The sequence below is a fragment of the Xanthomonas sp. WHRI 10204 genome (assembly GCF_040202875.1).
Lineage (GTDB): Bacteria > Pseudomonadota > Gammaproteobacteria > Xanthomonadales > Xanthomonadaceae > Xanthomonas.
In genome coordinates, this window is record NZ_JBEGDW010000001.1 from 2,052,700 (window position 1) to 2,110,370 (window position 57,671).

General features: G+C 62.2%; 43 protein-coding genes and 1 tRNA gene (2 of these 44 only partly in view). 25 read left to right on the forward strand and 19 right to left on the reverse strand.

Annotated features, from left to right (window positions below; all coding sequences use genetic code 11):
* Both ABQZ00_RS09060 and ABQZ00_RS09065 read right to left on the reverse strand, forming a co-directional pair.
* Nucleotides 1–213: the 5' portion of a hypothetical protein gene (locus ABQZ00_RS09060; protein ID WP_323537021.1), read on the reverse strand. 123 nt of this gene lie to the left of the window's left edge; only the first 213 of its 336 coding nucleotides appear in the window; the start codon lies at nucleotides 211–213; its stop codon lies off the left edge, out of view.
* Nucleotides 210–842 (reverse strand): hypothetical protein, encoded by a 633-nt coding sequence (locus ABQZ00_RS09065; protein ID WP_323537020.1) that lies wholly within the window; start codon nucleotides 840–842, stop codon nucleotides 210–212. Before ABQZ00_RS09065 ends, ABQZ00_RS09060 begins: the two co-directional genes overlap by 4 nt.
* 287 nt (nucleotides 843–1,129) lie before the next feature.
* Between ABQZ00_RS09065 and imm45 the strand changes: the two genes are divergently transcribed.
* From imm45 to ABQZ00_RS09080, 3 genes are all read left to right on the forward strand, one after another.
* Nucleotides 1,130–1,459 (forward strand): Imm45 family immunity protein, encoded by a 330-nt coding sequence (gene imm45 / locus ABQZ00_RS09070; protein ID WP_323537019.1) that lies wholly within the window; start codon nucleotides 1,130–1,132, stop codon nucleotides 1,457–1,459.
* Between the two features lie 99 nt (nucleotides 1,460–1,558).
* Nucleotides 1,559–2,527: a hypothetical protein gene (locus tag ABQZ00_RS09075; protein WP_323537018.1), complete on the forward strand. Its 969-nt coding sequence runs from the start codon at nucleotides 1,559–1,561 to the stop codon at nucleotides 2,525–2,527.
* Between the two features lie 24 nt (nucleotides 2,528–2,551).
* Nucleotides 2,552–3,016, forward strand: a complete 465-nt coding sequence (locus ABQZ00_RS09080; RefSeq protein ID WP_323537017.1) for an STY0301 family protein — start codon at nucleotides 2,552–2,554, stop codon at nucleotides 3,014–3,016.
* Between the two features lie 101 nt (nucleotides 3,017–3,117).
* On the opposite strand, the gene ABQZ00_RS09085 is transcribed toward ABQZ00_RS09080, so the two are convergent.
* From ABQZ00_RS09085 to ABQZ00_RS09105, 5 genes are all read right to left on the reverse strand, one after another.
* Nucleotides 3,118–5,163: an NHL repeat-containing protein gene (locus tag ABQZ00_RS09085; RefSeq protein ID WP_323537016.1), complete on the reverse strand. Its 2,046-nt coding sequence runs from the start codon at nucleotides 5,161–5,163 to the stop codon at nucleotides 3,118–3,120.
* A gap of 549 nt (nucleotides 5,164–5,712) precedes the next feature.
* The gene (gene mobH, locus ABQZ00_RS09090; protein WP_323537015.1) at nucleotides 5,713–7,608 is read right to left on the reverse strand and encodes a MobH family relaxase; all 1,896 of its coding nucleotides are present in this window, start codon (nucleotides 7,606–7,608) and stop codon (nucleotides 5,713–5,715) included.
* Between the two features lie 130 nt (nucleotides 7,609–7,738).
* A complete protein-coding gene (locus ABQZ00_RS09095) occupies nucleotides 7,739–8,914 on the reverse strand; it encodes an MFS transporter (protein ID WP_323537014.1) in 1,176 nt (391 codons plus the stop codon).
* Between the two features lie 71 nt (nucleotides 8,915–8,985).
* Nucleotides 8,986–9,819 carry a hypothetical protein gene (locus ABQZ00_RS09100; RefSeq protein WP_323537013.1) on the reverse strand — a complete coding sequence of 278 codons (834 nt, stop codon included), beginning with the start codon at nucleotides 9,817–9,819 and terminating at the stop codon, nucleotides 8,986–8,988.
* A 175-nt stretch (nucleotides 9,820–9,994) separates the two neighbouring features.
* Nucleotides 9,995–10,717 carry a helix-turn-helix domain-containing protein gene (locus ABQZ00_RS09105; RefSeq protein WP_323537012.1) on the reverse strand — a complete coding sequence of 241 codons (723 nt, stop codon included), beginning with the start codon at nucleotides 10,715–10,717 and terminating at the stop codon, nucleotides 9,995–9,997.
* 247 nt (nucleotides 10,718–10,964) lie between these two features.
* On the opposite strand from ABQZ00_RS09105, the gene ABQZ00_RS09110 reads away from it, so the two are divergent.
* The 9 genes from ABQZ00_RS09110 (at nucleotide 10,965) to ABQZ00_RS09150 (ending at nucleotide 17,647) form a co-directional block, all read left to right on the forward strand.
* The gene (locus ABQZ00_RS09110; protein WP_323537011.1) at nucleotides 10,965–11,954 is read left to right on the forward strand and encodes a Bug family tripartite tricarboxylate transporter substrate binding protein; all 990 of its coding nucleotides are present in this window, start codon (nucleotides 10,965–10,967) and stop codon (nucleotides 11,952–11,954) included.
* Between the two features lie 65 nt (nucleotides 11,955–12,019).
* Complete coding sequence (locus ABQZ00_RS09115) at nucleotides 12,020–12,880, forward strand: PhzF family phenazine biosynthesis protein (RefSeq protein ID WP_323537010.1); 861 nt, start codon at nucleotides 12,020–12,022, stop codon at nucleotides 12,878–12,880.
* Complete coding sequence (locus ABQZ00_RS09120) at nucleotides 12,877–13,356, forward strand: RidA family protein (RefSeq protein WP_323537009.1); 480 nt, start codon at nucleotides 12,877–12,879, stop codon at nucleotides 13,354–13,356. The genes ABQZ00_RS09115 and ABQZ00_RS09120 overlap by 4 nt, the downstream gene beginning before the upstream one ends.
* A gap of 11 nt (nucleotides 13,357–13,367) precedes the next feature.
* Nucleotides 13,368–14,621 carry a lyase family protein gene (locus ABQZ00_RS09125; RefSeq protein WP_323537008.1) on the forward strand — a complete coding sequence of 418 codons (1,254 nt, stop codon included), beginning with the start codon at nucleotides 13,368–13,370 and terminating at the stop codon, nucleotides 14,619–14,621.
* 33 nt (nucleotides 14,622–14,654) lie between these two features.
* Nucleotides 14,655–15,404, forward strand: coding sequence for a sulfite exporter TauE/SafE family protein (locus ABQZ00_RS09130; protein WP_323537007.1), 750 nt, complete (start codon nucleotides 14,655–14,657; stop codon nucleotides 15,402–15,404).
* 309 nt (nucleotides 15,405–15,713) lie between these two features.
* A complete protein-coding gene (locus ABQZ00_RS09135; RefSeq protein WP_323537006.1) occupies nucleotides 15,714–16,325 on the forward strand; it encodes a hypothetical protein in 612 nt (203 codons plus the stop codon).
* A gap of 299 nt (nucleotides 16,326–16,624) precedes the next feature.
* A complete protein-coding gene (locus ABQZ00_RS09140; protein WP_323537005.1) occupies nucleotides 16,625–16,858 on the forward strand; it encodes an AbrB/MazE/SpoVT family DNA-binding domain-containing protein in 234 nt (77 codons plus the stop codon).
* The gene (locus ABQZ00_RS09145) at nucleotides 16,845–17,258 is read left to right on the forward strand and encodes a PIN domain-containing protein (RefSeq protein WP_323537004.1); all 414 of its coding nucleotides are present in this window, start codon (nucleotides 16,845–16,847) and stop codon (nucleotides 17,256–17,258) included. Before ABQZ00_RS09140 ends, ABQZ00_RS09145 begins: the two co-directional genes overlap by 14 nt.
* Nucleotides 17,259–17,281: 23 nt before the next feature.
* Entirely contained in the window at nucleotides 17,282–17,647 is a 366-nt protein-coding gene (locus ABQZ00_RS09150; RefSeq protein WP_323537003.1) for a DUF3742 family protein, read from the forward strand.
* 10 nt (nucleotides 17,648–17,657) lie between these two features.
* Here ABQZ00_RS09150 and ABQZ00_RS09155 read toward each other — a convergent pair whose 3' ends face one another.
* Complete coding sequence (locus ABQZ00_RS09155) at nucleotides 17,658–19,178, reverse strand: conjugal transfer protein TraG N-terminal domain-containing protein (RefSeq protein ID WP_323537002.1); 1,521 nt, start codon at nucleotides 19,176–19,178, stop codon at nucleotides 17,658–17,660.
* A 947-nt stretch (nucleotides 19,179–20,125) separates the two neighbouring features.
* On the opposite strand from ABQZ00_RS09155, the gene ABQZ00_RS09160 reads away from it, so the two are divergent.
* The 3 genes from ABQZ00_RS09160 (at nucleotide 20,126) to ABQZ00_RS09170 (ending at nucleotide 27,239) form a co-directional block, all read left to right on the forward strand.
* Nucleotides 20,126–23,440 (forward strand): NERD domain-containing protein, encoded by a 3,315-nt coding sequence (locus tag ABQZ00_RS09160; protein ID WP_323537001.1) that lies wholly within the window; start codon nucleotides 20,126–20,128, stop codon nucleotides 23,438–23,440.
* A gap of 219 nt (nucleotides 23,441–23,659) precedes the next feature.
* A complete protein-coding gene (locus ABQZ00_RS09165; protein ID WP_323537000.1) occupies nucleotides 23,660–25,459 on the forward strand; it encodes an ATP-dependent nuclease in 1,800 nt (599 codons plus the stop codon).
* Nucleotides 25,452–27,239 (forward strand): ATP-dependent helicase, encoded by a 1,788-nt coding sequence (locus tag ABQZ00_RS09170; protein WP_323536999.1) that lies wholly within the window; start codon nucleotides 25,452–25,454, stop codon nucleotides 27,237–27,239. Before ABQZ00_RS09165 ends, ABQZ00_RS09170 begins: the two co-directional genes overlap by 8 nt.
* Before the next feature lie 1,161 nt (nucleotides 27,240–28,400).
* Here the strand turns inward: ABQZ00_RS09170 and ABQZ00_RS09175 are convergent.
* Nucleotides 28,401–28,484, reverse strand: a tRNA-Leu gene (locus tag ABQZ00_RS09175).
* Nucleotides 28,485–28,625: 141 nt separating this feature from the next.
* Between ABQZ00_RS09175 and ABQZ00_RS09180 the strand changes: the two genes are divergently transcribed.
* Nucleotides 28,626–29,918, forward strand: a complete 1,293-nt coding sequence (locus ABQZ00_RS09180) for a nucleotide sugar dehydrogenase (protein ID WP_323536998.1) — start codon at nucleotides 28,626–28,628, stop codon at nucleotides 29,916–29,918.
* On the opposite strand, the gene ABQZ00_RS09185 is transcribed toward ABQZ00_RS09180, so the two are convergent.
* Together ABQZ00_RS09185 and ABQZ00_RS09190 are read right to left on the reverse strand one after the other, a co-directional pair.
* Nucleotides 29,902–31,164, reverse strand: coding sequence for a TIGR03862 family flavoprotein (locus ABQZ00_RS09185; RefSeq protein WP_323536997.1), 1,263 nt, complete (start codon nucleotides 31,162–31,164; stop codon nucleotides 29,902–29,904). The genes ABQZ00_RS09180 and ABQZ00_RS09185 overlap by 17 nt on opposite strands.
* An 11-nt stretch (nucleotides 31,165–31,175) precedes the next feature.
* The gene (locus tag ABQZ00_RS09190) at nucleotides 31,176–31,607 is read right to left on the reverse strand and encodes an FKBP-type peptidyl-prolyl cis-trans isomerase (protein ID WP_161963885.1); all 432 of its coding nucleotides are present in this window, start codon (nucleotides 31,605–31,607) and stop codon (nucleotides 31,176–31,178) included.
* Nucleotides 31,608–31,666: 59 nt separating this feature from the next.
* On the opposite strand from ABQZ00_RS09190, the gene ABQZ00_RS09195 reads away from it, so the two are divergent.
* The 3 genes from ABQZ00_RS09195 (at nucleotide 31,667) to ABQZ00_RS09205 (ending at nucleotide 33,817) form a co-directional block, all read left to right on the forward strand.
* Nucleotides 31,667–32,032 carry a DUF6164 family protein gene (locus tag ABQZ00_RS09195; RefSeq protein WP_323536996.1) on the forward strand — a complete coding sequence of 122 codons (366 nt, stop codon included), beginning with the start codon at nucleotides 31,667–31,669 and terminating at the stop codon, nucleotides 32,030–32,032.
* Nucleotides 32,033–32,198: 166 nt separating this feature from the next.
* Nucleotides 32,199–32,960: a sulfurtransferase gene (locus tag ABQZ00_RS09200; protein WP_323536995.1), complete on the forward strand. Its 762-nt coding sequence runs from the start codon at nucleotides 32,199–32,201 to the stop codon at nucleotides 32,958–32,960.
* A 209-nt stretch (nucleotides 32,961–33,169) separates the two neighbouring features.
* Nucleotides 33,170–33,817 carry a response regulator gene (locus ABQZ00_RS09205; protein WP_055854221.1) on the forward strand — a complete coding sequence of 216 codons (648 nt, stop codon included), beginning with the start codon at nucleotides 33,170–33,172 and terminating at the stop codon, nucleotides 33,815–33,817.
* Between the two features lie 781 nt (nucleotides 33,818–34,598).
* On the opposite strand, the gene ABQZ00_RS09210 is transcribed toward ABQZ00_RS09205, so the two are convergent.
* The gene (locus ABQZ00_RS09210) at nucleotides 34,599–38,363 is read right to left on the reverse strand and encodes an Rne/Rng family ribonuclease (protein WP_323537425.1); all 3,765 of its coding nucleotides are present in this window, start codon (nucleotides 38,361–38,363) and stop codon (nucleotides 34,599–34,601) included.
* Nucleotides 38,364–38,774: 411 nt separating this feature from the next.
* Between ABQZ00_RS09210 and ABQZ00_RS09215 the strand changes: the two genes are divergently transcribed.
* Nucleotides 38,775–39,761, forward strand: coding sequence for an RluA family pseudouridine synthase (locus ABQZ00_RS09215; protein ID WP_115553841.1), 987 nt, complete (start codon nucleotides 38,775–38,777; stop codon nucleotides 39,759–39,761).
* Nucleotides 39,762–39,923: 162 nt separating this feature from the next.
* On the opposite strand, the gene ABQZ00_RS09220 is transcribed toward ABQZ00_RS09215, so the two are convergent.
* The 4 genes from ABQZ00_RS09220 to ABQZ00_RS09235 form a co-directional block, all read right to left on the reverse strand.
* Complete coding sequence (locus ABQZ00_RS09220) at nucleotides 39,924–41,732, reverse strand: DUF3300 domain-containing protein (protein ID WP_323536994.1); 1,809 nt, start codon at nucleotides 41,730–41,732, stop codon at nucleotides 39,924–39,926.
* Between the two features lie 308 nt (nucleotides 41,733–42,040).
* Nucleotides 42,041–42,859: a zinc transporter ZupT gene (gene zupT / locus ABQZ00_RS09225; protein ID WP_055854232.1), complete on the reverse strand. Its 819-nt coding sequence runs from the start codon at nucleotides 42,857–42,859 to the stop codon at nucleotides 42,041–42,043.
* A gap of 240 nt (nucleotides 42,860–43,099) precedes the next feature.
* Nucleotides 43,100–43,522 carry an energy transducer TonB gene (locus ABQZ00_RS09230; RefSeq protein ID WP_311238242.1) on the reverse strand — a complete coding sequence of 141 codons (423 nt, stop codon included), beginning with the start codon at nucleotides 43,520–43,522 and terminating at the stop codon, nucleotides 43,100–43,102.
* On the reverse strand, nucleotides 43,519–43,875 hold the full coding sequence (locus tag ABQZ00_RS09235; RefSeq protein ID WP_055854238.1) for a 4a-hydroxytetrahydrobiopterin dehydratase: 357 nt from the start codon (nucleotides 43,873–43,875) through the stop codon (nucleotides 43,519–43,521). Before ABQZ00_RS09235 ends, ABQZ00_RS09230 begins: the two co-directional genes overlap by 4 nt.
* A gap of 88 nt (nucleotides 43,876–43,963) precedes the next feature.
* Between ABQZ00_RS09235 and ABQZ00_RS09240 the strand changes: the two genes are divergently transcribed.
* The 4 genes from ABQZ00_RS09240 (at nucleotide 43,964) to ABQZ00_RS09255 (ending at nucleotide 48,677) form a co-directional block, all read left to right on the forward strand.
* Nucleotides 43,964–44,563, forward strand: coding sequence for an NfuA family Fe-S biogenesis protein (locus tag ABQZ00_RS09240; protein WP_055854241.1), 600 nt, complete (start codon nucleotides 43,964–43,966; stop codon nucleotides 44,561–44,563).
* A gap of 13 nt (nucleotides 44,564–44,576) precedes the next feature.
* A complete protein-coding gene (locus ABQZ00_RS09245; RefSeq protein WP_323536993.1) occupies nucleotides 44,577–46,403 on the forward strand; it encodes a transmembrane repetitive protein in 1,827 nt (608 codons plus the stop codon).
* Nucleotides 46,404–46,542: 139 nt separating this feature from the next.
* Nucleotides 46,543–47,223 (forward strand): TraX family protein, encoded by a 681-nt coding sequence (locus ABQZ00_RS09250; protein WP_323536992.1) that lies wholly within the window; start codon nucleotides 46,543–46,545, stop codon nucleotides 47,221–47,223.
* A gap of 683 nt (nucleotides 47,224–47,906) precedes the next feature.
* Nucleotides 47,907–48,677, forward strand: a complete 771-nt coding sequence (locus ABQZ00_RS09255; RefSeq protein WP_323536991.1) for a hypothetical protein — start codon at nucleotides 47,907–47,909, stop codon at nucleotides 48,675–48,677.
* Between the two features lie 124 nt (nucleotides 48,678–48,801).
* Here the strand turns inward: ABQZ00_RS09255 and ABQZ00_RS09260 are convergent, their stop codons facing one another.
* Entirely contained in the window at nucleotides 48,802–49,458 is a 657-nt protein-coding gene (locus ABQZ00_RS09260; RefSeq protein ID WP_323536990.1) for a DNA-binding protein, read from the reverse strand.
* A 105-nt stretch (nucleotides 49,459–49,563) separates the two neighbouring features.
* Here ABQZ00_RS09260 and ABQZ00_RS09265 point away from each other — a divergent pair, with 105 nt between their 5' ends.
* Nucleotides 49,564–50,652: a site-specific integrase gene (locus tag ABQZ00_RS09265; RefSeq protein WP_323536989.1), complete on the forward strand. Its 1,089-nt coding sequence runs from the start codon at nucleotides 49,564–49,566 to the stop codon at nucleotides 50,650–50,652.
* A gap of 56 nt (nucleotides 50,653–50,708) precedes the next feature.
* Here the strand turns inward: ABQZ00_RS09265 and hyoA are convergent, their stop codons facing one another.
* Nucleotides 50,709–55,058, reverse strand: a complete 4,350-nt coding sequence (gene hyoA / locus ABQZ00_RS09270; protein ID WP_323536988.1) for an NACHT domain-containing antiphage protein HyoA — start codon at nucleotides 55,056–55,058, stop codon at nucleotides 50,709–50,711.
* 191 nt (nucleotides 55,059–55,249) lie between these two features.
* Nucleotides 55,250–57,671: the 3' portion of a HEAT repeat domain-containing protein gene (locus ABQZ00_RS09275; RefSeq protein ID WP_323536987.1), read on the reverse strand. 1,565 nt of this gene lie beyond the right edge of the window; 2,422 of the gene's 3,987 nt are visible here — the last part of the coding sequence; the start codon falls outside the window, past its right edge; it ends in the stop codon at nucleotides 55,250–55,252.

Sequence of the window (57,671 nt, forward strand, 5' to 3'; positions counted from 1 at the left end):
AAACACCAATCCGGCGAAGACGACGTGGTTGCCTGAGCCATGCTCGATGGCATGCGGGGGGATGGACGGGTCCATCTCGTAGATCAGGTCATCTTTCCGCCCGGTGAGTGCGATGACCGTCAGGCCGAGAAGGGACGCAGCATGGAGAACGATGCGAATCAGCCTTTTCATGGCGAACAGGTTGCGTTGGATCAGGGGCGGATCGAAGATCATGGAGATGCCAGGAAATCGAGTCCTGTCAGATCGTCGTTGATCTGAGCCACGGCCTGTCCGCGGCCCGGATACGCGCTGAACGCAATGGTCAACTTCCCATCCCTGACCGTGTAGGGGCTCAGGTCGCTGCCGCTACTGGCTGCCAGCTCGATGTTGTCCAGGCAGCTGGACACCGGCACATGTCCTTCGACCTTCGGCACGGGGCGCAGGTTCACCGCGGTCACGCTGATCTCGGCACCCGCGCCACAGTAGCCATGCCCATCGCCTGGTGATGAACGGCGTGCGGAGAAATAGAGCAGCTTGCCGTGTGCGAGATAAGGCTGCAGCTCCATTGGTAGCCAGCGGATGAGGTCCTCCGCGCCAACCCGTGCGGGATCGTAAGCGTGGGGGATGGTCTCCAGCACGGTCTTTCGTGCAGTGGGCGCCTGCAGCACGATGCGGCCGGATGCGCGCTCATACGTGAGCTTCAGCAAGCCATGCTGCGCAGTGCACAACGCCGAGTCCCCTGTTAGGGCCGGTGCCTTGTCGCACTCAGGTGACCGGTCATGGTTGACGGCGTGTGCAGCGCCTACGCTGCACATCGCGGTACCGGACAGCACAATAAGCAGCACTTTCAGGGCGGGCAGCATGGGGTAGTCTGCATCGATTCAAAGGTGCCAGTGTGCCAGCGCCACGAGGGATGGTCGAATATGCGGCGCTACACAAGACGGGGTAGGGAATGGTCCTTCCCGCTCGTCTGTTTGAAAGTATGCATGCGCTTGCACGACAGTCCCACGTCAGATCGCTGCATTCCTGCTTGCTCAGCAGTCACCAAGCCATCAATGATGGTGGACTATCTCGGCAGCACGGAATGCCTGCCTGCTTGAGCAAATGAATTGTTACTGTGACCGTGATACGGGACGTAGATGGAATAGCCATGACTTTGTTAGACACGATTAAAGACTTGGCGCGCGGCAGTGTATTGCGATGCCCGGGCTCGTTCCCCTACGAGGCGATTGTTGACTTCATGGTCGTCGAGTTTCCGATGGGGGGTGAAAGAACGTACGCACTGATGGTGGTCTCCGGTTACAAGGCCGGATTGCTCTATGTCGTACTGCCCAGCGAATCCCGTCCGGCTAACGGCGAGGGATACGCAATCGATGCCAATTGGCTGAGGAACAATTGGGCCAAGTGGGGCTACCCCGACTGCCAGCTCAGTGAAGTCCAACTGATTGAGCCATACATCTCATCGTACGTCAGTGAGTAGCAGGTACAGCATGTGATGGCTCTACGGGTTCTGCATCGCCTATCTCCGTGTTCGCACGGTCTCTGGACAGATGCCTGCGCGGTGGTCAATGGTTTCTTGTTGTTGCTCTCCATTGCACCGCTCTCCAATGCGGACCCTGCGAGTGGAACGAGCCGTCAGGTGCTGGAGTCTCTTCCCGCGGATATCGACGCGGATGGCGGACGCCGATCGATCTACGAGGTCGCTCTTGTCCCATGCGATGACGCGGCATGTCCCTTTGAGGTGCGCTTGGTCGCGAGGACATCGGAAGCAGAGCCTTTAGAAGGCCGAGCAAAATGGGGCGTTGAGAGGCATGGGCCGGTCAGGTTGACGTGGTACGCGTCGGGCGCGCCGGCATCGGGAGCCGATGCGCAGACGCATACCGCTGAACCCATCGCATTCTTCGGAGCGGCTCTGCCACGCGTCTGGACGACGGGCTTGGAGGAGGATCAGGTCGCCGTCTCCGCCGGCGCGGTGCCGCTTGAGCCGGGCAAGCAAACGGGTGCGTATGCACTGCTCGTGACGCAGACTGCGGGGTTCGAGCATCCGAAACGTCAGCACGCCCTGTTGACCGCGGTATCGGGTGATCTGAAAGTGGCGTGGTCCAAGGTCGAGCCGCAGGGCCCTCACGTGTCCTGGGTCGCGATCCCCAAGCGCCATGCCCCGGTCTACGTCTCGCTGTTCTTCTCGCCTGACGATGATGCTGCAGATGACGTGCTTGCTCGTCAGCTGAAGTGGGATACCGAACAGCAGGTGTTTTCCGAGGAACCTCCGCCGCCGCAGGTGCAGGCCGTCGTCGCAGGTTCTTACCGCACTCTGAGCGCGGCAAGGGTAGCCAGGTCCGCCTCGGACTGCCTGACTGGATACAGCGCGATCGATACCGGTCCGAATCAATGGGCGGTGCCGCATCGGTACGCGTTGATCCGGGTGACCTGGGAGCCAGCCCAGGTCGCCACGGAGACCGAGCGACTTCGCCAGTGCCGTCCAGGCGGCCCGGCGCACTCGCTTCCGCTCACGAATCTGTTGTCGTCCTCGCCCTCCAACCCATAAGCCCAACGCATCAGGAGTCATCGCGTGTCATCCAAACGTTTTTCAACCGCTGCGATCGCGGCAATGTCGTTGGCTGGGGTGCTGCTATGCGGTGCAGCGTTTGCCAAGGACACGTTGAAGTGTCCAACGACACTGGCTGTTTCAGAGACGGTCCTGCAAACCCAGGATGTACCGGAAGGAACCCAGGCCATCCTCAAGGGCGACGGGTCTTTACCATTCTTTTCCATGGGTGTCTTTTCAGGGCACCCTCGCGATTTGGCCTCGCTGATCCCTGACCGTGGCGATGAGCAGGAATCATCGGGGGTCTCAGAGGGCGTTTGGAAATTTGAGAGCAGAAATCCCTATGGAATCTACCTAGTGTGCGAATACGGCGCCCTTGGCGCGGTGCAGATCTACAAGCGCGTCGGCGACGACGTCAGGTCTTGCACGGCGACGACGCGCAAGGACCGCGACCAGCATCTGATCGACATTGATTTCGAGTGCGAATGAGCGCTAGCAAGCTCCTCGCGCTGGGGGAACGCGAGACTGCCGAATAGACGGCTGATCAGACGCGCTGGAACTCAGCGCGTCCGTGGGCTCATCGCAGCGACTCAGTCATTCGGATCGTAGGCATCCCACTGCACAGAATCGTCCGGATCGGCCCAGCCCGGCGACTGCACGACCGGCAGGCTCCACCCGCTCTGGCCGCCGAAGAAGTCGGAGGGGGTCACGCCCAGGCTGGTGAACAGGTCCTGCGTCAGCACCGTGCTCGGATAGGCGCCCACGTTCTTGGTGATGTCCCCCGGAGATCCCAGCGCGCAGCAGATGTAGTACCAGTAGACGGAGTCATAGCTGGAATCGCTCTCGTGCTTGGTCATCATCGCGTGGTTGGGCGAAGACGGTGGCTTGGGGGCCGGAAAGACATGTGGCCCGCACACCTCTTCCCCCTGCAGGATCTGCCACCCCGCCGGCATCAACGACTGGTAGAAGCTGAGCTGCCAAACCGGCGCCAAGCCCGCCAGCAGCGATGGCGTCAGCGTGTCCGGCCAGACCCAGAGGCCCTGGCTGATGGCCTGTCCCGCCAGGCTGAGCTTGCCCCAATCGGTCACGATGGCGGTCTGCTGGGTCGCGCGCTCCGCAATCGACTGGATGAAGTTGTTTGCCATGGCCTCGGCCAACTTCGCGTACGTCACCTGCAAGGTGCCGGGCGGCGCGCTCGGGCTGTTCTGCTGGATGTTGTAGTTCATCGCCGCAGCAAGTCCCGACCCGATCAGGGAGACGGCCAGCCCGTACGGCGGCGCGAACAGCGTGCCGACACGGGACAGGAAGGTCGTCATCAGCGTGGTCAGCACCACGCTCACTTCCGATCCGCCTTGCGCCTGGACGGTCAGGCCCACATTGGTGGAGACCGCCTGCAACTGGTCGGATTGAATGGTCGCCAGATCCGACGACAGTGTTCCCAACTCGACGAACAGTGCATTGACGCCGATGACCGCGGTGAGTTCCGTCATCAACTGCGCCTTGAGCGCGGTCCAATCGTCCGCTGAGACGCCGGCCGGCTGCGCCATCTGTGAGAGCTCGACCTGGTAGCTCGACAGCGGCGCGATCGTGTTGGCGTACTGGGCGCGAATGCCGCCGGAGACGGTGATGCCGAGCGTGGCATCGACGGCGGTGTACGCCGTCTTCTGTCCGGCATTCATCGCCGGCCATGGTGTGGCGGGTACGTCCAGCAGACCCAGCGTGAAGGGGGCAATGACGACGGCGAGTGGCTTGGCGATCGTTACTGCGCAGCAAAGGAACTGGGAGCCCGCAGTCCATGATTGTGGGAATTCCAAGCCGGAGACGTCCATCGTCTTCACTACGCCACCCGGCGCCGACAGCGTCAGTTCCGTCTGCGTTAGCGACCAGACCGATCCATCGGCGCAGGCGGCTATCCAACTGCCGCCAAAGTGACCCCCGTTGCTCAATGGCTTCCAGCCGCTGGCGGCCGTCCATTGCCAGAAGATCGGACCATAGCCGTCTGCCGTCGCTGCGCCAACGATCAGGTCGGCGCTGCCAGCTGAAATCGTCGTGAAAACGAGCGTGGTCTGGTCGGATTGGTTCTGGATCGTCCAACTGCTGTTGGCGTATTGATAGGGATTGCCCTGGGCGTCGAGTGCCCACAGCGTGCCATCCGTGGCCGCGGTGATGTCGGAGATCGTCACGCCATTGGGCGGAGAGCCCAGTTTCGTGACCGCGCCACTACCGTCGACCTGACCGATCCACGTGGTGCTGTCCGTCGCCACGACGTAGACGAGGTCGGCGGACACGGCGCAGATGGCACCGAAGCTCGCATCAGGGCTGGCGTAGACGGTGCTCAGGGCGGCTTTGGCGTAGTCGTAGACCTGCAACGTTCCGGTGCTGTCGCTATCTTGGTCGAGGGCCCATATCGTGCCGTCGGCCGCGGCCGAGATGGTCCCGACCGAGAAATTCAAACCCGGGAGCACGGCCGCCGGGCCGCTGGCGAAGGTGATGGTGGGAGGGAGCGTGCTGCCCGCCGCTGCCAAGGAAGCGCCAGTTCCCAGAGGCTTCGGCTGGAGATGCTTGAGCGCGACGGGGAGGAGGGGCGATTGGGAGGCGTCAGCGCCATTGGGGCGCAATGGAATGAATCGAGTCATGGGGTCGTCGGCCCTCCTTGGGCGCGGTTGCGGCTGGTCGCCATTGTGATCGGTGAATTCCCGTTCGTTACCCGCCACGACATGATCGCCAAGCGACGGATTCTTGAATAGATTGTTGAGAGCCCATGATGAGGCAGTCGTCTAGTTCCGAGGGCGCGACCTGATTCGAATCATCGGCTTTTGATGCCTCACGATCCCCATGCCTACTGAGAGAAATGGCCATGCGGCCGAAATCAGGCATGCGTGCGATCGACCCTACAAAGCAGTCAGTGACTTCTTACAAGCCGGTCAGGGGTGACCCGATGGAAGCGCTCGATGGTCCGCGGCAATCTATGGATGTCGGATGGGCCGCTACAGTCCGCAGCTCGGTGACGAGGTCCGAGCAGGCCGACAAAAAAACCAGCAACGTCCGGGCCGATGGCTATCCACCGGGCGGGCCAGGTAGGGATACCTTGGCTGCTGGTCCCTTTTATAGCCGGACCGGCGCAAGGCCGCTATCGCGCATCCTGACTGAGCGTGCTGCCATCGAATGGCTGCGTGTTGAAAGCGTCAGTCGTCGACGGCCACTTCGCCCCGATCTGCCTTCGGTATCGGCGTCGCGTCCTTCAAGACGAGATATGGATTGGCAGGCAGGGGCTGCGGCAGGACCAGCAAAGGGTTGATAAGCAGATAGCCATGCAGTCTGCGCGTTTTGCGAGGCCCGGCAACCTCGCATGTCCAGATATTCAGTCCATCGTGCTGCTTGCGATGCACGCGCAGTTTTTCGAACTGCTTTTGTACCCATTGCCACTCGGGAAGTTTTTCTTGCTTGGCTAACGCGACGACCTCGGGATGCTCCTGTGCATAGCGCTGAAAAACACCTGGACTGACCAAGTAAGCAGTGTCTGCAACCGTATGCACCAGCGCCTTGGCATCGTTGATGATGAGACGGCGACTCACGATGCTGTTCCGTAGCCAGTCCAGGAAATGCCTGCCCGATGGCGCGGCTTGCGCATCAGCGGGAAGACGCACGCGGTCGGTGGTGGATGCCCTGACTCCACCGTGCGGAGTGATAGCCGGCGCGTTAGTTTCGATCGGCGTCGGCGACATGTCGTCTTGCGTTTCTGCTTCTGGCTGCAGCAGTGCCAGCATTGCCTCGATCCCATCGTGCGGCGGTGGAGCGTCTGGAAAGGGGAAGGATGCGGCGGTGTGCGGAAGGGCAACGGCTTCGCCTTCGGGTGCATGCGGCGATATCGAATGTCTCGGAGGATCGCCCGCTGCCACCGGTGCCTGATCGTCCTTCATATCGGCCGCCACCACCGTCACTTGGCCATGGAAGGGTTCCGGCCGCTCGGAGGCATCCCAGATCAGGGCAGGGGAGAGGCGCAGAAACGTGAACGTATTGGACCAGCCGCCGTCGCTTCGTACCGTGGCCCGCCAGATCGCTTTGCCATCGGGTGTCGGCAACGCAATGCCATGCTCCTGCAAGACATTGAATACCGCCAGATTGCTGGTGGGGATGCCCTCCATGCCTTGCGACAGCAAGTGCGCGCGCAACTTGTCCGAGACGGTCTTGCTGACCAGCCAGAGGGCGTCCTGCGTCAGCCAACCATCGGAGGCTTCGGGCTGGTTGAGCTTCAGTTGGTCACGCAGCAGGTAGCGCAGGCCGTCGAGGAGCTTGCGCTGCAGGGCGTGGCGAGGGGCGGCCAGGGCTTTGGCGGGATCTCCGCCCAGCGATTGCGCGACCGAGGCCTGATCGGCTTGCACGATCAGTTCGCCCAGCACGCCGGCATGTTCGTGCTGACCTGCCAGGACGTAGAGCAGCGGACCCCACAGGTCCGGAAAACCGCTGAGCCAGTCCAGGATGTCCCGGTCCAGCACGCGCACGTAGAGCAACCCGGTAGCCGCGCCATGCAGGCGATATTCGCGCCCGGCGAGATAGCGGAATCGATACGGGCGCAGCAGTGGGCCGTGCCATGGATGCCATGCGCTCCCATCGCCATACTCGACCTCCAGGTCGACCGCGATCTTACCCAGATCGTGCATCAGCGCGGCGTAGGCCACGCCTGCGGTCCAGGCCTCCGCCTGGGCGGCCTGGGCCTCGGGCGTGGCGCCAGCGGGCAGCAGATGCGACTGCCGCAGCTTCAGCGCATAGGCCACAATTTCCAGGCCATGGTCCAGCATGCCGCCCGGGTACGCGTGGTGGTGGCTCTCGGAAGCCGGGAACTGTTGCACCAACTCGGCGTAGCGCTGCAGCGGCGCCCGGTAGAGATGGTCGAATTGCGCACGCGAGAGCGAGGTGCGCTGCCAGATGTGCTCGATGAGGCGCTGGCGACGGGCCGTGGCGAGCAGGGCCTGCGCCGATTGCGGCGACACGAGGCTGGAGGGGGACGCGGAGGGCGGCGTGGCCACGAGAGCCGATGCGTTTGGGCGTTTCGCCCGCGAGCGTTGGAAAAGGTTGAACATGCAGGCCCGTCGGCAGGATGGGGCTGCACCGAGATGGCGAACCCAGCCGCAGGGTGGCGCAGGTCCTTCCCTGCTGTCCGGAACCAATCGGGCACCGCGCGATGCCGATAGAGTGCGATGCACGAACGTCTCATTGCTTGGCAATGGACTGGGTTGTTCTCCCTGTCCATCCGCACAGCAGGCCAGCGATGACAGTGCTGGCTGACAATGCCCACCATGCCGGGCGATACCCGCCGATCTGATCGACGCTCCATCCGAACGCTAGCGGAGCCAGGGCGATCGACAGCTGGTTCATGGCCATGGCTGCGCCGAGTGCTCGGCCGGTCTGGTCTGCCCGCGCGGATTCCGTCAGCCAGACCACCCAGGGCCCATACCAGCCAAAGCCGAAGAAGCCCGCCGCGCAGCTCAGGCTGACCAGCCATGTCAGCGGCACCGAGGCGGGGAGCAGTGCGGCGCAGGCCATGACGGCCGCACATCCCCATGCGCATCCAGCAACGCTCATCCATCGCTGGCCGGGATGCCGATCGCTGGCGCGTGCCAGGACGATGCGGCCCACGGCTCCGGCCAGTTGCACCTGGAATAGCAGCGCGGTCGCGGTTGTCAGCGGCAGCGCGAAGACCTGGGCCATGAACAGTCCCCAGTACACGCTGATGGCCGTCTGTCCCAGGACCAGCAGGGCGCCGACTACCATGGGCAACGACGTGGCGTGCCCCGCCGGGCCGGCACGCGGGGCAGCATGCGGTGCGGCGATCGGTGCCGGGCGATGAACCCAGGCGAATGCCCCACCCGCCAGGCCCATCAGGAGCGCTGCGCTGCCCATCGCATCCATCCAGCCCCGTGCGCCGATGAGCGCAGGAAAGAGCAGCGCTGCCAGTGCTCCTCCGAGGGGCAACGCTGCTTGGCGGATGCCCATCGCCAGTCCGCGTTGCGCCGGCGGGAACCAGCCGTGGACGACCCGGCTGCCGCCCGGCTGGATGGGGCTGTAGCCCAGGCCCAGCAGCACCATCGCGGCCAGGCAGGCGGGGTAGCTGTCGGCCAGTCCCAGCAAGGCCAGGGCAACGGCCACGATGCACACGCCAGCGGCGACCGGCCAGCGCTCTCCGTGACGGTCCAGGGCGCAGCCGGCCAGCCACAGCCCGGGGATGGTGATGGCGCCGCAGAGCGTGGCCAGCAGGCCGAGCTGGGCATGGGTGAGTCCGAAACGCTGCTGCGCGAACACACCCCATGCACCGATGCTCTGTGTCCCGAGCGCCGCGCACAGCTGCACGCCCGTGGACACGGCGAGAATCTTCCAGCGGGTGTGCATGCGGGCGTTCCTCGGATGCAAGGATTTTGCGAGAACATGCCGTACATCGGGCGCTGGCGGCTGCGCCTGGATCAGGCCACCGCTTCCAGTTCGGATCGGGTGTGCGCCGCTTGCATGTGTTGCATCAGCAGGCCGTAGTGGGTCGCCATGTTCTCGATCAACTGCCGGCTCGCTTGGTATAGCAACTGCCAGTCAGGCTCCCGTTGTGCTGCGGCGAAGTAGTCCTCCATGCCGCGCACCAGAGCGGCGAAGTGTCCGCTTTCCGTGGTGCCCAGGTGATCGTGGAGGAACTGCAAATCCTCCTTGACTCCTTCCTGGCCTCGGCCCAGCCGATCACGGCGCCAAGCCACGAAACAGGGCGTGGCATAGGCAAATTCACCGTGGTTGTAGAGCTCTTCCGGCAGCGAACGGATGATGGCCACCCCGAGATCTTCTCCGTTTTCCCGGTAGCGCCGCGAGGCATTGAGATATGCCTTGGCGCCGGACATGCGGTACCGATCCAGCTTCCATTGGTCATCGCCGGTCAGGCCGGTGGCGAAGCGGTCGTACAGCAGTTGGTGGTTGGTCGTGCCGATGCCCACGTCTTCGCGCGACACCTCGGACACACGGGCCGCCGTTCGCAACAAGAGCACTTGGCGATCCTGGGATGCGTGCTCGGCTTGTTCGAGCACGCGGAAGGCCAGGGCGCAGAAACTGGCCGATCCGATCCCCGGGCTGCGCCAGTTGTGAAAGAAGATGCGCCGGGCGTCAGGATGCCAGGCCATCGTGCTGAAGGCGTCGAAAAATTCTTCGATACGTCGCAGGCTTTCGGTGCAATCGCGATAGGCGTTGCGCAGCGCCTGCTGCGCTTGCGGTGCATGGACCAAGGCGATTTCCGGTTCCACGATATCGTTGATGCGTTTCATGGGCGCTGTCCTCTGCGGTCGCGCGGAAAGTGACCACGTGGCAGCGCTCTCGGCGCCGCAGTGGCTTCCGAGCAGGGGCGCGATGGCAAACAACGGTGCGTCGGACTGCTCGCAGCCCCGACGTTATGCGTCGGCGGCTGCCGCTTGAATCAGGCTTCCCTGAAACGCTTGTGCGTTATTTCGTACGTGGTGCGCAGGCGCTGCGCTCTGTGTGCGCCCGCAACTCCGAGGCGGACATCCCGAAGGATTTCCTCATGATCCGTGCCAGGTAGGAGCCGGACTCCCAGCCCACCTGCTGCGCAATGCACAGCACCGATTCCTCGGTATTTTCCAGCAGGTACTTGGCGCGCAGCAGACGCTTGCTTTGTTGGAACTCCAGGGGCGAGTGGCCGTACTGCAGGCGGAAGTAGCGCTCGACCTGGCGGCGCGACAGCCGCTGAGTGCGCGCGAACGCATCCAGCGCGAGTGGTTGATCCAGGTCGGTTTCGATGTGGTCGGCAAGCAGGCTGGCGATATGCCGCGAAGGGTGCGGTTCGGTGTTCCAAACCGGGTGCGAACACAGTCGCGCGGCTTCCATCACCACCGCACCGCACCAAGCGGTGGTATCGATCTCGCGACCGTGTACTGCAATGTCGAGCAGGCGACGTGAGAGCGCGCCCAGTGCTGCACTTCCCGTTCGCAAGCCCTGCGAGGGTCGGACGATGGCCTGTGCTTCCAAGACAGCAGACCAAAGTTCCGGATCGACATAGATCGCGAGGTGCGTCTGCCGAAACGTCTGGGCAGATGTGGCATGGGCCGCATCTGCAGCAAGCCACAAAAAGTCGCCAGGCGACGACTGCAGGCTGCGCTCCCATGCATCCACGATCTCGAACCGTCCCTGCATCGGCACGAACAGCATGTCGCAATCGTGCGTGTGAGGTGACGCTGCATAGCCCTGCCGGTGATTCGCCACCAGCGTAGAGCCATGGCGCAACTGCTCCCGAAAGGGAGACACCCGCAATCCCTGCGGTCCCAATTCTTTTTGCATATCCATCCCTTGTCGCGATTGTGCTGAGTGATGTCGCAATCGGAGGTGCGCTCCACTCAGTGTTCGCGAAGAATTAATTGCAGCGTTTCATCCACTGCGTTTTTTTGAAAGAACTGCTATGACTCTTCGATCTCAGCGCTTTTGGCGCCTCGGCATATTGTTGGCATGCCTCGCATTGGCATCTGCTACTTCCCGCATCGCGAACGCGCAGGATTTCCCTAGCAAACCCATCACCATTGTCGTCCCGTTTCCTGCCGGCGGGGGTACGGATGTGGTTTTTCGGTCGATCTCCCCGAAACTCCAGGCCGCCCTGGGACCTGCTGCACGCATCGTCATCGACAACCGCGCCGGTGCTGGCGGAACCGTTGGCACGGCCTCCGCCGCCAAGGCCACGCCAGACGGTTACACGTTGATTGCTGCCACGACAACGACCATTGCTTCTGCCCAGGCGGTGTATCCGAAACTCGGTTACGACCCCAACGCCCTTGTGCCCATCGGCCTGCTGGGTACTACTCCTTTCGTGTTGGTCACTGCGCCAGGGTTCCCTGGGCGAACCCCGGCAGAATTCATCGCCCATGCGAAGGCCCACCCGGGCACGATCAATTACGCCAGCATCGGAAACGGCAGTGCGAGTCACTTGGTCGCGGAACTGTTCAAGCAGCGAGCAGGGGTGGAGATGACGCATGTGCCTTACCGGGGCGCCGGACCGGCGCAGACCGATCTCATGGCCGGGCAGGTGCAGGTGCTGTTCGACAACCCGACGGCGCTCGTGCAGCAGGTGCGCGCCGGGCGCATGCAGGCCCTGGCGATCACCGAGCCTTCGGCCGTGTTCCAGGACCTTCCCACCTTCGCTGCGGCGGGCATGCAGGGTTTCCGTCCCGAGCTTTGGTATGGCCTCATGGCACCGGCGGCGACACCGGAGCCGGTGATCCAGCGGCTGCACGCGGCGCTGAGCCGGGTGCTGGAGGACCGGGAAGTCCGGGCCGATCTGCTCGCCCGCGGCGTGGCTCCGGTGGCCGGAACGCCCCAGGCGTTCGCGCAGCGGATCCTTGCCGACATCGCCCTGTGGGGCGGCATCGCCCGCGCGGTCGGTGCCAAGGTGGAGTGAGCACGATGCACTCCCAGCATAGGGTTTCCCCAAGTCCAAGCCATGCATCGACCCGGGCGCCGTTGGTGCGGGTCTTCACCATCGATGGCGATCCACGCGGCGGCAATCCCGCGCCGGTCTGGCTGGACGCCGAGGCCATGACCGGTGCCGAGATGCAATCGCATGCGCGTGCCAGCGGTCACGAGTCCGTCTTCGTGACCGTGTGCAGCGACGGCACGCATCGCTGGCACATGCGCTACTTCGTACCGATGCACGAGATGGAAATGTGTGGCCACGCCACCATCGCCGCGCTGTGGCTGCTGCATGCGCAGGACCGTTGGGACGGAGGCCCGGTCGCGATCCGCACGGCCAGCGGGACGGTGCATGGGCGCAGGATGGACGGTCGCATCGAAATCAGCCAGCCACCGGCTTGCATGCGGTTGCTGGGCGAGGGGCACATCCGTTCGATTGTGCAGTGCCTGGGGCTCAGAACGTCGCAGGTCGTCGATGGCGTATTGAATGCCTCCACCAGTCGGACCAAGACGCTCATCCGGCTGGACAGCATGCAAACCCTGCACGCCCTGCGCGTCAATGCGGAGCAGGTACCCATCGTCTGTGAGCGCATTGGTTCAACCGGGTTGTATCCCTATGCCGTCTCCCGCGTCGAACCGCGGGAGGTGCATTGCAGTGCGCGACAGTTTCCCAGGGCGTCCGGCTATCTGGAGGACCCGGCGACAGGCATCGCTGCCGCTGCCCTGGCCTGGGGATTGCGCCGCATGGCGCTGGTGGGGCCGAGGTCCGCGGTGGTCACCGTCCGGCAGGGCGAGGCGATGGGATCTCCCTCTCAGATCACGGTGCGCATGCCCGCGGTGACCCAGGAGGCCGAGGGCTGCTGGGTGGGTGGCCAAGCGCTGTTGGAAACAGATTGGGGAGGGCAGTGGATATGAACCACGTTGTTTGCGCAGCCGACCGAAGGCTCGATGCACTGGTGGCGGGCGAGCCTGAGCTGAAGCCATCGGGCCGCTACAGCAGCTTCTTCCAGATTGGCGATTGCTGGGTGTCCAGCGGCGTGGTGGGGCGGCAGGGTGGTGCCATCATCGCCGGTCCACTGCGGAGCGAAGAGGACGTATCTATCGGCGAACGGGCGGCTGCCGCCGCGGTGCTGCTGCTCCTGCGCGCGGCGCAAAAGGCGCTGGGCACCCTGGGCCGGGTCGATCGTGTCGTCACGCTGCAGGGCTTCATCAGCAGTACCGCGGACTTCCGAGACCACGTGCGGGTGATGGATGCGGCGTCGGCCTGCCTGCAGGACGTGCTGCCGCAATCACCGTTGCCCGCTCGCACGGCGGTGGGCGTGGCGTCGTTGCCCGGTGGCGGCGCGGTCGAGGTGATCATGGTGCTCGCGACCCGCGACATCCCGGATTGAAGGAGGCAAGAATGGTCGATCCGAAATGGGGCGCCTACACGGCCGATGCCCTCATGCACTATCCGAGCGGCCTGGGCCGGATTCCATGCAGCCTGATCCACGCTTTCGGGCTGCAAAAGCAGGCGAGCGCGCGGGCCAATGCGCACCTGCAGGAACTGCCGGTGCCCATTGCCGACGCCATTGCACTTGCTGCGCAGGAAGTGGCGGCGGGGGCGTGGGACGCGCATTTCCCACTCGGAATGTGGCAGGCAGGCGATGGCAACCAGACCCACATCAACGTCAACGAAGTGATCGCGTGCCGGGCGGCCGAGCTCATGGCCGAGACCAAGGCGGGGTCACCCGACATCGGGTCGGTTGCCGAAATCCATCCGCTCGACCACGTCAACCGGAACCAGTCGTCCAACGACAGCTGGCCGACCGTGGTGCATATGGCACTGGCCCGCGAACTACAGGCTTCGTTTTCTTCATCGCTGGAGACCTTGGCGACGGCGCTGGACCTCTTCGCAGCGAGGCATCATGAGACAGCCAAGGTCGGTCGCACCTTTCTGCGCGACGCGCATTGCACGACGGTAGGCATGGAGTTCCGTGGATTCGCCGCCTTGCTGCGCGGCTCTCAATCCCATCTGGCGACCGCCTGCGAAACGCTGCGAGTGCTCCCTCAAGGGGGCGGCGCAGTGGGCAATGGCGCAGGAGTCCATCCGGGCTTCGGGACACGCTTTGCGGAGGAGCTGCGTACGCTGACGGGCATGCCGTTTCAGTCGGCGCCGCAGCCATGCGCGGCCCAAGTGGTGGATACGGCGTTGCTGACGGTATGGAGCGGGTTGGTCATGATCTCGGTGGTGTGTTTGAAGCTCTGCCGCGACATCGAGCTACTGGGATCGGGGCCCGCATGCGGATTAGGCGAGCTGTTACTGCCCGCGGTGGGGCCGGGTTCCTCCAGCATGGCCGGCAAGGTCAATCCGACCCACGCCTCCATGTTGGAGATGATGTGCATGAAGGTGCTGTCCGACCACGCGATGGTCTGTGCCTCGCTGTCGAGCGCGCGTCTGCAACTCAATACGACCTATCTGCTGGCCGCTTGCGTGACCGTGGATGCGGTTGAGACGCTAGGGCAGGGCCTGGAGTGCTTTGCCAGCTCGTGTATCGATCAGTTGGAGGTCCATCATTCGCAGTTGGACGTACACCTGGCAAAAGGGCCGGGTGCGCGGTATCTGCAGTCGCGAGAGCTGGGATATGACGCGGTGGCGAGGCAAGATGTGCAGTGAGCGCAGCGCGTAGCAAATCGGAGTGACGGGTGCATGGACGATGTGTTTTGGGTGGTGGTGATCGGTGCCGTGGTAGCAGGCTTCGTGCAGGGCTTGTCGGGTTTTGCGTTCAGTCTGGTTGCGATGTCGTTTTGGGCCTGGGCGTTGGAGCCGCGCATTGCCGCGGCGCTCGCCGTCTTCGGTGCATTGACAGGGCAACTGTTGGCCGTGGCATCTGTGCGACGTGGTTTTGACTGGCGCGTGTTGCTGCCTTTCGTGTTGGGCGGATTCGCGGGTATTCCGCTGGGCGTGGCCTTGCTGCCGCGGATCGATATGGCCATGTTCAAGGCGATCCTGGGCACACTGCTGGTGCTGTGGTGCCCTGCGATGCTGATGGCCAAGCGGCTACCCCGCATTCGCAAAGGCGGACGTGTCGCCGATGGGGTCGTGGGGCTGGCCGGTGGCATCATGGGCGGCCTTGGCGGCTTCACCGGCGCGCTGCCCACGCTGTGGTGCACGCTGCGCGGCTACGAGAAGGACCAGCAGCGCGCCGTGATCCAAAACTTCAACTTGTCGATGCTGCTGGTCACAATGGCGACGTACCTGGGCACCGGGGCGGTCACACGGGACATGCTGCCGCTGTTCGCCATCGTGGCGCCTGCGATGCTCGTACCGACCTTGCTTGGTGCTCGACTGTACGTCGGCCTGAGCGAGGCGACCTTTCGGCAGGTTGTGCTGGGGCTACTCACCGCGTCGGGCGTGGCGATGTTGCTTTCGTCCGTGCCAGACCTGCTGCGGAGATGATCTCTCGACGTGCATTGGGCCTGCACAGGTCGGGGCGAGCTCTACAGCCATAGTTGATCCATTCGCCTTCCGTCTCCGTCTGCTGTAGCTGCAGGGATTGATTGGGTAGATCCCTGTTCGTTGCCTGCTTCTGCCCGGCCTTCAAGGCGGTGTCACTCTGGCTCGCTATGTTTGGCGGCTTATGTCGGGTGGGGGAATGTTCCGCGTCGTTCGTCTTATTTTTAGGCCCTTCTAAACGTCAAACAGCCTTTTGAACGCCAAGGTGAAGTGTTGGAACGGGTCAACCAATCCATGAGGCAAGAGGTCTGTATGCACGACGACGTAAGCCAGGACCACCATCCGTCCCAAGCCGAATTACTCGAGATGGCAGCTCGGGGGCGTGAGACGCTCACCATCTATGAAGGAGGTGGTTTTTCGAGCGCGCTGCTCTGGATATTGGCGCTACTGTGTGCACTTCCCGGCGTGGCGATGCTTCGGAGCAACATCGTCTTTGCCTTGGCGTTTATAGCCATGGCGGCCGCATTGGGGATGCTCGCCCGCGGGCTTGGGCGACGCAGAAAACTTCCCTTGTTGACGCTCAGCGCCCAGGGGCTTCAGTACTCAGCCGTCACACAGGCGATCCCGTGGACGGCGATCGAAAATTACCGGGTCGGCGCTGGCAGTCACCGTGGTGAGAATCTGATTCTCTTCGTGGATCTGTCCAGTGACTATGACGTCCCACTCAAGGACGCCCGCTCGGTCAGCGCTTGGCATAGCGTCGGGCGCTCCTGGTACAACGCCAAACAAGACTGGATCATCTTCAAGGTTCCACGCGTCCAGGGAATGACCAACCCTCAATTGATCGAACTTTTCTCCACGTATTGGCAAGCAGGGCTCGCACGTGCGCAGCTCGGGAACCTGGACGAGTCGTCGGTGGGGTGAGCATCAAGGCAGCGCCAGCGATTTGGATAGCATCCCTGGCTGCACTCTGATTCGTGCAGGGGCATGTAGCTGCTAACAAGCTTGGCTCTTTGGCGGGTGCCACTGTTTTGGCGGCAAAAAGTAGCGAAAAGCCTTTTTTCCTTTTCAGGATAGAGCCTTTCCCCTTGCTGCCCCTTCCATTCCATTTACCCTTTGACGTGCCTGGCCGGGCGTCACTGCCGCAATGAAGCTGGGGTTGCGGAGACGCTCAGGAGTTGTAGGATATACGTCAATTGTGTATATCCTTGAAGGGCGCTAACATGCAAGTCGCAAAGTGGGGCAATAGTCTGGCAGTGCGTCTGCCTGCAAGCCTGGTGGAGGCCCTGGAGTTGCGCGAGGGCGACGACATCGAGATTGTCGTGGACGAGCCACGCCTTTTCGCGGTGCGCAAGAAGCCAGGTTCGGAAGCTTTGTTGGAGCGGCTTCGCACGTTCCGCGGCAAGCTGCCGGCAGATTTCAGGTTCAATCGGGAAGAGGCCAATGGTCGGGGGTAGGGCCAAGATATTCCTGGACAGCAACGTGGTGCTTTACCTGTTGTCCGAGGACTCCGCGAAGGCGGATGATGCTGAAAAGCTCCTTCAGCGGCGGCCGATCATCAGCGTGCAGGTGCTCAACGAAGTCACTCACGTGTGTGTGCGCAAGCTCAAGATGGGGTGGGGCGAGGTGGGGCAATTCCTTGCGCTGGTGCGGGAATTCTGCAAGGTTGTGCCTCTCACGGTCGACGTGCACGACCGGGCTCGGCAGTTGGCCGAACGGCACCAGCTGTCGTTCTACGATGCCTGCATCATTGCGGCGGCAGCCATCGAAGGCTGTCAGACCCTGTACACGGAAGACATGCACCACGGCCTCATCATCGAAGAAAGCCTTTCGATCCGGAATCCCTTCAACACCTGATCCAACGATTGCAGGAGGACACCATGATGGCTACCTCTTACTCCAAGCCAACATTGAGCCGCAGGGCTGGACGTGCTGCAGCGCGGATATGGTGTTGGCTGCTGTTTCGGAATCAGCAGCTCAGAGGATGGATGGTCGCCGCCGGTATGCCGTCGGGAGTGGCGAGGGTGGCAGGTACCGTAAGCCTGCTGATCGTTGTAGGGATGCTGTTCTATATAGCGTTCTGGCTGGGTATTGCCGTGCTCGCCACAATGGCTGTCGTTTGTTTTGTAGGTTGCATTGATGCACTCGACACTACTGAGGAAGCTCGGTGGCGAGACGGCGTGGCCGGATATGGCCTGTACAGGGGCGAAATCCGAATTGATCCGGGTGAGCAAGAGGAACCATGAGCGATAGCGGTTACTTCGACCGCATAGACTTCGCAGCGTTGATTGCAACGTCGCCCCCCTTGCCTCCTGCAGATCTCGCGCCTTCGGTGCCGGTCGTGAGCAGCTGGGCGATATTGCCGGCGCGAACCCCGGCCCAACCCAGCGCGGCAACCCAGAGGCTGGGTAGCACGATGAACATCATGGCCATTACGAAGTTCAGGAGCATGTCTCCAAAGGCATTGTTGAGGCCTAGAAACAGGTTGAGGTTGCTGTGCGGTGAATTCCACCCGTAGAGCGCATCAAGGATGGTGCTATCAAGCCAGCGCGCCAACTGGAACCAGAAATCCACGAAGAACAGCGCGAACTGCACGCAGCTCATCGTCACCACCGCCTTGAGGTCGTAAGTGCCAAATAGCAGGACGAGAGGGATGCAGATGACCATCGCCATCTTGAGAAACGACAGAACCATCGGCAGCGCCTGCCGCACCACATCCATCGCCGGGAAGAACCCGATCGAGCCAGTTGCCAGACCGACGTCAGCTGCGCCGCGCGTCACGATGTTGGGTAGCGTCATGTCCACCTGGCCGCCGTAGTCGGCGTAGGCCTGTCCTTGGTTCATTGTCTGCTGCCGCGGTGCGGCGATCGCGCGGATGATGGCATCGTCCGCCTGTTGGCGTGAGACGAAACCCACCCATCGCCCGATACGCGACAGCAGATCGGGATCCACCTGGGCGAGCAAACGGCTACGCAAACCTTGGTCTCCGCCCGACCACCATTGCTGGCAGGTTGGATAGCCGCCTCCGTTGTCCACCTGGGCTAGGCCTGCATCGCGCGTTGCGTTATATGGCCACGCGGAGCGCGGTGTTTGCGAGTGGTAGGTGTCGTAGAACCCGCTGGTTCCCTGGAAGTAGGCCGATCCGATCCAGGTCACATCGTTCATCTGTGCGTCGGAGAGCACTGGCCGTCCCATGAAGAGCTTGGACCGCGCGGGTCCGTAACAGTCATGGGTGAAGTCGGCCACCTCCTGAGCGAGTACCGGATCGTTGATGCGTGTGCTATCGATGTCCATGCGTACCTGCCGAAGGTCTGTCCCGCACGGGATGGCAGCGACCGCCGCGCCGGTAATCGCTTTCGAGATCGCATGCATGAAGAACCACCAGACCGGCACCTGCGCACTTTGGTTGTTGAGGGAGGTGTAGGCATTGGACCATCGGGTGTCCTGAGGCGTCGCCACATCCACCTTGCACTGCTTGGAGCGCGTGGCATCGAACTGGATCGTCGAGAGATTGATGTTGATAAAGGGGATGCCAGCGAACAGGATGACCACGATGCCGACCCACACGCGGTTCTCAATGCGGACCGCCGACAGGAGTCCCTTGTTCCCCTCGTCGGCGCCTTCGGTGCGCGCACGGAGCCATTCTTGGATGACGATGGATACGAAGGGCAGGGCGAACACGCCGCTGGCGACCAAGATGTTCCATATCCCGTTGTGCACGATCCAGCCGACCAGCGTGAGGTAGTACTCCAGGTAGTCTGTGGTGTAGAGGGTCATAGGATCTCTGCGCGCCGTTCGTGACCATGGCTATGTGCTTGCTTAGTCGCCGCTTGTTCCAGGACCAAGGCTGCAGGGCCGGAAAGGGGCACCCGCGCTGCTGGGGCGCTACCTTGCAATCAAGGCCATGTTTAATGGAGCTTGATATTGGGGGCAACGCGTCTGTGTATAGGTGGAACAATCCGAACTGTGCGCACCCTGATTCTTATGTTGGCGTCCAGGGACGAGGGCAACCAAGAATTGAAGGCCTACTGGCTACCGGTTATGGTGCCGGGAGCCTTCGTTGCCGTGTATCTGATGGCCGTCGACGTCCCTCCTAGGTCTTGGAAGCCATATTGAATCGTCCTTTGAGTGTTGCAGGAGTCCGGAGTAGCACACCTGAGTTATGTATTCCAGCGAAGCTGACGAGCAAGCCCACTAACATGAACATCACTAGGTGATCGCCCTAAACCCGGCTGGTATCGGCCAGAAGCTGCTGTTGGCTAGGCCTCGTCCGAGATCCTCTTCAGGCCGATTGCTGCCTCGCACGCAGTCGCCGGCGAACAGCTACCTGCGACCAAAAGCCGACAGTGAAGACGAAGGATGACGCCTTGCTGAACGAACATCTCAGCGCTGACCGAGCGGAAAATCGAGGCATTCATTCTGGGCACACGCTGACCGGGCTTTGGCAGGTCTATGGGCAATATGGAAACCGGGCTCAGCAGCCAGAAAAACTCTGATGGAGAATGTATCAGGGCAATAGGTTCGGCTTACGGAGGAACTATGGACTCGTTTTCCACACGACCGGGCTATTTAAGGCCGGCTGCAGAACTCCGCATCTGGTTCGAAGCTCCGGAAGCGCTGAGGGCGGCCGGCGTCTCCATCGGCTACCAGCGCGGCTTTGCATCCAGCGAAATTCGTCTTGCGCTGTGTCGCAATTTGGCGCACCGTGTGGGTCATGCAAGCTGATGAGCGCAGCACTTCACTGCGGAGGTGGCATTCGTCTCTTCATCGGAGAGCGCATCGAGCACGCCTCGGACCGCGAGATCCTAGTCACCGTTTGCGACGCTCTAAACAAGGGTACCGAATGGGCCTACGTATTTGCCAACTTCAACGTTAGCGGGCGTCAGGTTGATGTCGCGATATTCTCCGCCACAACCACGCTTGTCATTGAGGCCAAAGGGTACACGCAGCCGGTTAAGGGTGGAGTAAACGGCAGTTGGACTCAGGTCGGACCGTATGGCAGCCGAAAGCTTCGCAACGGGTACACGCAAGCTCTGGATGCCAAGAATGCGTTGCGTGATGTCATGGCCGGGCTATTCGGTCCTCTTCGCGGCTATCCCAACGCCTTGCTCGCCATTGCTCCGGCAATTCCTTCCGGATCCTCGTTGCCACCAAGTGATTTCAAGGTGGCCATTGGTGGATCGGATGCGGTCGAGGTTGCGCTCAGAGCAACGTCAGGAGCTTTGTTGAGTGAAGAGCGATGCGAAGCCTTAGCAGCTCATTTGGGCCTCGAACGCGTATCGGGGCGAGGTGCAGCAATTCACGACGCTGTGCTCGCAGCAGAACGAAATCTGTTGAGGTATGAGTCTTCCTTCTTGGGGTTTCACGGGCCAACTGGTAAGCGACTTGAAGACGATCAATACAACCTTGGCGACAAGCTGATTTCGGCATCTGAGGTTCTGGAGAAGGCGCTGTTGTCGCGATCCGCCCTCCTCATCCGGGGGCCGTCAGGCTGTGGGAAGTCTTTGCTGAGTGCACGCATCGCCACGGAATGTTTACAGGCCGGAGTGCTACCGATCCACATCCAAGGCAAAGACTTCGAGGGCAAGCTACAGAAGATCATTGACGCTGAACTTGGACTACTCGGTACTTCCGCACGCGATCTGCTAAGTGCGAGCCGCCACCTTGGAAGGCAGCTCGTTCTGTTTCTTGATGGCTACAACGAGTGTCCGGAGCCTTTACACACTGTTTTGACGCGAGCCCTCCAAGCGTTCTCCTTGCGCTATGGGGCGGGCGTTGTTCTAACCTCACAGAACGCCATGTCTAGGCAAGAGCTCCTGTCAATCGAGGAGATTCTCGTCAGTCCGCCGCAATCCGCGCTGAAGTCACGGCTCGCTAAACTTAGCCCGGAAGATGAAAACTTCACGAACGGCCAAGCCCTCCTTGAGATAGCCCGCTCAGGGCTTGAAGCAGAACTTATAGGGCAGGCCGCCGCATCGTTGCCCGCCGGGGCAAGTAAATTCCTCATATTCGATACGGTCGCCCGAAGGCGCCTCGGCGATTCCGCTGCTGCGGGAACACGCGCGCTGTGCGGGTTTGCTGAAGAACTGATCTCTCAAGCTGCATTCAGCTTATCCGTACGAGAGTTCGACAGGTTTTGCGATGCTACGGACGTGGCAGACGTGACGCGGCGCTTGATCCTCCAGTCGCGGCTCGTGTCTCAGCGCGGCGACAGAATCAGCTTCTCCCACGAGATGTTTTTCTCCGCCTTCATGGCGGAGTCCGTGGTTCGCGCGGCGCGCAAAGATTCGGAGCGTGTGCAAGCTGTGCTGCGATCCCCGCGGTTCCATGGCTCTAAGGTTCTCATCATCGGAGCGATTGAGGACGATTCGACGTTAAGGGATGTCCTGGACAAGAATACGGACCAGGGCATCCTGGAGTCATGCGTCAGAGGAGAGTGTGGAGACGCGGCTAGACGTATCGTGAACGCAAAGCTTGACGTGCTGCTCGCGGAAATGGTCGCAGAGACTTCTGACTTGCGCTTCCTATTAAATGGCGAGGGATGGCATAGCAGTTCGATTGAGACTGGCGCTCGTCGTTCAATCCTCGCGGCGTTTGAAGCTTTTCTTCCTGCCATTGGCTGGCTTCTGATACAGGGTCTCCACCTTGATCGAGTTATGACGGCGTGTCGTGCAATGGAAAGGAAGCTTGTCGAAGCCAACCGTGATCTCTACGAGGAAGCAAGGGTTAAGAAGGTGCCTCTTCGGCATGAAACCTTTGGCCAAGCCTTTTTGTTCAATCGCGAGATTGCGCTGTCGCAGCTTGTGAACTTTGTCCACAGTGGCGGCCTTAGCTTTCGCCACAGTCCAGGACCTGAGTTTGATACGGCCCTCAAAAATGCATGGAGCGAAGCAAACACTCATAGCGAGTTTTACTTTCTTCTACGCATCACCAAGTTTACGGAGCATGCAGCTTGGGCCGCGCCATATGTCTTGAATCTTCTTGAGCGGTTAAAAACCTTGCCCTACCACCTACAGCTGGACACGATGGATTTTTGCGTGTGGGTGAGAGATGTGGATGACGTAGTCAAGGCAAAGATGATCGCGGCGCTTGAGGGCTCTATGGATAAGCTCGGCTGGCTCATGAACTCCATGATCTTCGATGCACTGAAGGGGTTGGGCGGGCTGGACGCCGAAGAAGAAAACTACAGAACGGTAGTCTTAGAAGAGATCGAAAGTGCTTTGTCCAATGCGGGGCCGCAGGCCGATACGGAAGCCTGGAATGTCTTCTCTCACCAGTTCGACCACCCATATGACAGCATCTACTGGGAGGAGGTCGACAATCTCGCTCGCAAGCAGAAGCAGCAACTCCTTTTCAAAGCACTCAAAGGAGCGAGCAGCGAGTATGTTTCGTTTGTCGGAATTCTGATTCGCCAGCTTGCAAATTTTGGTGATCCAGCAGTTTCCGAAGCCATTGAACCATGGCTTAGGTTGCCAGCCAAACGCTCTGTCATGCCACAAGATGCGGTCGAGGCATTTTTCGCAGCGCACGAAGCGATGGGAGGTTTGAGCATTCCGCTTCCTGCTGCTCAGGCGTTTCCTGTCGATGTCGATGAAACAATGCGGGCCTGCGGGGAGTTAGCTTACTGGGCTTGCCGGTTGAGCGATTCCGAACTCGAATCATCGACCCATACTCTGGGCGCGCGAACTACGTTACTGGCACACTCCGCTTCCGCAAGTGCTGGAGCTCTGTGGTCTTCAACATCTCGAATGTTGTCTTCGGATGGTGCAAGAACCCAAGTTGCAAAGAGCTATCCAAAAACGGCCCTCGTCATCTGTCGTGATGCACTGAAGCATCGTGAATCTCAGAAGTCGTACGAAGAGCACGGGTTCAAGGATGATCGGGCAAGCATCGCTTCTTTTTCCATCCAAGTGATTGGGCAGTTTGGAGACGCCGACGACTTTGCGGATTTGCGTATTCTTTGCGATGACGAGGGGCTGGGTCGCGAGGCACTCGATGCGATCAAGAAGATTGAAGACCGTATCCGCTACCGGCAGTAATCGCTGCAAAGGGTCCTCCATCCGGTTGCGAAAGGCTGATCTGCGTCTGGGAAATAGTAAGGCGACGATCGCTGTCCGCCGCATAGTTGCAGTACGGGCAGCGTTCTTGGCTGACTAGAACGAGGGTGGCAACCCTTGCCTCCAAAATGTTGGCGAAGGCGATATCGGTGGGGATCGAAACCGAATGGGCTCGGCGAGAATGTCAATTCAGGAGGGATCATGAAGCTCACTCGGGTCTACATCAGCAACTTCCGCAACTTTCGCGAGATCGACGTCGCACTTGACGGCAATGTGGTCATCGTCGGAGAGAACCGCGTAGGCAAGAGCAACTTGTTGCACGCGCTGCGCCTGATCTTCGATCCCGGCCTGCCAGATAGCGCGCGGCAACTGGGGCAAGGCGATTTCTGGGACGGTCTGGGCGAACCGCTCGAGGACGAAAAGATCACAGTTTTCGTCGAGCTCCAGAAGTTCGAGGGTGACCTAGATCTTCTGGCAGAGCTCACGGACTTCAGGCTCGACGATGATCCTCACACCGTGCGTCTGAGCTACGAGTTCCGGCCGATCGCGGGCCTGGATTCGGTGCCGCAGTCCGACGACGACTACGAGTTCCTCTGCTACGGTGGCGAGGCGGGGACCAAGCGGTTCGGGCATGACCTGAGACGGCGCGTCGCCATGGATCTACTTCCCGCGCTTCGGGATGCAGAGGGCGACCTGGCCACCTGGCGCCGCTCGCCCCTGCGGCCCTTGCTTGAGCGAGCGTTCGCGACCATAGCAAGCCAAGACCTTGCGGAAGTACGCAACGCCGTTCACGCTGCGACCGGACAACTAGCGGCGTTTCCGTCCGTGCAGAGCCTGGAGCAGGGCCTGCAAGAGCTGTTTGCGTCCATGAGTGGGCCCAAGCAGGACATCCATCCCCGCCTGGGCTTCAGTACAACAGACGTGACTCGGCTGTTTCGCAACCTTCGCTTGCTCATCGACGGGGGCTTGCGCACCATCAGCGAGGCCAGCCTGGGTTCGGCCAACGTCGCTTTCCTCACGTTGAAGGTCTTGGAACTGCGGCAACTGATGGCCGACAACCGGCGCGACCACACGCTGCTGGCGATCGAAGAACCCGAGGCCCACCTGCACCCCCACCTCCAGCGCTCGGTGTATCGCCAACTATTCGAAGGCTTCGCCGGTGAGGATGCGGGTCACCCGCTTTCGCTGTTGCTGACGACTCACTCGCCACACATCGTGAGCGTTGCTCCACTGCGCTCCCTGGTGCTCTTGCGCGACAGCGCGAACGACGGATCCATTGCAACCTCGGCAGCTTCGATCGAACTCAGCGCGGAGGAAGAAGACGACCTAGCGCGCTACCTGGACGTGACACGGGCCGAGATGCTTTTCGCACGCGGCATTGTCCTGGTCGAAGGGGACGCCGAGAAGTTCCTCCTGCCGGTGTTCGCAGCCTCGATGGGGCACGACCTCGACCATCTCGGGATAACCGTATGCTCGGTGGCCGGCACAAACTTCACACCCTATGTGAGGTTCCTGACGGCAATGGGAATCCCGTTCTCGATCGTGACCGACTGGGATCCCCAGGGAGCGCGCGTGCCGCTCGGCTACAACCGGTCTTGGCGCCTCGTAAAGGTGATCGAGGAAGTGCGCACCGGCGAGGATCAGAACGAATTGATCCGGGAGCTCAAGGAGATCGACAATTACAACGAATTCTCTCAACGCTGCGAGGCGCATGGAGTCTTCACCAACACGAACACTTTGGAGATCGATGTGTTCTGCGACGATGACTTCACGGTAGCCGTAATCGAGACGCTCCGAGAGCAACGTCTCAGCGACGAGCGGCGGGGCTGGGTGGATCAGTGGGAAGCGGCCCCCGAAACCTTGGATGCGGCGAACTACCTCAAGTTGATCGAAGCCGTCGGGAAAGGCCGGTTTGCGCAGCGCCTAGCCTCGCGCATCGAAGGCATTGAGCCGCCGGCCTATATCGGTGGTGCTATCAGCTTTGTAGTCGAACGTGTCTGACCGCGCGGCCTATTTGCACGCCGCGTCGCAGATGCGGGGCAATCCGGGACAATGGGCTGCCTACGAGTCCCACGGCCATTGCGTCGTTCTGGCCGGGCCAGGCAGTGGCAAGACCAAGGCGCTCACGACCAAGATGGCGCGCATGCTCGCAGAAGACGTGCAGGAGCCACGTGGCATCGCCTGCATCACGTACAACAACGAGTGCGCGCGCGAGTTGGAAGACAGACTGGCCGCCCTAGGGGTGGAGCCTGGCGGACGCGTGTTCATCGGCACCGTTCACTCGTTCTCTCTCACGCAGATCGTGCTGCCCTACGCCAAGGCCGCGAGGCTTGGGCTGCCGGAAGGATTCGGCGTGGCGACTCGGGCCGAACGTCAGGCAGCACTAGCCGAAGCCGTCGCCCGCACGGTGGACGTACCGGGTAACCCTCAGGACTGGGACTTCCGACTCGGCAACCATCGCCGTTCAATCTTGAACTGCGACAGCGCGGAGTGGCGTGAGACTGATCCGGAACTCTCGGAGCTGGCGGAAGCCTATGAGATGGAACTGCGCCGACGCGGCTTGATTGACTTCGACGACATGCCCTTATTGGCCCTGCGGGCGCTGCGCGACAACCCGTGGCTCCAGCAGGCGTTGCTCGCCAAGTATCCGATACTAGTCGTCGACGAGTATCAGGATCTCGGTGTGGCGCTGCACCGCATGGTGATGGGATTGTGCTTTCGCGCTGGCATGCGCCTGTTCGCCGTGGGCGACATCGACCAGTCGATCTACGGCTTCACCGGGGCACGTCCTGAACTACTGCGCCGGCTGTCCGAGCGCGAGGATGTCGAGACCGTGCGCCTGCGGCTGAACTACCGCAGCGGCAACCGCATCATCAACGCCTCGGGCGTGGCTTTGGGCGAGCAGCGAGACTACGAAGCTGCCGATGCTACGGCGCAAGGCACGGTATTTATCCATCCGCTGGGGGGCACATATGAGCAGCAGGCTGCACGACTCTTAGGGAACCTGCTGCCGCAGTCTTTGGCGCGCCATCCGGGCCTGAGCTACCAAGACGTGGCGGTCTTGTATCCGGCTGCCTGGATCGGTGACGCGGTAGCCGGCGCCGCTCAGGCTGCCGGCATTCCGATTGCGCGCACGGACGGTAATGCGCTGTACCCGCGTTCCAGCCGTCTGATGCAGTGGCTGGAGTTGTGCGGCCAATGGTGCTGCGGGGGATGGCGCACTGGAGAGCCGCGCTTCACGAGGCTGGTGAGGGAGGGGCGGCGGCTGTTTGCGGAAACGCTCCAGAATGACGAACGGTTCGCGGACTTTCATCGCAGGCTGATCGCTGTCCTGTGGGGCCGCCGAGACGCTGGCCTTGGCTTGCACAACTGGTTGGAGGCGCTACGGGCCGATGTGATCGAGCCCTTGGCTTTGGAGTGCGTCGCCCTGCGCGACGAACTGGAAACGCTGTCCAAGTTTTCGGCACGCGTGGCACCTGCGGGTGACCGTGCCGACATGGCTTTGGGCGAACTGGCCGGCGACGGCGAGCACCTCGACCGCTTGACCCTGTCGACGCTACACAGCGCGAAGGGCCGCGAGTTCGGGGTGGTGTTCTTGTTCGGCATGGACGTAGGCCGTTTGCCGCGCAACGGTGGCGATCGCCAGCAGCTTGCGGAGGCCCGAAGGCTGTTCTATGTGGGGTTCACGCGTGCGAAGGCCGAGGTTCACCTCGTATACACGACGAGGCGAGTGTCGCCGTTCGTGGAAGAGATCGAGCAGCACCTAGCAGGCAATGAGTGACGCGTTGGGGAAGATCAGAGGGCGCCATGCCCTTGGGTGTGACACCGCTGTGGACATATCGCATGGCTGACTGCCCCTAGCCGGTGAACCTCCCACTACATGCGCAACGCACCGGCGATCACGATCTGCGCAGGGTCGAGACTGTACGTCAGCGATGTGACCGACACCTGCCGTTGATGGTCAACCTCCCGAAAGCAACCGCTTCGAAGCGGTTGTCCGCGGCAGATGGGCAAATAACGGCTATGGGCTGCCTGCGACCGGTCGAACTGTAGAACTCAGTTGTCACTAAGAAATGGACTGGGTCGCTGGCAGCGCATGAGCCGAGGCCTAGGGGTGGGCGGGGCATCCCATCAGGGAAGCCTTGTCGGCGTGCTTTTACGCTCAGGACTTGGCCAAGCCCACAAAAGTAGTACATAATAGAGGTCTTCCAACAGAGGGTTGTCTGACAAACCTCTTGTGGATCAAGGAGTTAGAGCGAAAGCGAGCATCTCGTTTCCCGCTCCAAATTCAAACCCCGAATATCTCACGATATCCGGGGTTTTTATTTGCCGCATCATCAAGAACGTTCTCGAATGATCAGACTGCCATTCATGTGAGTTGGCGGCCAAGAAAATATCTGCAGGACGGCAGAGCACCTGTGCGTTTGCGTGGTGAGCGCACGCGTATGCACGGCATGCGGTATCGGTAGGCAGGCGATCAGACACACGCTTAGGCCTGTGACAGGCTGAGGCCCGTGCGATCGTTATCTGGCAAGAACTGGCGAATCGAGATCATCGGAGATGTGCCACCGTCTCATTCAGCGGCAACTTCTCGGGAGCTGCTCGCCACACAGCCACCGTCTCGCAGGCTGCGAATCCCTAGAAGCGCGAAAGCTGCCTGTCCAAGTTCGGAGCGTATACGCCGACTGCTGGCAGTGCGACGCCTGCAAGAGCGTTTGGCGGGCAAGCGCCGCGATGGGAGCCGCGGACACGTTTCAGTGCATGAAGCAGGTCTCACCGCATGCTCGCGCACCCCAAACAACTGTTCGCGGGGCTGCGCTTGCGGAAGGCGACGTTGCTCGGAACAGGCTGACTGCACAACAGCCAGCTCATCGCGGCGTGACAGAGCCTATCGGACGACGACATATCATCGCGTCTGGTAGCAGATTTACTTGTCAGAGTGTGCCCGGGGCGGGGGTCGAACCCGCATAGCCTTGCAGCTGAGGGATTTTAAGTCCCTTGCGTCTACCAATTTCGCCACCCGGGCATTGCGATAGCGTGCCTGATTGCGCGGCGATTGTGAATCTCCAAACGACGATCCTGCCGACGGCCCGAGACATGCCGCGTGCGCTATGCTGCCGCCGCAATACCGCGCGGCAACCGACCGCGCACGATCCCAAGGAACTGCATGTCCGGCAACACGCTTCTCCCCCTGCAGCAGGCACGCATTGCCGTCATCGGGCTCGGCTATGTGGGCTTGCCGTTGGCCGTTGCGTTCGGCGAGCACCGCGACACCCTTGGCTTCGACATCGATACGCAGCGGGTCGCACAACTGCACGACGGTCACGATGCCACGCTGGAGTTGGACGCCGCCGAGTTGGCCGCGGCAACGCAGTTGCGCTACAGCGCAACCGCCACTGACCTGGCGAGCTGCAGCATCTTCATCGTCACTGTGCCGACCCCGATCGACAGCTTCGAGCAGCCGGACCTGGAGCCGTTGCGCAGCGCCACGGCACTAATCGCCGCCGCGCTCAAGCCCGGCGATCTGGTGATCTACGAATCCACCGTATATCCGGGCACCACCGAAGAAGTCTGCGTACCGCTGCTCGAAGCTAGCTCCGGTTTGCGCTTCAACCAAGACTTTTTCTGCGGCTATAGCCCCGAGCGCGTCAATCCGGGCGACCGTCAGCGGCGTCTGCGCGATATTCGCAAGATCACCTCCGGCTCAACGCCGCAGGCTGCCGACACAGTCGATGCGCTGTACGCCAGCATCATCACCGCAGGCACCTGGCGCGCGTCGTCGATGCGCGTGGCAGAAGCAGCCAAGGTGGTGGAAAACATCCAGCGCGACGTCAATATCGCGCTGGTCAACGAGCTGGCGCTGATCTTCGACAAACTCGGAATCGACACGCTCGACGTGCTCGAAGCGGCCGGAACCAAGTGGAATTTTCTGCCGTTCCGGCCCGGTCTGGTCGGCGGCCACTGCATCGGGGTGGATCCGTATTACCTGATGCACAAATCTGAAAGCGTGGGGTACCACCCAGACCTGATCCACACCGCGCGCCAGGTCAATAACCGTGTCGGCCGGCATGTCGCCGAGCGCGTCTGCGGCATGTTGGCGCTGCACGGCGTAACGCTGGCACAAGCGCGGGTGTTGGTGCTGGGCGCCACCTTCAAGGAAAACTGCCCGGACTTGCGCAATAGCCGTGCGCTGGAGTTGGTGCAGTTGCTGCAGGCGGCCGGCGTGCACGTCGATACCTGCGACCCGTGGGCAGACCCGGCCGAAGCCCTGCAGCATGGTGGCGTGCAGCTCTGCGAGTCGCCGGACGAGGGGACCTACGATGCGGTCGTGCTGGCAGTGGCGCATGCGCAGTATCGCGACTACGACGTCGAGCGCATCGCAGCGCTCGGCAAGCCGGGCGCGGTGGTGTACGACGTCAAGTCGGTGTGGCCGCGCGCGGCCGTCAGCGATCGCCTGTAGCGCGCTCGTGCCGGTGTTGCAGCCAGTCGACGGCGCCGAGTGCGGCGCGTCGTCCGCTGGCAAAACATGCGGTCAGCAGATAGCCGCCGGTCGGGGCTTCCCAATCGAGCATTTCGCCGGCACAGAACACGCCCGGTTGTGCGCGCGCCATCAGCTGCGCGTCCAGCGCTTCCAATCGCACGCCACCGGCTGAACTGATTGCCTCGGCCAGCGGACGCGTCCTCAGCAGCCGCAGTGGCAGGTGCTTGAGCGTCCGTGCAACCCGCGCAAGATCGTCGCCGGCCTGTTTGCCCAGGTGCTCGTACAGCAGTGCGGCCTTGACGCCTTCGATGCCGACCTGGCGACGCAAATGCTCGCTGAAACTGCGCCCTTTGCGCGGCAGAGCCAACTCGGCGCTTACCCGTTCCAACGTCCGCCCGGGCACGAGATCCAGGCCGAGCTCGGCCTCGCCGTGTGCATCGATCTGGTTGCGCAACTCTGCGGCGATTGCGTAGATCAAACTGCCTTCGATTCCGCTTTCGGTCGCAACGCATTCGCCTTGCAATGCGTGCTGCACGCCGGCGCCATCGCGCCAGTGCGCGACGACCGGCTTGAGCGGCGCGCCAGCATGCCGTTGCACAAAGTGCGTGCTCCAGTCGATATCGAAACCGCAGTTGGCGGGCACCAGCGGCGCAACGGTGATGCCGCGCTGCTGCAGCGGTGCCTGCCATCGCCCATCCGAGCCAAGCTGTGGCCAACTGCCGCCGCCCAGTGCCAGCACCACTGCATCGGTATGACGTGCGATGTCGCCTGCCGCCGTTGCGAACTGCAGCGCGCCGTCGTCGCTCCATCCCAGCCAGCGATGTTGCACGTGGAAGTTGACGCCCTGGTCCTTGAGTCGGCGCACCCAGCCACGCAGCAGCGGCGCAGCTTTGCGATCAATCGGGAACACGCGCCCCGAGCTGCCGACATAGGTCTCCACACCCAGATCGCGCGCCCAGGTACGCAAGGCGTCCGCATCGAAGTCCTGCAGCCACGATGCCACTTCCTGCGTGCGCTCGCGGTAGCGCTGCGCAAACAGCGGCATCGGGTCGGAGTGGGTGAGATTCAGCCCGCCCTTGCCGGCAATCAGAAACTTGCGTCCTACCGAACCCTTGGCTTCGTAGAGATCGACCGCGATCCCGGCAGCGCACGCGACTTCTGCCGCCATCAGTCCCGCAGGCCCGCCGCCAATGACCGCCAGCCGCGGTTTGTGTGCGTCCATCATTGCTCAGTCACTCAGCGCGGCTGTACGCCGAGCAGCTCCACATCGAACACCAGCGATGCGCCCGGCGGGATCACACCGCCCGCGCCGTTGTCGCCGTAACCGTACTCAGGCGGAATCATCAAGGTGCGCTTGCCGCCCACGCGCATGCCGGCAACGCCCTCGTCCCAACCGCGGATCACCTGGCGACCGCCCAGCACGAACTGGAACGGTTCTGCGCGATCGAGCGAGCTATCGAATTTCTTGCCATGCTTGTCGGCAGCTTTTTCGTCGTACAGCCAGCCGGTGTAGTGCACGGTGACCATCACGCCCGGAGTGGCTTCCGCGCCGGTGCCGACAGTGCGGTCGATCCGCTCGAAGCTGGCGATCGTGCCACCGGACGGCGGCAGGGCAGGTGCACAGCTGGCGAGCAGCAAGGCGGCACAGAGCGTCAACAGAAGGCGCATGGGGTGGTCCATGAAGGAAGGGCGCCATTATCGCACCTGGCTCCCGTTATCATCGCGCCATGGCCAAGCTGCTGCTCAATCTGCTCAATGTTCCCGACGACGAGGCCGATGAGGTGCGGGCATTGCTGCGCGAACACCTTGTGCAGATCTACGAGACCCGGCCCAGCAACTGGGGCATTTCCGCTGGCGGTCTCTGGCTCAGCGACGATGCCGAGTATCCGCGCGCCAAGGCAGTACTGGATGCGTATCAAGCCCAGCGTGGGGCGCTTGCGCGGGCGCAACGCCAGGAAGCCATTGCTGCGGGCACCGCAGAAACGTTTGGCGCATTGCTGCGCAAGCGCCCTGTCTTCGTGATCGTCACGCTGCTGGGGATGTTGATCGTCGCATCGTTGGTATTGCTGCCGTTTCTGCTGCTGCGCGGCTGACGGCGTTCAGCGCCGTGACCGGCGATGGTGGTGGGAGCGGGGCATATCCGACTCCCCACTGTCCGGACGCGCATTGAGTCAGCGCGGTCTGCGCTCGCTGCCTGCAGGGCGATGGATCGTTCGACAAGCGCTCGCTACCCGGGATCGGGCACCCTAAAATATCCGGATGATCACCAATACCGCGGCGTATCAATTCGTCACCGTCCAGGACCCGCAGCAGCTGGCAGACAGCGTGCTGCTACACGCCGAGCAGCAACTGCTGAAGGGCTCTGTGCTGGTGGCCGAAGAGGGCATCAATTTGTTTCTGGCGGGCGACGCCGAGCGGGTTGGTGCGTTTTATCGCTGGCTGCAGGCCGACCTACGGTTTGCGCAGATGCGCATCAAGTACAGCCAGAGCACGCAGCAGCCGTTTGCGCGGCTCAAGGTCAGGGTCAAGCCGGAGATCATCAGCTTCCGTCGCGACGATGCATCGCCGCTGCAAGGCCGTGCGCCGACGGTGACGCCTGCTGTGCTGCGCGAGTGGATGCGCAACGGACGAGATGACCGGGGTCGCCCGTTGGTGCTGTTGGATACGCGCAATGCGCAGGAAGTGGCCTATGGCACGTTCCAGGGCGCGCTGACCTTGCCGATCGACAAGTTCACCGAGTTGCCCGCAGCACTTGCATCGCATCGTGCAGCCTTGGCCGATGCGACGGTGGTGAGCTTCTGCACCGGCGGCATCCGTTGCGAGAAGGCTGCGCTATGGATGCAGGCCGACGGCATGGATAACGTGCTGCAGCTGGAGGGCGGGATTCTTGGCTATTTCGAAGAAGTCGGCGGCGAAGGCTATGACGGTCGCTGTTTTGTGTTCGATGAGCGCGTGGCACTGGATCCCGCATTGCGCCCGCTGGAGGACGATGCGCGGACCACAGAACCGGGAAAAGTCTGACCGGACGCGGCTGTATTGCCCGATGCAGCCGGTCTTGTGGGCGCTTGCATCATGCGAACACGTTGCAATGGCACATCAGGCACGTGTGGTTACATGCAAAAGAGCGCGCTTTTCGCTCTAACTTGAATGTAATACGTCGCATCGTGCTTGCCCTGAATTATTCACGGAGCTAGGCTGCACCAGCCAGCCGCACAGCGAGGACAACAAGGATGACCATCAGAGTTTTTCTGATCGACGATCATGCACTCGTGCGTACCGGCATGAAGATGATCCTGTCCAAGGAAGTGGACGTCGATGTCGTGGGTGAGGCAGAGAGCGGCGAGGCGGCATTGCCGCAGGTTCGTCAGCTCAAGCCGGATATCGTGCTGTGCGATCTGCATTTGCCCGGTGTCAGTGGCCTGGAAATCACCGAGCGCATCGTCAAGGGCGATTACGGCACGCGTGTGATCATCGTCTCGGTGCTGGAAGATGGCCCGTTGCCGAAGCGTTTGCTCGAAGCGGGCGCGTCAGGCTATGTGGGTAAGGGCGGCGACGCGCATGAGTTGTTGCGCGCGGTACGCGAAGTCGCATTGGGGCGGCGTTATCTGGGCAACACGATTGCGCAGAATCTTGCGCTGTCCAATCTGGAAGGTGGCAGCTCGCCATTCGACGCCTTGTCGCCGCGCGAGCTGGAAGTCGCCTTGTTGCTGACGCAAGGTCTGCGACAGGAAGACATCGCCAAGCGGCTGAATCTCAGCGCCAAGACCATCAATACGCACAAGGCGCGCTTGTTCGAAAAAGTCGGTATCCAGGACAACATCGCTCTCGCACGCCTGGCGAATCAATACGGTCTGACCGATCCTGCTCGCACGATGTAGCGCTTTTCACCATCAGCACTCGCCTCTGCGCGTTGGTTGAGCGTAGTTGCGTGATTCGGTGGACCTGAGTGCCTATGCGCCTGTTCGCTGTTTATGCATGGCAGTGAATGTGACTAACTAGCCGTAGCGGGCAATCGTCAGGTAAGTGAATCCGCACCCCGACTGGGCGGATAGCGTGAGAACGGTATCCGCCGCCTCACTGCGGGCCAGTGTGACGAGCCTGTGGCCGGCGTAGGCGACTGGAACTAACTGGACCGACTGCTCTACTGCAGCCAGCCGAACTGCGCGGTTGCAAGCGTCGCTTGATCGACATGCGGCGCACCGACCTGTTCGCCGCGCAGTGCACGTCCGATGCTGACCAAGAACAGGGCGTGTCTGGCTGCTGCGCAGGTGCTGTATTGACGCTCCATGTGCAGTCGTCATTTGCTTTGCCGGTTGCCGGTTGCCGGTTGCCGGATTTCTTGATCGCGTTGATGTGGGGTAGCGTCGAAACCGCTCGACAAAGCCGAGGCCGTTCCCGTTGAACCCTGTCTTTGCCCACTTGATCAGGGGGCAGACTGGTCCTGTTTGCAGAGCGACGTGACAACACGTCCTCGCGAGTACCAGGCAATCGACGCTGCGTTGAACATTTGCGTGAGCCGGGAATGCATCCAGTTCGACGCGTTGCATCGGTGTTGTCGTGGCGAATTGCGCACCAAAAACAAAGCGGCCCGAAGGCCGCCGTGTTTGACGTAGATCTGGCCCGAGCAATTCGGGCCAGATCGACCAGGCGTTGCAAAGATCAGTGATCGTCGCGCGGCTTGTTGCTGTCGTCTTCCTGTGCCGACGCAGTGCCGGCGTCAGCTGAGGGCGCTGCAGGCTTGGCGGCTTCGGAGACGACCACGGTCGGCTTCGGCTTGTCGGCCGCCTGTTCCTGCACCTGTACAGCTGCCTGCGGTGCTGCTGGCGTCGACTGCTCTGGCGCCTTGTGCGGTACCGACGTTGCAGCCGCCGACGACGCAGGTGTTGCGTCGGCCTTGGGAGCCAGCGCGTCCAGCATGGTCGTCTGCACCGGGGCATACGGCTTGCGCACCGGAGCTGCCTGCGCATCGTCCGATGCTGCGGCGGCCTGCGGGACCGTGGCGGTGGATGTCACAGCGACATCTACCGAAGGCTTGCCCCCATTGGTCGGCTCGGCATGTGGCGCCGCGGCTGTGACCACGGCGGCCGGTGCCGCAGATGTTGCCGTTGCTGCAGGCGTCTGTTGCTCGGTAACAGGCGTTGCCGGCGCCGGCTTCACAGGTTCGGGTTGCACCGCACGCGTGACGGACTCCGATTGCACCGCAGGCGTTGCAGTGACCGCTGAAACAGCACGTGCCTGCGCATCGGCCGACGGTGCCGCAGCCGCAGTGTCGGCCGATGCGTTGGGCACCGGCTTGACCACCGTTGCTTCGACCACCGACGCGGCCGGGGCAGAAGGCTCGACAGGCTTGGTAACCGCAACCGGTGCAGCGTGGGCTGCCTCAGCGTTGGGCGTTGCAGTTGCAGGTATCGCAGCCGCTGCCGTATGGGCGGCAGCGGTCGATGCAGCCGCAGCCGGAGCGTCACCCGAGGTCGCGTCAGCAACCCGAGCGTGCGTGACGACCGGGGCAGGTGCCGAAGCCGCAGCTGTCGGGACAACCGGGGACGGTGCAATTGCCGGAGCCGCAACGGTCGGCTGTGCCGCCGGCGCAGCCGCCACTGTTGCTCCATCGCGTGCTCGGTCCGCTGCATCGGCAACCGGTGCCGATGCCTGCTGCGCGAACGACGATGCAGCGTTCGAGACCGGCGCGGTGGTCGACGTCATGTCGCTGTCCGATTGCGTTTCCGCACGTTCTTTCGGAACCGGACGCGGTTTCGGCGCTGCCGCTGCAGTGGTCTCAGGCCTGGTACGGGCAGCCGGGGCCGGAGCGTCATCGTCGAAGTCGAACTCCGGCTGGCCTGCACGCGGAGCGGCGGATGCCGAGTTCTGCGTACCGGCTTCGTCGCCCTCGTTGTCACCATCGAGATCGCCGTCTGAATCACCGTCCAGATCGTCCGTTTCCAGACCATCGGCGTTGCTGCCGCCTTCACCATTTGCACCGGCGCCACGACGACGACGACGACCGCCACGACGGCCGCGACGACGACGGCTTCCACCTTCGCCATTGGCCGCATCGTCGCCCGACGCGTCCTGGGTCTGGCCATCCGCACTCGCGTCGACGCCGTGATCGGCGGTGGACTCACTCACCACAACGTCGACCGGATGGGCCTGATTGGCTTCGTTCGCGGTGGTTTGTGTGTTGGCAGGTGCAGCGGTGTCGGCAATGGCCGCAACAACAGTCGAGGTGGTTGCCGTTGCTGCGGTCGACGTCAGCGTCTGTGCCGAAGCTGTGCCTTCCTCATCCTGACGCGCCGGGCGCGGCTGCCGCTCGGACGGCACGCCGTCCTGCTGTGCAGGTGCACGTGGCGGACGCGGCGTCTGGTTCTGCTGCTTGGGCTTCTGCTGCTGTGGCTGCTGTTGCTGTTGCTTCGGTGCCTGCGCTTCGTTGCGCGGCGGCTTGGGTACCTGCACCTGCTGCTGGGCCTGGGCGCCAGCTTGTGCGGCCTGGCCGTTCTGGCCATTGGCCGGCTGACGGCGCTCGTCGCGACGCTCCTTGTTAGCACCGTTGCCGTTGCCGCGCTGCTGATTGCCACCGTTGCCGTTGCGGGCATCGCGACCGTCGCGACGTTGACCGCCACGCTCGCCGCGCTCGTTTCGGTTATTGCGGCCTGCATCGTTCTGGCGCGGACGCTGGTTCGACTCGGCTGCAGGAGCAACCGGCTCGACACCACCGAAGATGCGCTTCAGCCAGCCAACCACACCGGTGACCGGCGCCGGAATCGGCACAGTCACGACCGGTGCCGGCGCGGGAGTCGGTGCGATCGGGGCAGGGGCCTCTTCACGCACCGGAGCCGGCTGGCTCGGTTTGATCGAGGTCACCGCAGGCGCTGCCGGAATGTTCAACTGTGCTTTGGTCAGCGCATGCACCGGCAACTTGCGCGGCGTGCCGCGCTGGTAGCTGGGCTTGCCGCTGTCTTCGCCCAACTCGTTTTCGCGCAGGCGGGTGACTTCGTAGTGCGGCGTGCGCAACTGCTCGTCGGCGACGATGATGATCGGCGAATCGTGACGCTGCTCGATCTCACGCAGCGCGCTGCGCTTCTCGTTGAGCAGGTAATTGGCGATCTCCACCGGGGCCTGGACCAGCACCTGTCCGGTGTTTTCCTTCATGGCGTGTTCTTCAGCCACGCGGATGATCGACAACGACAGCGATTCCACGCTACGCATGCGGCCATGGCCATCGCACAGCGGGCAGACGATCTGACTGGACTCGCCCAGACTCGGACGCAGGCGCTGACGGCTCATTTCCATCAGGCCGAAGCGCGAGATGCGGCCCAGCTGCACGCGCGCACGGTCGTACTTGAGCGCGTTCTGCAGCTTGTTTTCGACTTCGCGCTGGTGCTTGGTCGACGCCATGTCGATGAAGTCGATCACCACCAGGCCGCCGAGGTCGCGCAGGCGCAGCTGGCGTGCGACTTCTTCGGCCGCTTCCAGGTTGGTCTGGAACGCGGTCTCTTCGATATCGCTGCCCTTGGTGGCGCGCGAGGAGTTCACGTCGACAGCGGTGAGCGCTTCGGTCTGGTCGACCACGATCGAGCCGCCCGACGGCAGCCGCACGTTGCGCTCGTAGGCGCCTTCGATCTGCGATTCGATCTGGAAGCGGTTGAACAGCGGAATGTCGTCGGTGTAGTGCTTGAGCTTGCGCAGGCTCTGCGGCATCACCTGCTTCATGAATTCCTGGGCGTCGGCATACAGCTCCGGCGTATCGACCAGGATTTCGCCGACGTCGGCGCGCAGGTAGTCGCGCAGTGCGCGGATGATCAGGCGCGATTCCTGATAGATCAGGAACGCGGCCGGCTTGCTCAGCGCAGCCTCGGCGATCGCCTTCCAGGTCTGCAGCAGGTAATCCAGATCCCACTGCAGTTCTTCGGCGTCACGGCCGACACCGGCGGTGCGGATGATCACGCCCATGTCGTCGGGGATATCGAGCTTGTCCAGCGCTTCCTTCAGCGCGGCACGGTCTTCGCCTTCGATCCGACGCGACACGCCACCGGCGCTCGGCGAATTGGGCATCAGCACCATGTAGCGGCCGGCCAGCGAAATGAACGTGGTCAGGGCGGCGCCCTTGTTGCCACGCTCTTCCTTGTCGACCTGCACCACGATTTCCTGGCCTTCGCGCAACAGCTCGCGAATGGTCGACTTGTTGTGGTCGACGCCGGCCTGGAAGTAATCGCGGGAGATTTCCTTCAACGGCAGGAAGCCATGGCGCTCGGCGCCATAGTCCACGAACGCCGCCTCCAGAGAGGGCTCAAGCCGGGTGATACGGCCCTTGTAGATGTTGGACTTCTTTTGTTCCTTGGACGGCTGTTCGATGTCGATGTCGTACAGGGTCTGGCCGTCCACAATCGCCACGCGCAGTTCTTCTGCCTGCGTTGCGTTGATCAGCATTCGCTTCATTGTTGCGTTCCTCACGCGCTCTACCGCGCGGAACGCCGTGACGTTTCGCCTCTGGAACAGCTTGTCGGCCCTTCGCGCAACGCGCGGACAGGCCTGACCAGGGTTTCCAGCGCTGCAACACCACGGCAGGCCGCGGGAGCGCTTGTCTTTAAGTTTTATAGGTGTTTCAGGGCCGGCAGCCGCGTCCGGACGGACCGGGGCAGCGCACGGGACATGTTCAGCGCAACGGTCAAAAACCGCCGGCGATGGCCGGGTAGGCCGGTGAGCCGCTAACATGGCCGCCCCTGGGGCGGTGGTCGCGCACTGTGCCGGAATCATCGGAAGTCAGGCTTCTGGCCTATCAACTTCCAACGAAATCAAACCCTTATCTCGCTCGCCGAGTGTAACAGAATAAAGAGCCGGATGACCGACCCCCAGCCCCCCAAGCCGCCCGCCGACCGTGTGGGCGTGCGTATTCTCAAAGTTCCGGAAGACCGCGCTGGGCAGCGGCTGGATAATTTTCTGCTCGGCCAGCTCAAGGGTGCGCCGCGCAGCCTGATCTACAAGCTGGTCCGCAGTGGCCAGGTGCGGGTGAATGGCGGGCGTGCCAAGGCCGAGCGCAAGCTCGAAGGCGGCGAGGAAGTGCGCATTCCACCGGTGCGCGTCAACGAGGAGGGCGACAAGGCAGCGCCGCCGTCTTCGTTTATGGCGCGGCTGGAGGCGTCGATCGTGTTCGAGGACGCGCGCCTGCTGGCGCTCAACAAGCCCACCGGCGTCGCCAGCCATGGCGGTAGCGGCATCAGCTTTGGCGCGATCGAGACCTTGCGCGCGCTCCGCCCGAACCAGACCCTGGAACTGGTGCACCGGCTCGATCGCGATACATCCGGTCTATTGATCGTGGCCAAGAAACGCTCCGCGCTGACGGAGTTGCAGGCGCTGATGCGCGAGGACGACCGTGTCGAAGGGCGCGGCATCACCAAGCGCTACCTGACCTTGCTGGTGGGGCGGATGCCGGACGGCGTCATGACCGTCGACGCACCCTTGCATATCGGCCTGCGTCAGGGCGGCGAGCGGCATGTGCAGGTCAATGCGATCGGCAAGCCGTCGCTCAGCCACTTCAAGCTGCTGGAAAGGCGCGGCGGGCACTCGTATTGCGAAGTGCGCATCGAAACTGGCCGCACTCATCAGATCCGCGTGCATGCCCAGCACCTGGGCCACCCGGTCGCCGGCGACGATAAGTATGGCGAGGCCGAGGTCAACAAGCGCCTGCGCGATCAGCTGGGTCTGAAGCGGCTATTCCTGCATGCGGCCTCGCTGGAGTTCGCCTTGGATGCGGGCAAGACTCCTTACGTGCTGAGCGCGCCGCTGGCCCCGGAGCTGGCCGAGGCGCTGGATCGGCTGGGGCGCTGACGCAGTGATTTCAGGCGCGCTTCTCAGGAGCGCTTCAAGTATCTGCCGCGTGATGACTGTGGCTCAGCGGACCTGGGCGGTGCCGGGATCTCAGCTTGGTGAGCCGCTCCAGGGAAGCGGCCGTCACAGCCGGCCACTACGTCGAAGCTCTGTCAGCCACGCTTAGCTGTCGTGATGGTGGTCGCGATGCTGAGGTGCCTGTGCACGAGCGGGCGGACGTTGCGCATGCATTTCTGCCGGGTGGGCAGGAGTAGGGCGCGGAGGTGCGAAGGAAACCATGCGCTGCGGGTGCTGTTGCGGCTGGGCCTGGGGGATAGGCCGCGGCTCCTGGCGCGGCAGCAGTGACTGCGCACGTTCCATCCGTTGCGGTGGCGCCAAGGCAGCTTGCTGAGGTGACGCAGTCCGCTGCTGCTCGTGCATCTGTGGAAACTGGAATTGCGCCGCTGTTGGCGCACGATGAGGGGCATCGTGTGAGTCGAGGTTGGCAAACGCAGCGTGTGCCGTGACTGCTGGAGGTGCTTGACGGGTCGCTTCGAACGCCGGCATGCGGGCCGCAGTGCTCGCCTGATGCAGCGGCTGTAATTGCGCCATGCGCTGTTGTGCAACCGGTGCCGCGGATATGCGGACCGCCGAATGCGCGCCAGAGGCGAGCATCGGTGCGGGGATATTCGTTGCGCGTAACGTTGTCTGCGCCTGCGACGGCATATTTGCCGGCATCGTCGCTGCAGCACGCGTTGCCACTGGGCGGCCAGGCTGCAGCATCTGCCGGTCAAAATGCGGCGCTGACAAGTGCGCATAGTCGGGCGGACGTGGAGCGTTGGCGGGCGAGGGCGCTATGCGATTGGGGCGCTGCAGGTTTCTGAGCGACTGCGCACCTGCTGCCGCGGCGATCGGCAAGGCCGCGCGGTTGACTGGCAGCCCTGTCGGCGTCAGTCCGGGAACCGGCGTAGATGCCGCAGTGCTGTTGGGGCCATACCGCTGGTTCTGCCGCACGTACGAGCGCGCGTCGATATAAGTGCTGCGGTTGTTGATGATGGTGGTGCGCGGCGCATAGATGTGGTTCTGGTACACCACGTAATGCGGTGCGGCCGGCGGTGCGTTCCAGTCCACGCCCCAGCTGTTCCAACCCCAGTGATGCCACGCCGGTGCCGATGCGGCCCATCCGAACCAGCCGTGGTGGCGTTCCAGTGCGCTGCCGACCAGCACGCCGACGCCAAACGACACCACTCCGGTGGTTACCACATCGCCCTGGTCGTACCAGCGCACCGGGCGATAGCGATAGTCGCGATAGACATCGACCGGCGTGCCGTAGACCACGCCCGGGTCGTAGCGCGGCACGTACACCAGCTCTGGCTGCGCGGGTTCGATGGTGATGACTTGCGACGGCGGCGGAACACTTTCGCCATCCAGGATCGGCGTGACCACCACATGCCGCGCCACCTGGACCTGCTGTTGCGGCGTGCTGCGCAGGTGGCCGCTGGCTTGAGCGCGCTGGCGCATGATCTGCACCGCGTTGAGGACATCGTTGGGGTCATGCGCGTACGCATCGCCGAGCGCGCGGGTCCAATCGAGATTGCCGGCCAGCTGGTCCACCACATCGGGGAAGGCGGTCAATGCCTTGATGCTGGGATCCCACGGCTGCGACACCGTGGCCTGCGCTCGGTCAGTGGCCGCCAAGTTGCGATTGCTGTGCAGCCAATCCTGCGCGGTGAGCACCTGATCCGGGTAGACCGAAGCCGCCAGGGTCTGGGCCAACAGCTTGTCGGGAAACAGGGCGATCGGAGCGACCAACCGATACAGCTGATCGGCCGTCGGCGGCGTGTAGGCCGGGGCTGTGGAGGCGGTTGGTTCGACTGGAGCCGCTGCGGTTGCCGAAGGTACGGTGCGTTGGCAGCCGACCAGTGCCAAGGCGCCGCCGGATGCGATTGCCAGCGCCAAGCCAATGCGCCCCTGTGACCATGTGCGTTGCATACGGCACCTCGCTGTGTGCGCGTTGATGACGCGCGTACGATGCGCCGCATTCGATGTCTGGAAGCTTGCTGACATGGTGCCGGTAATGGCCTGGCACGGCAGCGTTCAGGAGGACTGCGCGTTGACGAATCGCAGCGCCGCAGAGCGTGCGCAAGGCCGCCTGTGCGTCACAACGTCAGGGCAGTATTTGGTGGCACGCGCGCACGTTGCCTAGCAGCGGCGTCGGCCCGGACCATGCTTGCATGCGGAAAACCTCAGCTCTCACAACAAGCAGCACAGGTTGTTGCTCGCGACCGGCGCGCCACGCCTCACGGCGCCGCGAAGCGGAACAACACCAGACTGATCGCCAGCGTGGCCATACCCGATACCAAGCCGTAGACCGTTTCGTGGCCTTGTGCGTAGCGCTTGGCCGCCGGCAGCAGTTCGTCCAGTGCCAGGAACACCATCACCCCGGAGATGAGCCCGAACACCGTGCCGAACACCGCTTCGGACAACACGTTGGACAGCGCCAGATAGCCGATGCCGGCGCCGATAGGTTCGGCCAGGCCGCTCAGCAGGCTGGCGCCGAAGGCATAGAACTTGTTGCGCGTGGCGAAATACACCGGCACCGCGATCGCGATACCTTCGGGAATATTGTGGATGGCGATGGCGAATGCCAACGGCATGCCCACTGCCGGGCTTTCCAGCGTGGCGAAAAACGTCGCCAGCCCTTCCGGAAAGTTATGCGCGGTGATCGCGATGGCGGTCATCAGGCCGACACGACGGATGTAGGCGCGGTTGTCGTCGCGAAATTGCGGGTCGTCGGTGGACAGGCTCTGGTGCGGGTTGGGCACCAAGCGGTCGATCACCATGATCAGCAGCATGCCGCCCAGAAAGGTCAGCGTGCCGAAGGTAAAGCCCAGCTTGTCGTTGTAGGCGTTGGAAAATGCGGCGATCGACTTGTTGAGGATCTCCGACAACGACACGTACACCATCGCGCCACCGGCAAATGCCAACCCGAACGCCAACAGGCGCGGATTGGGCTTTTTGGCGAACACCACCATGAGACTGCCGAGGCCGGTGGCAAGTCCGGCGGCCAAGGTGACCGCCAGCGCGGTCCAGACGTTCTGTGATGACACCTCAAGCATGCGACGCGACGACCTCGTGGAGTGGGAAGCGATCCTGATGTGGTCAGTGCAATCACGCGACCATTGGCGGCAGCAGGATGGTCGGGTATGGATGACGAAGGCGTGGTGCCGAAGACAGCCGCACGTTCATGTGCAACCACCGGCCGGGGCAACCGGTGTCGATGAGCGATGCATCGCGGTGTCGAGCGTCTTGCCCGTCGTCGCTTAGTCAGAGCCGTTGCAGCACGCTGACTACTGCGCTCAACCGCCGCGGCGCGCGCGTTCTTCGATGGCGAAGCATTCGTCCGGACGCGGCACCGGCGGCTTGAAGGCGACCGGCACCTGGATGGTTTGCGGCACGGCCTGGCCATTGCGGGTGGCCGCCTTGAACTTCCATTCGCGCACACGCTTTTGTGCAGCGTCGTCCAGCACCGGCTGGCCGCTGCTCTGGGTCACCGCCACCTCGGTCGGTGTGCCTTCGGTACCGACGACGACCCTGAGCACGGTGGTGCCACCGACCCCGGCGCAGGCCAGCTCCGGTGCGTACTCAGGCGGCGGCGTCTTCAGCGCAGCAAGCTCTGTGGGGGCCACCGCAGGCGCGGCAGCCTGTTGCGGCGACTTGCCGCAGCCGCTGAGGCCGGCCGCCAGACACAGGCCGGCGAGGGCAGCGCGAGAAATGGTCATGCAGTGACTCCCTGATCGTAGAGTTGCGCGGTCTTGGCCGCGCAGATGAAGTCGTTTTCGCTCAGCCCGCCCACATCGTGGGTGGAATAACGCACCACCACCCGGTCGTAGTGCACACCCAGATCGGGGTGGTGGTCTTCGCGATGGGCAATCCAGGCCAGCGCATTCACGAAGGCGAGGGTGCGGTAATAGTCCGCAAAGCGGAAGGTGCGCGTGATGGCCATGCCAGCCTCGGCCAGCTCCCAGCCAGGTATCTGCGGCAGCAACTCGGCTAGGCGGGCCTCGCCAAGCTTGTGGTCACTACCCTTGCGCGGAAGGCAATGGGCCTGCTCCAGGGGAATCAGATCGGTCATGACGGTCTCGCAGGGGTGGCAGACGACGCACCCACCAGGATCACGGTGTTCCATGAGCGAGGGCGCTTTGGGCGGTAGAATAACCCGCATGATCCAGATATCCGACAAAGCCCAAACCTATTTCCGCAAGCTCATCGAACGCGAAGGCGTGCCCGGCATGGGCGTTCGCCTGAGCGCGGTGGACCCAGGCACCCCTCGCGCAGATGCCAGGCTTGAGTTCGCAGAGCCTGCGGACCTGAGCGGCGACGAGTGGGCCATCGACTGCGATGGCTTCACGTTATATGTCGCCGCCGCCAGCGTGCCGTGGGTGGATGGTGCCGAGGTCGACTACGTCACCCAGTCCACCGGCAACCAGCAGTTGACCATCAAGGCGCCCAAGATCAAGGGCGAAGCACCGGCGGATTCTGCCTCGATGGTGGAGCGCGTGCGCTGGGTGGTGGAAAACGAGATCAACCCGCAGCTGGCATCGCACGGTGGACGTGTGGCCGTGCAGGAAGTCTCGGCCGACGGCGTGGTGCTGCTGCGCTTCGGCGGCGGTTGCCACGGCTGCGGCATGGCCGATGTCACGCTGAAGCAGGGCATCGAAAAGACCTTGATGGGACGCGTACCCGGCGTGATTGCGGTGCGCGATGCCACCGACCACGCCACCGGCGACGCACCGTACATTCCGCGCGACAGCGCGGCCTGATTCCGCGTCACCGGTGACAACGGCTGCCGATCTGCTGCAGGCGCTGCGCGCGCGCATGCCGGCCAAGCTCATTCTGGATCGGCGCACCGGCCTGCCATACGGGTGGGCGATCTGGATGCGCAACCGCGACGACGCGGCGGCGCCGTTCAACGACGACCAGGTAATGGATGTGCTGTTGGCACGTCCATCCGCCGCCCATGGCGCAGGTGCTGCCGCGACGCTGACGCCGTTCCAGGCATTTCGCAGCCTGTGGTGGCAGCACTGGGAGCCACGCCCGACCGATCAGCGCCGGCAACACTGGCTCGCGCTGCTGGGCAGTCTGTTGATCCACATCGGCTTCATCGCGCTGCTGATCTGGGTGGTCACCGTGCGCTGGGCGCCGGACGACACCAAACCGGGCGAAGAGTCGCGTGTGCGCATGACCTTCATCGGTGACGGCGCAGCGGAGCAGGGGGGAGGGCAAGCAGAACCTTCGGCGGCGGCACAGGCAGCGTCTGCAGACGCTGCCGCCGCGCAGCAGGCCAGTGCGGGTGCGGCACCCGGTGAGTCTGCACAACCGACGACGCCCGCATCGGTACCGCCGCAGGCTGCCGCCGAGCCTGTCGATGCAACCAGCACTGCGCAGGCGCAGGAAAGCGCGCCGGAGCCGGTTACCGCCGCTGCCAGCGAGCCGGTGACACCGGAGGTGCCGCAAGTGACGGTGCAGGTGCCGGAAGTGACGATCGAATCACCGCTGCAGGTGACCGAAACTGCGGTCGCCACCAACGAGTTTGTGGTTCCTCCACCGCCCAGCATTACCGTGGCGCCGCGAGCGATGACGCCAACCGCGCCGCAGGTGGAGGTGCGTCAGCGCGAGATCCAGACCGTGACCGACCGGCCGCAGCTGCGCGAATTGCAGCGCCCGGCCGCAGCCGTGGCCGTGCGATCTGCCGATGCACCTTCCGTGCGCGAGCGCGAAGTGGTGGTGCCGGACCGGCCGCAGGTTGCAGCACCGACGATGCGTCCTAGGGAAGTCACTCCAACCGTGCGCATGCCCGAGGTGGCGGTGCGCACCACGGAACTGCCCAACGTGCCGGAGCCGGCATCTACGCCGGCGCCTGTGCCGCCAACCGCACCGGCAACTGCCGCACCGACGTCGGCACCGCCTACATCGACAGCGAACGCCTCCGTTCCGCAGCCGGCATCCGCTACGTCCGCGCCGCAGGCAACAGCGTCATCGGCCAAATCAGAGCAGTCCAGTAACAGCGCTGCCGCAGCGTCTTCGTCAACCAAGCCCGCGACCAATACCGCTGCCGGGCCAGCAGCGGCGGACCGCAGTGGCGGCTGGGACGTCGCTGCAAATGCCGACGACTGGAGCAAATCCGACCGCAACCGTCGTGGTGAAACCACCGGCGCCAACGGCCAGCGCGATGGCATGTTCAATAGTGACGGCAGCGTGCGCGTGGCGGGGGCAGGCGATGCCGGCAAGGGAGCCGGCGACCGCGGGCCACCCGGCAGCGACACCGACACCTGGACCCGCGACCAGATCGCCCAAGGCGGCACCTGGCTCAAGCGCCCGCCGTACGGCTACACGCCGACCTCGCTGGATAAGTACTGGATGCCCAACCAGTCGCTGCTGCAGGAATGGGTGCGCCGCGGCTTGAAGAAGATCGAGATCCCGATCCCGGGCACCACCACCAAGATCAGCTGCGTCGTGTCGTTGCTGCAATTCGGCGGCGGCTGTGGCCTGAGCGACCCCAATCTCAACGATCAGCCCGCCACCGCGCGACCGCCGCCGGATATACCGTTCAAGCGGGAGCTGCAGGAGGACAAGGGGGCGGTGCGCCGTGAGGGCGAATGAGTGTGCTGCCCGATGAGCGTCCAGCACAGCCGGATGGAGCGAAGCGGGGCACGCGCTTGCATCAACACCGTGCGTCAATGCGCCTCCTGCCGGTGGGTGGGTGCCACGGCGTTTGCGGCGACCAAGGCGAAAGGTCTCAATGACCAGCGGCGGCCGTGAGTTTTTGAAATGGCTGGCTGCCGTCTTTATGACGGGCGATCACGCCCTGAAGATTCTGGGGCTGGGCTACGTCCCGGGCATCGCCGAATTGGGGCGCGTGGCCTTTCCGTTGTTTGCGCTGGTTCTGGCCTACAACCTTGCCCAACCTAACGCCGATATCGAAAAATCGGTCAAGCGCTTGTTTCTGTGGGGCATCATCGCAACGCCGGTGGTGGCGATCGCATTTCAAAACGTATTCCCGCTGAATGTGCTGTTGTCGTTGTCGTTGTCGTTGTCGTTGTCGTTGTCGTTTGCGTTAGCGGCTGCGTGCATTCTGGCAATCGAACGACGTCAATGGACGTTTTTGGCAGTGTGCGTATTGCTTGTACCGGCAGCGGTCGATTATCGATGGGCTGGTGTGGCCGTCGTGCTGGGCGGCTGGGTGTTCTGGCGCAATCCTTGGCAGTGGAGATTATCGAAAGGAATCTCTGCACTTGTGTTGCTTGTACTGCCGGTGTCGCTAATTTGCTTCTTTAGCGATACGTTTTGGGCGCTATTGGCGTTGCCTCTGCTGTTGCTTGCACGCATAAACATTCCCATTCCAAGCACCCGCAGTACGTTTTATTTCTATTACGTGGGCCACCTTGTTTTTCTGATGGGGCTATTTTATGCAGCCGTGTGATGTGGAAAGTCGGTCAGGTGTATGCGGGGCAAGAAGGCGCCGGAGCTCATGCGGGACGTCAACAGTGATGGCAAGGCTGTCAGCACACCCAGCCCGGTAGAGGAATGCTAGCTCTGAAACCGAAGTGTTCTGACATAATATACATTATGCGAACTCATGGTACTTTGGAGCCTGTTGCGTAGAGAGAGCCTGGAACCGGGCTCGGTAAAGCTGTGAATTTCTCCCCTTGCTCGGCGAATTCACAGGTTTACGATGCAGTTCGGGGAAATCACAGCTTGATCGATACGGTGCCGCATTGGGCTCCTGGGGCACCTACGCACTGCACTCTTTGCGCGCACTCCGGTCACCTAGCGCGGATGGATAAGCGGCGTATCCACTGTCCAGCCCGGTCTGCAGCAACGATCTTCTGCATGGCAATTTGCCTTGGAGGCCCCAAGTTCACCTGCGTGTCGGGGTCTAACCCTCAGGCGCGTTGCACCTAGGGCGCATGGTGGGCACATTCGCCAATGGTCGCACTCTGTCACTCCGGATTTCACCAGTCGCATGGCATCCCGTTTTTCGGACGCCAGGGAAATATGTCGAATGGCGCAGGAATGCTTAGTTGCGAACATCTATGAGTGAAATTGACTCAAGCTATGCAAAGGCCGTGCCGATATTTATCGCAAATCTAATGATTGGACTCGATGCATATCATCCTCGTTCTAATAATCGCAGGCTCTCTTTTTTGGGGGCTGCTGGCCTTTACTCCCTATCTTCTTGCCCACGGGTGGCCGGCATCGGTTGCCATTCCCTTTGTGACGCTCATTGATCTGCCATGCGGGTTAAGCGCGTTGTATCTTGTAGATCTCTTAAACTCGCACTACAGGAAAAATAACGAGTTCTTACGGCGATTCTACGCCGAGCTTCATGCTGACCTGCTCGTTCTACTGTTTTTTTCAGCCATACTTTTTGCGATCTTCAGCCTTGCCAGTACAAGCTACTCCTTGTCGAACATCGATATTGCATGCTTGGGCATACCCTTGTTTATTTATGCAATTGACACAATCGCTCGAGCTCGCGATCCAGTAGGGATCCTGCCATTTGGCATGGTCCGACGGCTTGCTTATATGACGTTGCCGGCGGTCATGTTAGTGGCTTGCGGATGGATGCTTATTCGCATCTATTCGGGTGAGGTGCCGGCAGCCGCTTCTTTGTGGGTACAGGTATGCATCTTTCTTGCAGGATTCTCTTCCTATGTGGCAGCCAAGCAACTGGGTTACTCCTTGAAGCATCGGCGTCTAGTTATTTCTCCGACGTTACAGCAAATATTTCTTCGGCTGAGGGGCGGCAAGCCAGGTATCTACGACGAGGCGGTTGTATTTGCGGAGCACTTCCAAAAAAAGATGCTGGTCGCCACGTCAAAGGCCGCCGCGGATCGACGGAAGTCCGTTAAACGGAAGAAGTCTAGGCGCTGATATTACCTTCCCGGACTAACTGGGGCTTGCCCAATTCAAGGTGGCTTATTCATACGCTCCATCGCTCAGATCCGATGAGGACCTTTGGGATAACTGCTAAACCACTCTTGCTCGAACTGCGAGGTCAGATACGGCCGCACGAAGGCCGATTGGGTGAGTTCCCGCAACCGCCCCACATGTGCTGGGTCAAGGTGTCGCGCTCGGCACGCGCTGCATCCTGCAACTCTTGAAGTTGGACCCGCAACAATTCATTGGCGCTTTCTGCGCCGAGGACGCGCAAAGCTGAGGCGTCACGCTGGTGGCTAAGTTCGGCCAGCTGACGTTGCAGCTGCTCGACAAGGCGTTCTAGCTCGGAAGTTCGTGCGGCGGCGAGTTGTTCTGCTTGCTGAGCGGCGTGGGTCACGCCTTTTAGTTGGGCAAGCTCGGCTTGCATAGAGTGCCGGTCGCGCTCCAACGTTTCTCGGGCATCTAAGAGGGATGCCCGATCAGAAGCCATTGCCACATCGGCCTGCGCTCGGGCTTGATCCAGCGCCAGCGTCCACCACTGCCCTGCCAGGGCAGCGACGGCTTCAGGCACGTTTGCCGTTGTGATCCGGACCCGACGGTCTGTTGCCAAGCGAGCCCCTAAACCCTGCCACCAAGTCTCCAGCCAGCGCACAACTGTGTTCGGTGACCCTGTGCCCAGATGGGCAGGGATGCGCTCGACCGTGGGTCGCTCGCCATCTGCAACAAGCGCATCGGCAGCGCCGTGCACGTCGGATTCGGTGATGCCTCTGGCCATTGAAACTGTCTCCCTTACTTGCGCCCTGCCCCGCAGTTGACGTACTCGCGATAAGTGATGATTATCGTGGGTAAAACGTCTATTTCATAGCGTAAATTACATACTATGAGTGATAACTCCACAGTTCTGGTCTCCGCGCAAACCGCCAGTAGCCTCGTTTTGCCCGAACAACTGGCCGAACAGGCCGCTGAGGCGGTCCGCGAACTGCTGGCCGAGGCCGCTGCCGCCAACACCACCCGCAGCTACGCGACCGCCTTGCGCTATTGGGCAGGCTGGCATGCGGCGCGCTATGGCATCGAGCTGACGCTGCCGGTTCCTGAAGCTGCGGTCCTACAGTTCGTGGTCGACCATGTGGTCCGGCGATCGGCCGAGGGCGAATTGACCTGGGAACTGCCGCCGGCGGTCGATCAGGCCCTGGTTGCTTCGGGATTAAAGGCCAAGCTTGGCGCCTGGACCCTGTCGACGGTGCGCCACCGGGTCGCGGTTCTGTCGACGGCGCATCGGCTCAAGCATCTAGCCAATCCCTGTGAGCAGCCTTCGGTCCGCACGGTCCTGTCTCGCGCTGGTCGCGCCGCGGTGAAGCGCGGCGAGCGACCACGCAAGAAGACGGCCATCACCTTGCACGAACTGGAGGCCATGCTGGCAACCTGCAATGTGACGCTGGAGGGCATTCGTGACCGCGCCCTGCTCTGCTTTGCCTTCTCTAGCGGCGGACGCCGACGCAGCGAGGTCGCGGCCGCTGACATGCGCGACCTGCGTCGCATCAGCGACAAGGGCTACATCTACCGTCTAGAGCACAGCAAAACACAACAAGCTGGCGTCACGGCTTCCTCAACGCCCGACAAGCCTGTGCTCGATCGCGCAGCGCTGGCGCTTGAGGAATGGCTGGCGGCGGCGGGTATTACTGAGGGGGCGATTTTTCGGCGTCTGTGGAAGGTGCGCGTGGGCCCTGCCCTTTCCCCTGCCGCGGTTGCGGAAATCGTTCAGCGCCGGGCACGTCAGGCGGGGTTGGAGGGCGACTTCGGTGGACACAGCCTGCGGTCAGGGTTTGTGACCGAAGCCAGCCGACAGGGCGTGCCGCTACCGGCGATTATGCAGATGACTGAGCACCGGGCAGTGTCAAGTGTTGTGGGGTATTTCCAGACTGGCGGTGCTACGGCGAATCCAGCTGCCCGTCTTCTGGAAGACGACTAGGCACCTTTCCTTCACTTACTGCCGCACGCGGCCTCGCTTAAGCGGACCACAGTATGCTAGCCGCGCATTGGTCTAAGGTCTAAACCGTACACCCTGACAAAAGCACCGTTTCCCATCCGAGCCATCAAAGCCTGCGCTTCCCCATCCAGCAATGCGATGAGTTCCTCAAACGACAGGTACAACTTCGATTCCGGGTGCTCCCACCTGCGCGTCTTGGCCAGAGTGATCACGAGTGCACCGGACCGTCGGTTCCCTGGCCTCATGTAGCGGCCGACAAGTTGATCGTTCAATGCCTCTCGCAGCTTTCGGACGGAGTAGCTCTTGCTATCCCCGACCTTGAGCTCAATCACCCCTTCCACGTCTGCAGCAGTAGATGTCAGACGAATATCCGTTTCCTTCTCATCGCCCGTGACGGCTTCCTGATTCACCGTATAGCCCCCGCGTGCGCGAGTCTCCAGCGCTTGTGCGATTTGGCGGCGCAGCAGTCGCTCCGAATGCGTGCTTGCCCATAACTCGCGCGATGACGTGTCCCGGGTCAGCATGTCCTGGACATCCAACAGACGTGCGTTGAGCAGAGAGGCCATCTCCGCTTGATTGCGCGGCGCCACTTCGAACGAGAGCTCGAACCTGTTGACCGCGTCCTCTGTGTAGATGCTGGTGTCCCACGCCTCAGCCAGCCCCTCACGCGCGAGCGTAAGAACGCGCTTGCTATACCGCGTCACCTCCGGATCACCCGCCAGCTGCCGCTTCGCTTCCCACGCGCCCGGCCCATTCTCTGCAAGTAGGGCGTTCAATAGTGCGTTGCGCGAGTATTCGGCGTCCTCGCGGCCGCCCCTGGAACGCTCACTCTCATAGTCCGTATCGTCCGCGACGCGCACATGCTTGTTGACCAGCCGCACGAGCCTGAGAAGGAGATACGGCTGCCCTTTAAAGGCAGCCGTATCCAGCGCAGCCTGATGCCCGAACAACGTACCAAGCCAGCCAACGACAGGTGAGGTTGCAGCCGGCCTGATAGGCTCGGCGCAGCGTTCAATCGCGCTTGTAAACGCGATCTGATCGACACGGCCAAGCAGCGCAAGCCAGAACAGGAGGTCAGGCCCTTCGCCGCCGCGTTCCGAATGCTCGACCGCAGTGCTCCGAATAGCTTCCACGTCGGACGTATTACCGTGCGTCAGAAGTAGGTCGGTTGCGCCTCGGAGCTTCTCGACCAGCGCGGGCGCGAGGCCTGATTGGCTGATCGCATGGAGTGTCCATGCTCGAAGGCGTGGGAGCAAAAGTGCGACCACGGACGGCGACGCGCTTCGCAGTTGATGCAGGGAGGTCGCGTGTCCGCGATCAGCGGTTTCGAGCTCATCGGTGAGCTCGCCGCCCAACACCGCCTCAATAGCGCCGGGGTGTACCGCAGCGAGATCGTCCACGAACGCGGGCATGCCACTGTACTCGTGGGGCACATATCGGCACGCCAGCTGCGCTTCCTCCGCTGACAGTTTCGAGGCCCAACCTGGACGCTCCGCCTCGGCGTAAATACCCATGAGCCCCACCCGCATGTGCTGTTCGACAAGATTCTTCTCATCAGCAGGCCGTTCAGAGCGAAGCGTCGGTGTGCTCAGTCGCCAAGCGCGGCCAAACACGTCTTGCATGCGATCGATCACGCGCAGGTCGAAGAATCCTTCCAGGAATTTTCGTCCCCAACCATCGCGTCCCTGCTCACGGGCACCAAGCTCGACGACCCGCCACAAGTTGTAGGCAGTAAGCGTCAAGCGATCCTCCGCATAGGGCGCGTGGCTTCCCACGAGTTCTCGGTGGAACTCAATCCAGCTTGCGATGCCCTTAGAGTGCTTCCTCCGCTTCGCCTCATCTCGCTCTGCCTGCTTCTGCTCCCACGCAGCGACCTGGCGCGGCGCGGCGAGTGCAGCTTCGAAATCCGAGACGCGCTTTGAGAGCGGCGAATGGTCGGCCACAGCCGCCCCCAGCTTGGCGACCCATACAGAGTTGTCATCCAGGCGATGCGTAGCATCGATCGCGAGCTCGACGGCAAGCTCGCGCTCATACGGTGCGCCCGCTTGGTTCTCCGCGGCAGCTGCGATCCAGTCGAGGTCTTTCTTCGGATCAAGCGTGAAGCTCCCAAGATTCTGCATAAGAAAGAGTCGCGAGACCGCGTTCCGTTTCTCGGTCGACACAAGGCCCTTCGTCAAGCGCGACTGCGCCCAAAAAATTTGACCTCGCAAGTCGCTCTCCGCCGCGTCGAGCGCATGATGTAGGGATCGCTCTTCTCTGCTGACGCCCTGGTCGCGAGACTGCAGTAGGCCCGCTAACGCACATGCTTGGGTCAACTCTCTATCAACCTGACCCGCGCTCAGCCGCTTAACACAGACGCTTTCCAGCGCAGCAACGAGGTCATGGCGGGCGCTTGAAATTCGATAGATGTTCGCGTCCCAAGAGAGCGCAGACCCAACCAGATCCGAAAGGCCCGTTGTTAGCTCCTCGAGCGTCTCGCGGTTCAGTTGCGCGCGTTCGATTATCAGGGGCAAGTGCGCACCAACGCCGTTTACATCGCGCTTCTTCGCTTCCAGCCGCCGAAGGATTCCAATGAGCTGGCGTGCAGACACCTGCGCTGGGAAGAGTTCCACGACCACACTTCGCAGCACGCGATCAGGCCAACCCGCGCTGTCCTCTCCCATCTGATCAAGCAGCGCAGGAACTCGCGCGTCGGAAAGTGCGGCCAGCGCGAAAAGCGCTTGCGTGCGATCTGCGGAAGTTTGTTCCTCGCCAATCGCAATTGCATAGGCCAAGTCAGCATTGGCAAGCATCCGCCCCGCGCCGATCAACCCCAGTAGCGTCTCCCGGACTTCCGGATTCTCGATCGGCCGGCTCAGTAGCTCACCCACGAGATCTCCGAGCTCCGCTGAGGCCAACCGCTCCACTTGAAGGGCCGGCACCGACTGCCCCCGCCATCCGCCTTGTCCATAGGCCTCGACGTAGCGGCGCAGCGCAGCGCGTCGCGTATCGCCACTAAGCGTTTCCGGGTCGCCGTGGTCCAGCAGCACAATCGGTTCGCGCCCAATCACCTCCGCGCATACAGCGTTGTGATCGCGCGCCAGCCAAGCCGCCACTGGCCGCATCGACGGCTTGACCAACTGCTCTCCCTCCGGTGTGGTCGTAAACAGAACCACAGATAGATCCCGATCCGAGAAATTGGCGCGCGACATCGCGAGAAGGCGCTCAGACGCCAGAAACTCGATCACTGAGCGGTGGTGGAAGCGAACGCGCCCGTAGTTTGCGAATCCGAAGAGCGCACGCTCAAGCAGAGTTCTGATCTCATCCCTATTCCAATCAGTCAGGATGCTTGCTGGATCTAGTGCATTGTCCCCTGAACCGCGGTCGCCGTCCGTGCTGTGCCATATCACCAGCTTTCGTGTCAAAAGGACTGCGAGCGCTAGGCGGCGAGCGCCCTCGCGTGCTTTTTGCGCCGATAGCGCCGCAGGCTCGGTTCGGTCAATTCTTCCCTGCAAATTGACCCGAATGCTGTTGTCGACCTGATCGCGATGCGCGCGAATTCGCCCGTGCACTTTCCAGTCATCACAGAGCTCAAGAAAGTCCAAGGGGCGGCGCGCATATTCGTGTGCATGGCGGGAAGCAATGGTCGCAAGAAGATCATCTGCGTTCCCAACCCCCTGCTGCTCGGCGATTACCCGCATTTGGGAGTCCGAAAGCGGGCTCAGTTCGACGAAACGCCACGGCGGCGCGCTTTGCTTCGGAGCAGGCGGCTTCACGCCCATCGCGATACGTGCGAAGGCATCTTCCCCGCCCACTTCCGCCAGCGGCTGAGGCACCGGTAGACGATCACGGATGATCTCCTGATCAAGCGGAACAGGGCGAGTCGTGAGAACGATGCAGGCGCGGCCAATATGACCATCGAGCGCCCTTGCGAAGCGAGCAAGCGTCCGGTCGAACGAGTGCATCGTCAGGCGCAGCTCGTCAATCGAGTCCAGAAAGAAGTACGCCCGCGCATCCCGGGATGACTTCCATTGCCCGAGGCGCTCTACCTTCTCATCCTCGATGAGGTAGTCCTCCAGCGATTCGGTTGCCAGTCCAGAGAGCTCGATGAAGAACGCAGCGTGCCCCTCGCCCCAGAGCCGCCGCGCCTGCTCGCGGCACTCTTCGGTCTTCCCAACGCCAGCTTCGGACACGATCAGGACGCGGTCCGACTCCAAAAGTGCCGTCCAGTCCACCTTGCTTCCATAGCGCGCGGCCCGGTACGAGCCGCCATCCTCAAGGGGCGAGCGCGTCGTCTTCGGAAGGTCTTGAAAGGTGCGTTCGAGCGGGATGTGAGGCATCTTGATGGGCGACGGCGTGGTCGGCGGCTGGATTTCCGAAGTGTGAGGGATACGCTGGCCCCACTTCAAACTCGGACTGAGGCAGATCGGCGCTAAACCCTATGAGCAGTGCAGATGCTCGATGCTGACTACACCTACGCAGAGGCTGCAACGTGGGCAACCTGTCTAACCAAGGATTTCGAGGCGCCCGTACGAGTTCGGGCGTCAGACGCTGTGATAGAGGTCGAACTTGCCCACAGCTGCCGTTCGCTCTGCGCCGATCACATCGCTTCGCCCCCAAAGGGCGCCCCAATTCTCTCAAGCGCTTTGCCCGCGACACGGCGGATTTCCCGCTCCGAGTCGTCTAGTAGATGCGTCGCCTTCTGCTTGATCGCTTCCTCAGTCAGATAGTGGGTCTCCAGAAGACCGCACGCTGCGCGCCGATACGCGGGATCAGCGTCGCGAAGTAGAGGCTCAAGTCGCTTTACATCGTCAACCGCCAGCATGGCCGATTTGGAGAGGATCTGATGAAGTGCTTTGGCGGGCATGGTCTTGCCGAGCGCATGATCGACGACGTACGCCCCCGTCTCCAGCGATTCCTTCGTGCGTCGCACCAGCGCGGCAACTGCAGCGTCGCGGACGTCGCTACGCTGATCACCAAGCGCCTCAAAAAGGACTTCATCCACGCACTCGTCAAAGCACGCCATCGCTTCGAGTAAAAGACTGCGCGGGCTGTCGGGAACAACTCCGCCCATCTGCGGATAAGGTCCCTCATGCACGCTCCAATGCGCCATCGCGCGCGCCGACATCTCCCAGAGCTCACCGACGCCTGCGCGTGACAGGTCTATCGCCAGCGAAGCGGCGGCCTTTGCAATGAGCGCGTTAGGCGCAAACAAACCGTGCTCCAAGGCAGATCGCAAACTGTCAGTCAAAGGCGGCGCGAGCTCTCGTATCTGTTCGAACACATGCTCTAATCCCTCGACCTGCGATCCTGCTGCCCGCTCAATCAGGAGCTCAGCCCCGTGCCCTCCCAACTGCCGAGCTAGATAGGCAGCACCTGCAAATGAGTATCCACGCGACTCGCGCAGAAGATGTCGGACCTCCACCTCCGATGCAGGGCCTAGGCCATCGAGCAGATTCGCCGCAAGTGCAATGAACCAACTCGAAGGATGTAAAACGGCCTCGACTAGTTTGCCTCGTTCCAAGTCCAAAGCGCGCACGCGTTCCCACGCTGGATCGGGAACATCCACCTTCGCCGGATCGAATGCAAGCCACCAAGGCGCGGTCGATCCGCCTTCGAGTGTGCGCGCTAAAAGACTCCCTGCTTCCCAGCCGAGCACTTCTCGGTCCAAGCCGGACACGCTGGCCAGCGCACGAATCACTTGGTGCGCCATGGACATGTCAACCGGCTTTGTCCATGCACCAAGGTCTGAGTAAGAGGTCTCGAGGAAGCCTGTGAGGCGCAGGAATGCGCTGAACTGGAGCATGGGCTGACCCGAGAGTGCCGGGTCCCTCGATATTCTTGTAGGCGATGCTAAAGCCCCCAAGATGACGTCGGTAAGCGCCTGCTCCGCGTGAGTCCCCTTTGCTGAATCGTTTGACGCCCACATAGACTTCATGTTGTTGATGAACTGCTCATACGACCCACTCGCGCTCTTTCCGAGCTTGCCTACTGTTCGTGTAAGCTCACTCTGGAATGACACCGTATCGACTGCGCCGTGCTCCAGCGCTTCGAGTAGCGCATCGATTTCTGATTCCGAGCGCTCAAGGCGCAAGCGCGCGCCGATGCGCAGTGCAAGGCGCTGCACCAGATGGACATCGGCTGTGCGCCTCCCAAGCCCGATACCCCCGAGCAGCAAGCTGCGCGGGCGATCTGTATTCGCGCACCCTTCCTTTACCGCCGCAACTGCTTCGTCGAGCCGGTAGTGAGCCTCTCCCGCTTCAGCGGCGCACGTCCATGCCACGAGACGCGTCCAGGAGTGCCTATCCGCCAAGTGGACCGATGCGAAAATGCCGACTTCATCGCGATACAACGCGGCAAGGTCCGCAAGCATCGCTCCGATCGCGTAGCTATCTTCTTGATCTTCAGAGGCCACGATTCGCCAGGCCCGCTCCAACAATAGCCTGAGAGTGGAGGCAGTGAGGTGGCCTCCATTCGCAATCCTCAGCGCCTGTGAGGTTGCGCCGACGAGCTTCACAGGCGCGACCCGGAAGACTGCATCAATGATCTCCTCTCCGAGACCAAGTTCCGCCGCGAAATTGAGCACTTCCGACCAATTATCCGAACCGATGTGCTTTTCAATCATCGCTTGGCGCCAAGCAGGAGGTCGGCCGTGCAGGAAGCGTGCGGCAGCAAACTCGGCAAACGTCTTGTGCATGAACGCAAGAAGGTCGCGCTGCGCGTGATGAAGATGCTCGACCAGCCCGACGTCCTGCCAATAGGCGGCTGCGTTGGAAACAATGTCCAACGCTTGAAGGCGCGAAAGTTTGAGCTCCTCTGCAAGGTAGCCCGCGCAGCACTGCTGCATCTCCTCCAAAGACACCAGAGGATTGGAGATGACCTGCCACCCTAGGTGATCCAGCACACTCGCAAGCACAGGCTCCGAGAGCTTCGTATCCTTAGTTCTCCGATTTGAGGCCGATACAGCGAGCTGAAATAGGCTCCGGTAGAGCGCAGCTGGAGTCGCGCCGAGCTCCCCGCCC

Coding starts and splice junctions, on each gene's coding strand:
- ABQZ00_RS09215 (WP_115553841.1), top strand. CDS start 38,775: ATGACCGACCCCCAGCCCCCCAAGCCGCCCGCCGACCGTGTGGGCGTG.
- ABQZ00_RS09200 (WP_323536995.1), top strand. CDS start 32,199: ATGATCACCAATACCGCGGCGTATCAATTCGTCACCGTCCAGGACCCG.
- ABQZ00_RS09145 (WP_323537004.1), top strand. CDS start 16,845: ATGGTCGGGGGTAGGGCCAAGATATTCCTGGACAGCAACGTGGTGCTT.
- ABQZ00_RS09190 (WP_161963885.1), bottom strand. CDS start 31,607: ATGCGCCTTCTGTTGACGCTCTGTGCCGCCTTGCTGCTCGCCAGCTGT.
- ABQZ00_RS09160 (WP_323537001.1), top strand. CDS start 20,126: ATGAGCGCAGCACTTCACTGCGGAGGTGGCATTCGTCTCTTCATCGGA.
- ABQZ00_RS09110 (WP_323537011.1), top strand. CDS start 10,965: ATGACTCTTCGATCTCAGCGCTTTTGGCGCCTCGGCATATTGTTGGCA.
- ABQZ00_RS09205 (WP_055854221.1), top strand. CDS start 33,170: ATGACCATCAGAGTTTTTCTGATCGACGATCATGCACTCGTGCGTACC.
- ABQZ00_RS09235 (WP_055854238.1), bottom strand. CDS start 43,875: ATGACCGATCTGATTCCCCTGGAGCAGGCCCATTGCCTTCCGCGCAAG.
- imm45 (WP_323537019.1), top strand. CDS start 1,130: ATGACTTTGTTAGACACGATTAAAGACTTGGCGCGCGGCAGTGTATTG.
- ABQZ00_RS09180 (WP_323536998.1), top strand. CDS start 28,626: ATGTCCGGCAACACGCTTCTCCCCCTGCAGCAGGCACGCATTGCCGTC.
- ABQZ00_RS09100 (WP_323537013.1), bottom strand. CDS start 9,819: ATGAAACGCATCAACGATATCGTGGAACCGGAAATCGCCTTGGTCCAT.
- mobH (WP_323537015.1), bottom strand. CDS start 7,608: ATGTTCAACCTTTTCCAACGCTCGCGGGCGAAACGCCCAAACGCATCG.
- ABQZ00_RS09255 (WP_323536991.1), top strand. CDS start 47,907: ATGCATATCATCCTCGTTCTAATAATCGCAGGCTCTCTTTTTTGGGGG.
- ABQZ00_RS09185 (WP_323536997.1), bottom strand. CDS start 31,164: ATGATGGACGCACACAAACCGCGGCTGGCGGTCATTGGCGGCGGGCCT.
- ABQZ00_RS09085 (WP_323537016.1), bottom strand. CDS start 5,163: ATGACTCGATTCATTCCATTGCGCCCCAATGGCGCTGACGCCTCCCAA.
- ABQZ00_RS09250 (WP_323536992.1), top strand. CDS start 46,543: ATGACCAGCGGCGGCCGTGAGTTTTTGAAATGGCTGGCTGCCGTCTTT.
- ABQZ00_RS09065 (WP_323537020.1), bottom strand. CDS start 842: ATGCTGCCCGCCCTGAAAGTGCTGCTTATTGTGCTGTCCGGTACCGCG.
- ABQZ00_RS09150 (WP_323537003.1), top strand. CDS start 17,282: ATGATGGCTACCTCTTACTCCAAGCCAACATTGAGCCGCAGGGCTGGA.
- ABQZ00_RS09240 (WP_055854241.1), top strand. CDS start 43,964: ATGATCCAGATATCCGACAAAGCCCAAACCTATTTCCGCAAGCTCATC.
- ABQZ00_RS09265 (WP_323536989.1), top strand. CDS start 49,564: ATGAGTGATAACTCCACAGTTCTGGTCTCCGCGCAAACCGCCAGTAGC.
- ABQZ00_RS09130 (WP_323537007.1), top strand. CDS start 14,655: ATGGACGATGTGTTTTGGGTGGTGGTGATCGGTGCCGTGGTAGCAGGC.
- ABQZ00_RS09125 (WP_323537008.1), top strand. CDS start 13,368: ATGGTCGATCCGAAATGGGGCGCCTACACGGCCGATGCCCTCATGCAC.
- ABQZ00_RS09210 (WP_323537425.1), bottom strand. CDS start 38,363: ATGCTGATCAACGCAACGCAGGCAGAAGAACTGCGCGTGGCGATTGTG.
- ABQZ00_RS09230 (WP_311238242.1), bottom strand. CDS start 43,522: ATGACCATTTCTCGCGCTGCCCTCGCCGGCCTGTGTCTGGCGGCCGGC.
- ABQZ00_RS09260 (WP_323536990.1), bottom strand. CDS start 49,458: ATGGCCAGAGGCATCACCGAATCCGACGTGCACGGCGCTGCCGATGCG.
- ABQZ00_RS09095 (WP_323537014.1), bottom strand. CDS start 8,914: ATGCACACCCGCTGGAAGATTCTCGCCGTGTCCACGGGCGTGCAGCTG.
- zupT (WP_055854232.1), bottom strand. CDS start 42,859: ATGCTTGAGGTGTCATCACAGAACGTCTGGACCGCGCTGGCGGTCACC.
- ABQZ00_RS09135 (WP_323537006.1), top strand. CDS start 15,714: ATGCACGACGACGTAAGCCAGGACCACCATCCGTCCCAAGCCGAATTA.
- ABQZ00_RS09105 (WP_323537012.1), bottom strand. CDS start 10,717: ATGCTGTTCGTGCCGATGCAGGGACGGTTCGAGATCGTGGATGCATGG.
- ABQZ00_RS09195 (WP_323536996.1), top strand. CDS start 31,667: ATGGCCAAGCTGCTGCTCAATCTGCTCAATGTTCCCGACGACGAGGCC.
- ABQZ00_RS09155 (WP_323537002.1), bottom strand. CDS start 19,178: ATGACCCTCTACACCACAGACTACCTGGAGTACTACCTCACGCTGGTC.
- ABQZ00_RS09220 (WP_323536994.1), bottom strand. CDS start 41,732: ATGCAACGCACATGGTCACAGGGGCGCATTGGCTTGGCGCTGGCAATC.
- ABQZ00_RS09140 (WP_323537005.1), top strand. CDS start 16,625: ATGCAAGTCGCAAAGTGGGGCAATAGTCTGGCAGTGCGTCTGCCTGCA.
- ABQZ00_RS09120 (WP_323537009.1), top strand. CDS start 12,877: ATGAACCACGTTGTTTGCGCAGCCGACCGAAGGCTCGATGCACTGGTG.
- ABQZ00_RS09165 (WP_323537000.1), top strand. CDS start 23,660: ATGAAGCTCACTCGGGTCTACATCAGCAACTTCCGCAACTTTCGCGAG.